At 62.5% G+C, this 53,566-nt stretch carries 61 protein-coding genes and 1 tRNA gene (1 of these 62 cut by a window edge); 44 read left to right on the top strand and 18 right to left on the bottom strand.

Annotated elements, in window-relative coordinates:
* From hemH to KBY75_RS10625, 5 genes are all read left to right on the top strand, one after another.
* Window positions 1–384, top strand: the 3' end of a protein-coding gene (hemH, locus tag KBY75_RS10645; RefSeq protein WP_254937045.1) for a ferrochelatase. The gene continues 792 nt to the left of window position 1, outside the view; the window shows 384 of its 1,176 coding nt (coding positions 793–1,176); its start codon lies beyond the left edge, outside the window; it ends in the stop codon at window positions 382–384.
* A 40-nt stretch (window positions 385–424) separates the two neighbouring features.
* A complete protein-coding gene (locus KBY75_RS10640) occupies window positions 425–988 on the top strand; it encodes a M23 family metallopeptidase (RefSeq protein WP_255023871.1) in 564 nt (187 codons plus the stop codon).
* Between the two features lie 142 nt (window positions 989–1,130).
* The gene (ilvB, locus tag KBY75_RS10635) at window positions 1,131–2,903 is read left to right on the top strand and encodes a biosynthetic-type acetolactate synthase large subunit (protein ID WP_396098217.1); all 1,773 of its coding nucleotides are present in this window, start codon (window positions 1,131–1,133) and stop codon (window positions 2,901–2,903) included.
* Window positions 2,900–3,289: a hypothetical protein gene (locus KBY75_RS10630; RefSeq protein ID WP_255023869.1), complete on the top strand. Its 390-nt coding sequence runs from the start codon at window positions 2,900–2,902 to the stop codon at window positions 3,287–3,289. The genes ilvB and KBY75_RS10630 overlap by 4 nt, the downstream gene beginning before the upstream one ends.
* Before the next feature lie 20 nt (window positions 3,290–3,309).
* Window positions 3,310–3,516 (top strand): GIVxVP protein, encoded by a 207-nt coding sequence (locus KBY75_RS10625; RefSeq protein ID WP_255023868.1) that lies wholly within the window; start codon window positions 3,310–3,312, stop codon window positions 3,514–3,516.
* Window positions 3,517–3,539: 23 nt separating this feature from the next.
* Here the strand turns inward: KBY75_RS10625 and KBY75_RS10620 are convergent, their stop codons facing one another.
* A complete protein-coding gene (locus tag KBY75_RS10620) occupies window positions 3,540–3,980 on the bottom strand; it encodes a hypothetical protein (RefSeq protein ID WP_255023867.1) in 441 nt (146 codons plus the stop codon).
* A 147-nt stretch (window positions 3,981–4,127) separates the two neighbouring features.
* On the opposite strand from KBY75_RS10620, the gene ppsA reads away from it, so the two are divergent.
* Complete coding sequence (gene ppsA / locus KBY75_RS10615) at window positions 4,128–6,548, top strand: phosphoenolpyruvate synthase (RefSeq protein WP_255023866.1); 2,421 nt, start codon at window positions 4,128–4,130, stop codon at window positions 6,546–6,548.
* Window positions 6,549–6,565: 17 nt separating this feature from the next.
* Here the strand turns inward: ppsA and KBY75_RS10610 are convergent, their stop codons facing one another.
* The gene (locus KBY75_RS10610) at window positions 6,566–7,678 is read right to left on the bottom strand and encodes a metallophosphoesterase (RefSeq protein ID WP_255023865.1); all 1,113 of its coding nucleotides are present in this window, start codon (window positions 7,676–7,678) and stop codon (window positions 6,566–6,568) included.
* A 244-nt stretch (window positions 7,679–7,922) separates the two neighbouring features.
* Between KBY75_RS10610 and KBY75_RS10605 the strand changes: the two genes are divergently transcribed.
* Window positions 7,923–9,626, top strand: a complete 1,704-nt coding sequence (locus tag KBY75_RS10605) for an NAD(P)/FAD-dependent oxidoreductase (RefSeq protein ID WP_255023864.1) — start codon at window positions 7,923–7,925, stop codon at window positions 9,624–9,626.
* Here the strand turns inward: KBY75_RS10605 and KBY75_RS10600 are convergent.
* The 4 genes from KBY75_RS10600 to KBY75_RS10585 form a co-directional block, all read right to left on the bottom strand.
* On the bottom strand, window positions 9,565–9,927 hold the full coding sequence (locus KBY75_RS10600; protein WP_255023863.1) for an AbrB family transcriptional regulator: 363 nt from the start codon (window positions 9,925–9,927) through the stop codon (window positions 9,565–9,567). The genes KBY75_RS10605 and KBY75_RS10600 overlap by 62 nt on opposite strands.
* 104 nt (window positions 9,928–10,031) lie before the next feature.
* A complete protein-coding gene (gene pgeF, locus KBY75_RS10595) occupies window positions 10,032–10,847 on the bottom strand; it encodes a peptidoglycan editing factor PgeF (RefSeq protein WP_255023862.1) in 816 nt (271 codons plus the stop codon).
* A gap of 9 nt (window positions 10,848–10,856) precedes the next feature.
* Window positions 10,857–11,741 carry a Tab2/Atab2 family RNA-binding protein gene (locus KBY75_RS10590; protein WP_255023861.1) on the bottom strand — a complete coding sequence of 295 codons (885 nt, stop codon included), beginning with the start codon at window positions 11,739–11,741 and terminating at the stop codon, window positions 10,857–10,859.
* Window positions 11,738–13,021, bottom strand: a complete 1,284-nt coding sequence (locus KBY75_RS10585; protein ID WP_255023860.1) for a S1 RNA-binding domain-containing protein — start codon at window positions 13,019–13,021, stop codon at window positions 11,738–11,740. The genes KBY75_RS10590 and KBY75_RS10585 overlap by 4 nt, the downstream gene beginning before the upstream one ends.
* Before the next feature lie 49 nt (window positions 13,022–13,070).
* On the opposite strand from KBY75_RS10585, the gene KBY75_RS10580 reads away from it, so the two are divergent.
* The 6 genes from KBY75_RS10580 (at window position 13,071) to folE (ending at window position 18,286) form a co-directional block, all read left to right on the top strand.
* Entirely contained in the window at window positions 13,071–13,874 is an 804-nt protein-coding gene (locus tag KBY75_RS10580; protein WP_254937058.1) for a creatininase family protein, read from the top strand.
* A 44-nt stretch (window positions 13,875–13,918) separates the two neighbouring features.
* The gene (locus tag KBY75_RS10575) at window positions 13,919–14,638 is read left to right on the top strand and encodes an aldehyde oxygenase (deformylating) (RefSeq protein WP_255023859.1); all 720 of its coding nucleotides are present in this window, start codon (window positions 13,919–13,921) and stop codon (window positions 14,636–14,638) included.
* A gap of 62 nt (window positions 14,639–14,700) precedes the next feature.
* Window positions 14,701–15,753 (top strand): long-chain acyl-[acyl-carrier-protein] reductase, encoded by a 1,053-nt coding sequence (locus KBY75_RS10570; protein ID WP_255023858.1) that lies wholly within the window; start codon window positions 14,701–14,703, stop codon window positions 15,751–15,753.
* 30 nt (window positions 15,754–15,783) lie between these two features.
* A complete protein-coding gene (locus tag KBY75_RS10565) occupies window positions 15,784–16,773 on the top strand; it encodes an acetyl-CoA carboxylase carboxyltransferase subunit alpha (protein ID WP_254937061.1) in 990 nt (329 codons plus the stop codon).
* A gap of 38 nt (window positions 16,774–16,811) precedes the next feature.
* A complete protein-coding gene (locus tag KBY75_RS10560; protein WP_255023857.1) occupies window positions 16,812–17,534 on the top strand; it encodes an SDR family oxidoreductase in 723 nt (240 codons plus the stop codon).
* An 8-nt stretch (window positions 17,535–17,542) separates the two neighbouring features.
* A complete protein-coding gene (gene folE / locus KBY75_RS10555; protein ID WP_254937063.1) occupies window positions 17,543–18,286 on the top strand; it encodes a GTP cyclohydrolase I in 744 nt (247 codons plus the stop codon).
* Window positions 18,287–18,331: 45 nt separating this feature from the next.
* On the opposite strand, the gene KBY75_RS10550 is transcribed toward folE, so the two are convergent.
* Both KBY75_RS10550 and KBY75_RS10545 read right to left on the bottom strand, forming a co-directional pair.
* Window positions 18,332–18,814, bottom strand: coding sequence for a hypothetical protein (locus KBY75_RS10550; protein ID WP_255023856.1), 483 nt, complete (start codon window positions 18,812–18,814; stop codon window positions 18,332–18,334).
* A 59-nt stretch (window positions 18,815–18,873) separates the two neighbouring features.
* A complete protein-coding gene (locus tag KBY75_RS10545; RefSeq protein WP_255023855.1) occupies window positions 18,874–19,566 on the bottom strand; it encodes a phosphoribosylanthranilate isomerase in 693 nt (230 codons plus the stop codon).
* Window positions 19,567–19,621: 55 nt separating this feature from the next.
* Here KBY75_RS10545 and KBY75_RS10540 point away from each other — a divergent pair, with 55 nt between their 5' ends.
* Complete coding sequence (locus KBY75_RS10540; RefSeq protein ID WP_254937066.1) at window positions 19,622–20,884, top strand: site-2 protease family protein; 1,263 nt, start codon at window positions 19,622–19,624, stop codon at window positions 20,882–20,884.
* Here KBY75_RS10540 and KBY75_RS10535 read toward each other — a convergent pair.
* Window positions 20,791–21,576: a lipoyl protein ligase domain-containing protein gene (locus tag KBY75_RS10535; RefSeq protein WP_254937067.1), complete on the bottom strand. Its 786-nt coding sequence runs from the start codon at window positions 21,574–21,576 to the stop codon at window positions 20,791–20,793. The two genes, KBY75_RS10540 and KBY75_RS10535, sit on opposite strands and share 94 nt — an antisense overlap.
* Window positions 21,577–21,608: 32 nt before the next feature.
* Here KBY75_RS10535 and KBY75_RS10530 point away from each other — a divergent pair, with 32 nt between their 5' ends.
* Window positions 21,609–22,394: a sulfite exporter TauE/SafE family protein gene (locus KBY75_RS10530; RefSeq protein ID WP_315859083.1), complete on the top strand. Its 786-nt coding sequence runs from the start codon at window positions 21,609–21,611 to the stop codon at window positions 22,392–22,394.
* Here KBY75_RS10530 and KBY75_RS10525 read toward each other — a convergent pair.
* Complete coding sequence (locus KBY75_RS10525) at window positions 22,371–22,856, bottom strand: CRR6 family NdhI maturation factor (RefSeq protein WP_254937069.1); 486 nt, start codon at window positions 22,854–22,856, stop codon at window positions 22,371–22,373. The genes KBY75_RS10530 and KBY75_RS10525 overlap by 24 nt on opposite strands.
* Window positions 22,857–22,945: 89 nt before the next feature.
* On the opposite strand from KBY75_RS10525, the gene psaM reads away from it, so the two are divergent.
* The 3 genes from psaM to KBY75_RS10510 all read left to right on the top strand — a co-directional run bounded on the left by psaM (window position 22,946) and on the right by KBY75_RS10510 (window position 24,625).
* Window positions 22,946–23,050, top strand: coding sequence for a photosystem I reaction center subunit XII (gene psaM, locus KBY75_RS10520; RefSeq protein ID WP_106502470.1), 105 nt, complete (start codon window positions 22,946–22,948; stop codon window positions 23,048–23,050).
* 291 nt (window positions 23,051–23,341) lie between these two features.
* Complete coding sequence (locus KBY75_RS10515) at window positions 23,342–23,617, top strand: hypothetical protein (protein WP_255023854.1); 276 nt, start codon at window positions 23,342–23,344, stop codon at window positions 23,615–23,617.
* A gap of 27 nt (window positions 23,618–23,644) precedes the next feature.
* On the top strand, window positions 23,645–24,625 hold the full coding sequence (locus KBY75_RS10510; protein WP_255023853.1) for a protochlorophyllide reductase: 981 nt from the start codon (window positions 23,645–23,647) through the stop codon (window positions 24,623–24,625).
* Here the strand turns inward: KBY75_RS10510 and KBY75_RS10505 are convergent.
* A complete protein-coding gene (locus tag KBY75_RS10505; RefSeq protein ID WP_396096980.1) occupies window positions 24,622–25,092 on the bottom strand; it encodes a hypothetical protein in 471 nt (156 codons plus the stop codon). The two genes, KBY75_RS10510 and KBY75_RS10505, sit on opposite strands and share 4 nt — an antisense overlap.
* Window positions 25,093–25,274: 182 nt before the next feature.
* On the opposite strand from KBY75_RS10505, the gene KBY75_RS10500 reads away from it, so the two are divergent.
* On the top strand, window positions 25,275–26,033 hold the full coding sequence (locus tag KBY75_RS10500) for a BMC domain-containing protein (RefSeq protein WP_254937311.1): 759 nt from the start codon (window positions 25,275–25,277) through the stop codon (window positions 26,031–26,033).
* 43 nt (window positions 26,034–26,076) lie between these two features.
* On the opposite strand, the gene KBY75_RS10495 is transcribed toward KBY75_RS10500, so the two are convergent.
* On the bottom strand, window positions 26,077–26,658 hold the full coding sequence (locus KBY75_RS10495; RefSeq protein ID WP_255023852.1) for a non-canonical purine NTP pyrophosphatase: 582 nt from the start codon (window positions 26,656–26,658) through the stop codon (window positions 26,077–26,079).
* 153 nt (window positions 26,659–26,811) lie between these two features.
* Here KBY75_RS10495 and KBY75_RS10490 point away from each other — a divergent pair, with 153 nt between their 5' ends.
* From KBY75_RS10490 to KBY75_RS10405, 17 genes are all read left to right on the top strand, one after another.
* Window positions 26,812–27,807 carry a sodium-dependent bicarbonate transport family permease gene (locus KBY75_RS10490; RefSeq protein WP_254937073.1) on the top strand — a complete coding sequence of 332 codons (996 nt, stop codon included), beginning with the start codon at window positions 26,812–26,814 and terminating at the stop codon, window positions 27,805–27,807.
* Window positions 27,808–27,811: 4 nt separating this feature from the next.
* Entirely contained in the window at window positions 27,812–28,093 is a 282-nt protein-coding gene (locus tag KBY75_RS10485) for a P-II family nitrogen regulator (RefSeq protein WP_254937074.1), read from the top strand.
* Between the two features lie 230 nt (window positions 28,094–28,323).
* On the top strand, window positions 28,324–28,635 hold the full coding sequence (locus KBY75_RS10480) for a BMC domain-containing protein (RefSeq protein ID WP_106502566.1): 312 nt from the start codon (window positions 28,324–28,326) through the stop codon (window positions 28,633–28,635).
* A 64-nt stretch (window positions 28,636–28,699) separates the two neighbouring features.
* On the top strand, window positions 28,700–30,109 hold the full coding sequence (locus KBY75_RS10475) for a form I ribulose bisphosphate carboxylase large subunit (protein WP_106502475.1): 1,410 nt from the start codon (window positions 28,700–28,702) through the stop codon (window positions 30,107–30,109).
* Between the two features lie 153 nt (window positions 30,110–30,262).
* The gene (locus KBY75_RS10470; protein WP_254937075.1) at window positions 30,263–30,604 is read left to right on the top strand and encodes a ribulose bisphosphate carboxylase small subunit; all 342 of its coding nucleotides are present in this window, start codon (window positions 30,263–30,265) and stop codon (window positions 30,602–30,604) included.
* Between the two features lie 117 nt (window positions 30,605–30,721).
* Window positions 30,722–33,100: a CsoS2 family carboxysome shell protein gene (locus tag KBY75_RS10465; RefSeq protein ID WP_255023851.1), complete on the top strand. Its 2,379-nt coding sequence runs from the start codon at window positions 30,722–30,724 to the stop codon at window positions 33,098–33,100.
* A 7-nt stretch (window positions 33,101–33,107) separates the two neighbouring features.
* Entirely contained in the window at window positions 33,108–34,613 is a 1,506-nt protein-coding gene (locus KBY75_RS10460; RefSeq protein WP_255023850.1) for a carboxysome shell carbonic anhydrase, read from the top strand.
* 1 nt (window position 34,614) lies between these two features.
* Window positions 34,615–34,896, top strand: a complete 282-nt coding sequence (locus KBY75_RS10455; RefSeq protein WP_255023849.1) for a carboxysome peptide A — start codon at window positions 34,615–34,617, stop codon at window positions 34,894–34,896.
* A complete protein-coding gene (locus tag KBY75_RS10450) occupies window positions 34,896–35,147 on the top strand; it encodes a carboxysome peptide B (RefSeq protein WP_254937079.1) in 252 nt (83 codons plus the stop codon). The genes KBY75_RS10455 and KBY75_RS10450 overlap by 1 nt, the downstream gene beginning before the upstream one ends.
* A 63-nt stretch (window positions 35,148–35,210) precedes the next feature.
* Window positions 35,211–35,840, top strand: coding sequence for a BMC domain-containing protein (locus KBY75_RS15380; RefSeq protein ID WP_315859082.1), 630 nt, complete (start codon window positions 35,211–35,213; stop codon window positions 35,838–35,840).
* Between the two features lie 5 nt (window positions 35,841–35,845).
* On the top strand, window positions 35,846–36,313 hold the full coding sequence (locus tag KBY75_RS10435; RefSeq protein ID WP_255023847.1) for a ferritin-like domain-containing protein: 468 nt from the start codon (window positions 35,846–35,848) through the stop codon (window positions 36,311–36,313).
* 22 nt (window positions 36,314–36,335) lie between these two features.
* A complete protein-coding gene (locus tag KBY75_RS10430) occupies window positions 36,336–38,195 on the top strand; it encodes an NAD(P)H-quinone oxidoreductase subunit F (RefSeq protein ID WP_254937082.1) in 1,860 nt (619 codons plus the stop codon).
* A gap of 7 nt (window positions 38,196–38,202) precedes the next feature.
* Complete coding sequence (locus KBY75_RS10425) at window positions 38,203–39,747, top strand: NADH-quinone oxidoreductase subunit M (protein ID WP_255023876.1); 1,545 nt, start codon at window positions 38,203–38,205, stop codon at window positions 39,745–39,747.
* Entirely contained in the window at window positions 39,747–40,886 is a 1,140-nt protein-coding gene (locus tag KBY75_RS10420; RefSeq protein ID WP_254937083.1) for a CO2 hydration protein, read from the top strand. Before KBY75_RS10425 ends, KBY75_RS10420 begins: the two co-directional genes overlap by 1 nt.
* Before the next feature lie 63 nt (window positions 40,887–40,949).
* Window positions 40,950–41,207 carry a 4a-hydroxytetrahydrobiopterin dehydratase gene (locus tag KBY75_RS10415; protein WP_255023846.1) on the top strand — a complete coding sequence of 86 codons (258 nt, stop codon included), beginning with the start codon at window positions 40,950–40,952 and terminating at the stop codon, window positions 41,205–41,207.
* Window positions 41,204–42,130, top strand: a complete 927-nt coding sequence (cbbX, locus tag KBY75_RS10410) for a CbbX protein (protein WP_254937085.1) — start codon at window positions 41,204–41,206, stop codon at window positions 42,128–42,130. The genes KBY75_RS10415 and cbbX overlap by 4 nt, the downstream gene beginning before the upstream one ends.
* Window positions 42,131–42,154: 24 nt before the next feature.
* Window positions 42,155–42,625 carry a hypothetical protein gene (locus tag KBY75_RS10405; protein WP_255023845.1) on the top strand — a complete coding sequence of 157 codons (471 nt, stop codon included), beginning with the start codon at window positions 42,155–42,157 and terminating at the stop codon, window positions 42,623–42,625.
* 23 nt (window positions 42,626–42,648) lie between these two features.
* On the opposite strand, the gene dnaA is transcribed toward KBY75_RS10405, so the two are convergent.
* On the bottom strand, window positions 42,649–44,040 hold the full coding sequence (gene dnaA, locus KBY75_RS10400) for a chromosomal replication initiator protein DnaA (RefSeq protein ID WP_254937087.1): 1,392 nt from the start codon (window positions 44,038–44,040) through the stop codon (window positions 42,649–42,651).
* 97 nt (window positions 44,041–44,137) lie between these two features.
* On the opposite strand from dnaA, the gene KBY75_RS10395 reads away from it, so the two are divergent.
* Genes KBY75_RS10395 through KBY75_RS10385 form a run of 3 tightly spaced genes read left to right on the top strand, consistent with a single transcriptional unit; the run spans window position 44,138 to window position 46,595 of the window.
* The gene (locus KBY75_RS10395; protein ID WP_255023844.1) at window positions 44,138–45,262 is read left to right on the top strand and encodes a trypsin-like peptidase domain-containing protein; all 1,125 of its coding nucleotides are present in this window, start codon (window positions 44,138–44,140) and stop codon (window positions 45,260–45,262) included.
* Complete coding sequence (locus KBY75_RS10390; protein ID WP_254937089.1) at window positions 45,259–45,876, top strand: TIGR04282 family arsenosugar biosynthesis glycosyltransferase; 618 nt, start codon at window positions 45,259–45,261, stop codon at window positions 45,874–45,876. The genes KBY75_RS10395 and KBY75_RS10390 overlap by 4 nt, the downstream gene beginning before the upstream one ends.
* Window positions 45,867–46,595, top strand: coding sequence for a TIGR04283 family arsenosugar biosynthesis glycosyltransferase (locus tag KBY75_RS10385; RefSeq protein WP_255023843.1), 729 nt, complete (start codon window positions 45,867–45,869; stop codon window positions 46,593–46,595). Before KBY75_RS10390 ends, KBY75_RS10385 begins: the two co-directional genes overlap by 10 nt.
* A 9-nt stretch (window positions 46,596–46,604) precedes the next feature.
* Here the strand turns inward: KBY75_RS10385 and KBY75_RS10380 are convergent, their stop codons facing one another.
* Entirely contained in the window at window positions 46,605–47,093 is a 489-nt protein-coding gene (locus KBY75_RS10380) for a GNAT family N-acetyltransferase (protein WP_254937091.1), read from the bottom strand.
* A gap of 8 nt (window positions 47,094–47,101) precedes the next feature.
* On the opposite strand from KBY75_RS10380, the gene KBY75_RS10375 reads away from it, so the two are divergent.
* Window positions 47,102–47,938 (top strand): alpha/beta fold hydrolase, encoded by an 837-nt coding sequence (locus KBY75_RS10375; RefSeq protein ID WP_255023842.1) that lies wholly within the window; start codon window positions 47,102–47,104, stop codon window positions 47,936–47,938.
* A 1-nt stretch (window position 47,939) separates the two neighbouring features.
* Here the strand turns inward: KBY75_RS10375 and KBY75_RS10370 are convergent, their stop codons facing one another.
* The gene (locus KBY75_RS10370; RefSeq protein ID WP_255023841.1) at window positions 47,940–49,739 is read right to left on the bottom strand and encodes an ABC transporter ATP-binding protein; all 1,800 of its coding nucleotides are present in this window, start codon (window positions 49,737–49,739) and stop codon (window positions 47,940–47,942) included.
* Window positions 49,739–50,386, bottom strand: coding sequence for an ATP phosphoribosyltransferase (gene hisG / locus KBY75_RS10365; protein ID WP_254942343.1), 648 nt, complete (start codon window positions 50,384–50,386; stop codon window positions 49,739–49,741). The genes KBY75_RS10370 and hisG overlap by 1 nt, the downstream gene beginning before the upstream one ends.
* Window positions 50,387–50,438: 52 nt before the next feature.
* Here hisG and gloB point away from each other — a divergent pair, with 52 nt between their 5' ends.
* Window positions 50,439–51,182 carry a hydroxyacylglutathione hydrolase gene (gene gloB, locus KBY75_RS10360; protein WP_255023840.1) on the top strand — a complete coding sequence of 248 codons (744 nt, stop codon included), beginning with the start codon at window positions 50,439–50,441 and terminating at the stop codon, window positions 51,180–51,182.
* Here the strand turns inward: gloB and KBY75_RS10355 are convergent.
* Window positions 51,179–52,294, bottom strand: coding sequence for an ABC transporter ATP-binding protein (locus KBY75_RS10355; protein ID WP_255023875.1), 1,116 nt, complete (start codon window positions 52,292–52,294; stop codon window positions 51,179–51,181). The two genes, gloB and KBY75_RS10355, sit on opposite strands and share 4 nt — an antisense overlap.
* Window positions 52,295–52,368: 74 nt before the next feature.
* On the opposite strand from KBY75_RS10355, the gene KBY75_RS10350 reads away from it, so the two are divergent.
* A complete protein-coding gene (locus KBY75_RS10350; RefSeq protein ID WP_255023839.1) occupies window positions 52,369–52,773 on the top strand; it encodes a RidA family protein in 405 nt (134 codons plus the stop codon).
* 15 nt (window positions 52,774–52,788) lie between these two features.
* Here the strand turns inward: KBY75_RS10350 and KBY75_RS10345 are convergent, their stop codons facing one another.
* Window positions 52,789–52,956, bottom strand: a complete 168-nt coding sequence (locus tag KBY75_RS10345; protein ID WP_255023838.1) for a hypothetical protein — start codon at window positions 52,954–52,956, stop codon at window positions 52,789–52,791.
* A gap of 346 nt (window positions 52,957–53,302) precedes the next feature.
* Here KBY75_RS10345 and KBY75_RS10340 point away from each other — a divergent pair, with 346 nt between their 5' ends.
* On the top strand, window positions 53,303–53,449 hold the full coding sequence (locus KBY75_RS10340) for a hypothetical protein (RefSeq protein WP_254937096.1): 147 nt from the start codon (window positions 53,303–53,305) through the stop codon (window positions 53,447–53,449).
* Between the two features lie 43 nt (window positions 53,450–53,492).
* Window positions 53,493–53,566, top strand: a tRNA-Pro gene (locus tag KBY75_RS10335).

Raw genomic sequence — 53,566 nt, 5'->3', positions numbered from 1 at the left:
ATCAAGGATTTGGTGGTGGTGCCGATCAGTTTCGTCAGCGAGCACATTGAGACCCTCGAGGAGATCGATATCGAATACCGGGAGATAGCGACCGAGGCAGGCATCATCAATTTCCGGCGCGTGCCAGCCCTAGACACCACCCCAGCCTTCATCAACGGCTTGGCCGATCTGGTGCAGCAGGCCATGGCTGGACCCGAGGTGAACCTCGACCAGGCCGCCGAATTGCCCAGCAAGGTGAAGCTCTATCCCCAGGACAAATGGGCCTGGGGTTGGAACAACAGCTCTGAAGTTTGGAATGGGCGCTTGGCGATGGTGGGATTTTCCGCTTTCCTGCTGGAGCTACTCAGCGGCAAGGGACCCCTGCATGCTCTGGGCCTGCTCTGAGCGCCGTCTAAGACAGGGCGGACTGACCGCGGCGGCGGTCATGGTCAGCGGTAGCGCCTGGCTGCTGGTGTCCAGCTCGGCGGGGCTGGCCCAGAGTCGCTGGCAGATGGGGGTTTTTCCCGTCACCAGCTTTCTGGCCTACACCAGCCATTTCGGTACCCGCACCGGCCCCTGGGGTCGGGTGGAGCCCCATTACGGCCTTGATATCGCAGCGCCCATGGGATCGCCTATCCGCAACTGGTGGGCTGGCTCAGTGCAGGACGTGATCAACGACGGAGGTTGCGGCTTGGGGCTGGTGATTCGCTCGGGCGATTACGAGCACATCTACTGCCATTTGTCCGGCCGGGTTTCAGGCGGCACCTACAGCAGTGGTCAGGTGCTGCTGCGCCAGGGCCAGGGCGTACGCACGGGCCAACTAATCGGCCATGTGGGCATGAGCGGCCGCACTACTGGTCCACACCTGCATTGGGGCATGCGTCATGGCGGCCGCTGGCTAGACCCAGCCCAGATCCTGCGAGCTATGGCAGCCGGCAGGCGCCAGCAACCTGGGCGGGCAGCTGCCCCGAAAGCGCCGCCGGCAACTAGGGTTGCCGTAATCCGTTAACCGCCAAGTTGATTGGCCTGCAGCAGCCGTGACGCTGACGCCCCTCGCCTCTGCGGCTCAGTCCGCTACCGCCACTAATTCTGGTGATGACTCTGCTGCTGAAGCTTTTGCTCCTCAGCGAGTAAACGGCGGCTACGCCCTGATGGACGCCCTGCATCGCCATGGAGTGCGCCACATCTTTGGCTATCCCGGCGGCGCGATCCTGCCCATCTACGACGAACTGCACAAGGCAGAGTCTCGTGGCTGGTTGAAGCACATCCTGGTGCGCCATGAGCAGGGCGGCACCCATGCGGCCGATGCCTACGCTCGAGCTACAGGCAAAATTGGCGTCTGCTTTGGAACTTCGGGGCCCGGCGCCACCAACCTGGTCACCGGCATCGCCACCGCCCAGATGGACTCGGTGCCGATGGTGGTAATCACCGGGCAGGTGCCCCGGGCCTCGATCGGCACCGACGCCTTCCAAGAAACCGACATCTTCGGCATAACCCTGCCGATCGTGAAGCACTCCTGGGTGGTGCGCGATCCCCGCGATATCGGCAGGATCGTGGCTGAAGCCTTTTTGATTGCTGCCAGTGGTAGGCCCGGTCCGGTGCTGATCGACGTGCCCAAGGATGTGGGCCTGGAGGAATTCGACTACACGCCGGTAGCTCCGGGCTCGGCGATCCCAGCTGGATTCAAGTTGCCACCCAGTCCCGACCCTGAAGCCGTTGCCGCGGCCCTGGCCTTGATCCGCCAAGCCCGTCGCCCCTTGCTCTACGTCGGTGGCGGAGCCATCAGCAGCGGGGCCCATGGCGCCGTGAAACAGCTGGCCGAACGCTTCCGCCTGCCGGTCACCACAACCTTGATGGGTAAGGGAGCCTTCGATGAGAAGCACCCCCAATCGGTCGGCATGCTCGGCATGCACGGCACCGCCTATGCCAATTTTGCAGTCACAGAGTGCGATCTGCTGATTGCCACCGGTGCCCGATTCGACGACCGGGTCACAGGCCGGCTGGATGGCTTTGCGCCCCGGGCCCAGGTGATCCATATCGATATCGACGCGGCGGAGATGGGCAAAACCCGCCTCCCCGATGTGGCCTTGGTGGCCGATGTCCAGGCCGCGCTAGCAGCCCTTCTGGCTGCCTCAGCCCAGGACAGCTCAGAGGGGCGCACCGAGGCCTGGTTGCAGCGCATCGACAGCTGGAAGCAGAACTACCCCTTGGTGGTGCCCGATCCGGAGGGAGACATAGCCCCCCAGGAAGTGGTTGTCGCCCTGAGGGAGTTGGCACCAGATGCCTTCTACACCACAGATGTGGGCCAACACCAGATGTGGGCTGCCCAATTTCTACACAATGGCCCCAGGCGCTGGATCAGCTCGGCGGGCCTTGGCACGATGGGGTTCGGCATGCCCGCAGCCATGGGCGTGCAGACCGCCTTCCCGGATGAGCAGGTGATCTGTGTCGCCGGCGACGCCAGCATCCTGATGAACATTCAGGAACTGGGCACTCTCAGCCAATACAACCTGCCTGTGAAGGTTGTGGTGATCAACAACGGTTGGCAGGGCATGGTGCGCCAGTGGCAGGAGAGCTTCTACGGAGAGCGCTACTCGGCCTCGGAAATGACCAATGGCATGCCGAATTTCGCAGCTCTAGCGGAAGCCTTCGGCGTTCGGGGCGTGCGCATCGACGAACGGGCCAACCTGCGCCAGCAACTGCAGGAGGCCCTTGACCATCCCGGGCCTGTCTTCATCGATGTCAAGGTGCGCCGCAACGAGAACTGCTATCCGATGGTGCCCCCCGGCGCCAGCAATGCCCAGATGGTGGGCTTGCCATCCCATCCGGAGCTAGCTATCGACACGAGCCGCCATTGCCACTCCTGCGGTAGCACCACCGAAAGTGCCCATCTGTTCTGCCCCAGCTGCGGCGCCAAGCTTTGAGATGGCTCGCCGCATTGCTGGCGGTGTTATTGGTGTGGCCTGGAGCCGCCTTGGCAGCCGAGGTGCTGCAGGTGCGGGGGGCAACCCTGCTGCAGTTAGGTGACCAAAACCGTAGCTACACGGTGCAGCTGGCCTGTGTTGAGGTAGCTGAAGCTCAGCAGGCTGAGGCAGTGGCCTGGCTTCGCCAAGCCGTTCCTCGCCACACCCGCGTCAATTTGCGGCCGATGGGCCAGAAGCAGGGTGTGCTGTTGGCAAGGGTTCAGCCGCTTGCTCCCGTGCGTGGCAGCACAAACCAAGCAGCAGATCTGGGCAACGGTTTAATCGCAGCTGGTCTCGCCCAAGCCGACTCCCATAGCAACGCCGACTGTGCCAACGTCCCAGCCTGAATGCGGCCACCTATCTGCTCATGAGTTTAAATCGCACTGCCAAGGGCATCGTTCTGGTGCCCTCCCTGCTGCTGGGAGGTGCCTTCCTGGCGGCGGGGGTATGGAGTGAGGGCCCAGCGGCGAGCAATAAAACCCTGGCCCTTAGCTTGGGCGGATTGCTGATGGCGGCTGGGCTCCTGGCCCAACTTCTACCGGAGAGCAAGCCAGAGTCTTCCGAGTCCGACTGATCTCCAGTCAAAGGGAAAATTATTTACTTCTTGGGCTGGGCCTTGGTGGCCTGGGCTGTGTATTGGGCTATCACTTCGTCCACAAATTTTTTGTCGGCGGCGGTGATCTTGGCGTAACAGCCCTGCTTAACCCGGCCCACAATCTGCACAATGCTGCCATTGACAATCTGGGAAGCCTCAAGCTTGCCGCTGCCAGCTATCTGACCGCCATGGGCAGTGGTCACCACGTAGGTGATCGCCTTGGCATTGGAGATAACGGCGTTTTGCACGGCCAATTTTTGCTCCACCGCCAGCTCACAGACGTTGACGGCGGCGGCGAGAGCGAGATCGTTCATGGTCTCAAGGCTGACGGGCTTGGCCGCAGCGGCGGCAGCCCCAGTCGATTGGGCGAAGGCAGGAGCTCCCAGCACAGCGGTGGCACTTAGGGCGGAAGCCGTGATCCAGGCGAGGGAAAAGCGAGACACAGAAACTTGCGAGCAACGAAAAAGCATCTGCCCACTGTGCCACCCATTTCGAACCAGCGGCAGGGGGTGTGGGGCCTGCATCGCTGGCTTCACAGTTAAGACAACGCCCCAAGAAGGCGCCAGAGTCAGGGTGGCTGCCAACTATCCATGCCAACTACCCATGCCAACCGCCGCGAACTGCTCGTAGTGCCGTTCGCGGCGGTTGGCATGGGTGCGATCGCAGAGGTGGGCGGCAAAAACGCCTCCCTCGGCGAAATGATCCGCGAGCTCGCGGGCCAGGGTGTGCGGGTGCCTGGAGGCTTCGCCACCACAGCCGCCGCCTACCGCCACCTGCTGTGCAGTAACGACCTTCGAACTCCGCTGCAGGCCCTACTCCAAAACCTGGATGCTGATGATCTCGGTGCCCTGCAGGCCGCCGGCAAAGCCGCCCGCAACCTGCTGCTGAGCGCCACCCTGCCAGCTGACCTCAGCGAAGCGATCCTGGCCGCCTATCGAGAGCTGGCAACACCAGATGGCGTTTTGCCAGCGGTGGCAGTGCGCTCCAGCGCCACAGCCGAAGACCTGCCCGATGCCAGCTTTGCTGGCCAGCAGGAGACCTTCCTCAATATTCAGGGCGAAGCTGCCCTGCTGCAGGCCTGCCGGCGGTGCTACGCATCGCTGTTCACCGACCGGGCCATCTCCTACCGCCAGCTCAATGGTTTTGACCACCTAGAGGTCGCCCTTTCGATCGGCGTGCAGCGCATGGTGCGCTCCGACCTGGCCTGCGCTGGGGTGATGTTCAGCATCGACACCGAAACCGGCTTCCGCGACGCGGTGCTGCTCACCGCCGCCTATGGCCTCGGTGAAAACGTTGTGCAGGGGGCCGTAAACCCCGATGAGGTGCTGATTTTTAAGCCAACGCTTGAGCAGGGCTTTGCGCCGATCCTCAGCAAGCGACTGGGCAGCAAGGCGATCCGGATGGTGTACGGGGAAGCGGGGCTCACCGTGACAAACGAACCCGTGCCGGAAGCCGAGTGCAACCGCTTCGCCCTCAGCGATGACGAGTGCCTAACCCTGGCCCGCTGGGCCTGCCAAATCGAGCGTCACTACAGCGCTAAGCGTGGTGCTCCCACGCCGATGGACATCGAGTGGGCCAAAGATGGCCTCACAGGCGAGCTGTTCATCCTCCAAGCCCGTCCTGAAACCGTGCAGTCGCGGCAGCAGCAGGCGGTGCTGCGCAGCTGGCACCTGGAGCCCCATCAAGCGGAAACCCTGGTGAGCGGCCGCGCCATCGGTGCCTCGGTGAGCAGCGGCGTAGCCCGGGTGATTAAAGATCCCGGCGAAATCAGCCGTTTTGAGGCTGGTGACCTACTGATCACCGAACGGACCGACCCCGACTGGGAGCCGATCCTCAAACGAGCCAGCGGCGTGGTGACCGACCAGGGCGGCCGCACCTGCCATGCGGCGATCATTGCCCGCGAGATGGGCATTACGGCCATCGTTGGCACCGGCGATGGCACCAAGCGCATCCAGGACGGCGACGCCATCACGATCAGCTGCTGCGAAGGCGATGTGGGCCGGGTGTACCCGGGCAACCTGCCGTTCAGCGTCACGGAGCAGGCCATTGGCCATCTGCCCGTCACCCGCACCCAGATCTTGATGAGTGTGGGCAATCCGGAGGAGGCCTTCAACCTCGCGGCCATTCCCTGCGACGGGGTGGGCCTAGCCAGGCTGGAATTCATCATCGCTAATCACATCAAGGTGCACCCGCTGGCCCTGATCCAGCCTGAGCGGGTTGCTGACGCCCAGCAGCGGCAGCAGATAGCCCGGTTAACGGCCGGCCACACCAGCCCCGCCGAGTACTACGTGGATCTGCTCGCCCAGGGCATGGCCCGCATTGCAGCGGCTTTCTATCCCAGGCCGGTGATCCTGCGCTTTTCCGACTTCAAGAGCAATGAATACGCGCGCCTGCTGGGAGGAGCTGCGTTTGAACCCAACGAGGAGAACCCGATGCTCGGCTGGCGGGGCGCCTCCCGCTACTACGCCCCCGCCTTCCGCGCTGCTTTCGCCCTCGAATGCCAGGCCCTTAAACGGGTGCGCGACGGCATGGGACTCACCAATGTGATCCCGATGGTGCCCTTCTGCCGCACCCCCGAGGAGGGGGATCGGGTATTGGCAGAAATGGCCAGCTCCGGCCTGGTGCGGGGTGAAAACGGTCTGGAGGTGTATGTGATGTGCGAGCTACCCAGCAACGTGATCGCGGCAGAGGCGTTTGCCGAGCGCTTCGATGGCTTCTCGATCGGCTCCAACGACCTCACCCAGCTCACCCTGGGGCTCGATCGCGATTCAGCCTTGGTGGCTGAGTTGTTTGACGAACGCCATCCGGCTGTGAAGGCCATGATTCGCCTGGCAATCCAAAGCGCCAAACGCTGCGGCCGCAAGATCGGCATCTGCGGCCAAGCCCCCAGCGACTACCCCGATTTCGCTCGCTTCCTGGTGGAGGAGGGCATTGATTCGATCAGCCTCAACCCCGACGCCGTGATCGCCACCCGCCTGGAGGTGGCCAGGATCGAGGCCAGCTTGGGCTGAGCCGCCAACCGCATCTCTCAGCCGATCCGCCGCAGCGACGGTCCCTGGCTGGGTTGAATCTGGGCGGGGAGCTGCTGGCTGCTGATCGACTCCAGGGTGGTCATGTTGTAGCTGGTGTAGGTCGTACGTCCCGCGCCATCACCCTGAGGCCAGAAGGCATCGATCACGGTGAGGGTCTGCACCGGAGCCGTGCTGTCATGGAGCCGGCGGCGGGGACCGCTGCCCAGGGCGCCGAGGTTGAGCAGATCCAGTTGACCCACCCGGCCTGGGAAGAAGGCGTGATGGTGGCCGCTGATGTAGGCATGGGCGCCGGTGCGCTCCAGCAGCTGGCGCAGGGCCTCGCTCTGCTGCAACACCTCGCCAGGCCGGTCCCGGCCCTGGCCTACGGCCAGCAGCGGCAGATGGCCAAGCACCAGACGCAACCGGGCCGATTGTGCCTCTGGGCTGCGCAGCTGGCGCTCAGCCCAGGCCACCTGTTCGGCGGGCAGGGCGGCCGAGGAGGCATCCCACACCAGTAGGAAAAGGTCGTGCTGACGCACGCTGTAGGCGAAGGGAAAGCGGCTGGCATCAACAAACTTCAGCCCCAAGGCATTCTGCTGGCCGCGCCAATAACGCTCGGCCTCCTGGCGATCGAGCTCAAATATGTATTTGCCCGCAGAGCGGGCGGAAGAGGCGTCGTGGTTGCCCATGGTGATCGCCACCGGCAGCCCAGCACGCTCCAGAGGTGCCAGCAGTTGGCGGTGGAAGGAAGCCCACATGGCGCTCAGGTGTACCCGGCTGAGACCCTGCTTCTGGCCCGCCACCATGTCGCCGCCGCAGAGCACCAGATCGGGCTTCCAGCTGGGGATCAATTCAACGGCTCGCAGCACCTCCGGCAGGTAGCTGGTGGAGCCGTAGCTGCTGTTGAGATCGCTGATCGCCACCAGGCGCAGGTCGCCCCGGGGCGGCAGCAGCGGCTTGGCACCTCCCCTAGGGGCGGCAGCGGCCTCAGGGCGCAGGCCTGATGCCGCCAAGGCGGCCACTCCCAAGCCAGCCAAGCTGAGGAAGCCCCGTCGGGAGACGAAGGCGCCAGGCCAGCTGACCATCGGCCAGGTCACCATTTTTGGTGTGCTGCGCTGGAACATGCCCATGGTTTAGCGCCCCGCTCAGACCGACAAGCGCCAGAGCAAGGTGCCGTGGGCCGTGGCTCGCAGCACACAAAGGGCCGCCAGGGCCATGCAAAGGGGGCAGTGGGTAATCGACAAAGAATCGATGCCGCATCGGCCTCCAGCCTGGCAGCCCAATCCAATTTCAGGCGCAGTGGAGCCAAGACTGCTGAAATAACGCCATGAATCAGCGCCCGGCTCCCGTCCAGGCGCCCCCCTGGAGTCGGTAGTGCTGCGCCTGAGCGAATTGAAGCTGCCCCTCGAGCACAGCGAGGCCGACCTATCGGCGGCAGTGCTGAGGCGCCTGCGGCTCGCCCCCGATCAACTACTTGGGTTGCGGCTGGTTAAACGCAGCGTTGATGCCCGCAAGAGCGCGGCGATCACCCTCGTTTACAGCCTTGATCTGGATTTGGACCTTGATGCCCGGGCCGAGGCCCGGCTCCTGAAGCGCTTTGCCGGCGACCCCCACCTGCGGCCAAGCCCCGACACGACATATCACCCCGTCGTAAGCGGAGCCAACGCAGGAAAGATGCGACCAGTGGTGGTGGGAGCTGGTCCCTGCGGCTATTTCGCGGCCCTGCTGCTGGCCCAGATGGGGTTTCGTCCCCTATTGCTGGAGCGGGGCAAGGCGGTCAAGGAGCGCAGCGCCGACACCTTCGGCTTTTGGAAGGGGAGCGCTGACTTCAATCCCGAATCCAATGCCCAATTTGGCGAGGGTGGCGCTGGCACCTTCTCTGACGGCAAGCTTTACAGCCAGGTGAGCGAAGCCAAGCCCTACGTGCGCAAGGTGCTTGAAGAGCTAGTTGCCGCAGGCGCTAACCCTGACATCCTCACCCTGCACCACCCCCACATCGGCACCTACAAGCTGGCCACGGTGGTGCGGGGGTTGCGGCAGCGAATCGAGGCCCTAGGGGGCGAGGTGCGCTTCGAGTGCCGAGTAGACCGCTTGGAGCTAAATCCCGTGGACCGCTCCATCGAGGGCTTGCAGCTCAATAGCGGCGAACGAATTGCCGCCACCCAGGTGGTGCTGGCCCTTGGTCACAGCGCCCGGGACAGCTTTGAGATGTTGAAAACCGCCGGCGTGGCGATGCAGCCCAAGCCTTTCGCCGTTGGTCTACGCATCGAACACCCCCAGAGCCTGATTGACAGGGCCCGCTGGGGGCAGGCCGCCGGCCACCCCCGCCTTGGCCCAGCTGAATACAAGCTGGTGCATCACTGCAGTGAAACGGCCAACTTGGGCCGCAGTGTCTACAGCTTTTGCATGTGCCCGGGGGGATTGGTGGTGGGGGCTACCTCGGAGCCAGGTCGAGTAGTCACCAACGGCATGAGCCAGCACACCCGCAACGAACGCAATGCCAATAGCGGCATCGTGGTGGGTATCGAGCTAGCCGATCTGACGCCCTACGGGGAAAGCGCCGACGATCCCCTCGCCGGAGTCGCTTTTCAGCGCCATTGGGAAGGTCGCGCCTTCGTTACAGGCGGCTCTAACTACCAAGCACCTGCCCAGCGGGTTGGCGATTTCCTCGCCAACCGCCCCAGTCAGGGCAGCGGCGGAGTGATTCCTTCCTACCAACCAGGAGTTTGCTACGGGAATTTGGCTGGCTGCCTACCGGACTTTGTGCTGACAGCTATCCGAGAGGCCCTGCCCGCCTTCGAGCGCCGCATTCCCGGCTTCCTAATGGAAGATGCCCTGCTCACCGGTGTAGAGACCCGCACCTCGTCGCCCGTGCGGCTACCCAGAGATGAAATAACCCTGGAGTGTGGCAACACCCCAGGGTTGTACCCAGCCGGCGAGGGGGCTGGTTATGCCGGCGGGATCCTCTCCGCAGCAATTGATGGCATCAAAGTGGCCGAACAGGTAGCCCTGTCGCTCACTCTTCCTCGTCCTCTGCACCCAGTGGTACCAGGCGAATCTGTTTGCGACCCAACTTGATTTCGAACTCATCGCCAGGCTTGAGGTCAAGCATGCCGGTATAAGCCTTGCCGACCATCAAGTTGCCGTTGAACTGCACCTTGGTGTTAAAGCTGAGCTTGCGGCCGCCCTTTCCGGTTTTGGCTGCACCGCCAAAATCGACTCCCTTGGCATTCAAGAGAGCCTCGTAGAAGGCTGTGAAATTCAGCCGTTCTGAACCGTCTTTTTTGTGGGAGACATAGCCGCAGGCGCGAACCAAGTCAGACTTGCTCACATCCCCGAGTTCTTTGACCTTGGTGAGAAGGTCGGCACCAGTGAGCATCGATGATAATTATGCAACTTTTGCATTATTGCGCAGAAACAGGCCCGACTGCAAGGAAGGCGGCTTGAATTGAACGCGAATCCAGCTCGAAACAGTGCCAAGATTCAAGCTTGAGAAACAATGCCGCTCCACTGCACCGCCTTCACCTGATCGCGCCGCCAGGAGTGAAAAAGCAGTGGTTCGCTGGCTGTACAAAGAGGGCAGCTGCCAATTTGAGCCGTAGGCACCCCAAGTCGCTCCAGTTGGAGCTGGGCTGCAAGGCGAATATCAAGGCGGTCTTTCATAGGGTCTGAGTCGGCCTGCAGAGCGCCGTACTGACGCAACTGCTCAAGCAAAGCAGGCAGCAAAGAAGCATCAGGGGCGGCGGCTAGAGACGCCGCAACCTGTTCCGACACCAGCCGCTGCACCTGATAGGAGCCACCGCCGATCGCTGGTCCTAGGGCCACCAGCAGCTCGGCCGGCCGACTGCCTCCATCCAGCAGCTGCTGCACGGCGCGTTCGAGGATGCCACCTGCCACACCGCGCCAACCAGCGTGGCAAGCCGCCACCCGGCCAGTAGCGGGATCAGCAATCAGCACCGGGGTGCAGTCAGCGCCACAAGCCCAGAGGCTTTGGCCGCCCGCATCACTAACAAGACCATCGGCCTCGGGAAAGGGATCGGCGCTGGCCTGGCTGGCTGGCAAAACCACCGCGCTGTGCACCTGGCGTAGACGGTGCACACTCACCCCAGCGCTCACATAAGCCGCCAGCACCTCCGGCCCCCGTCCCTGCCATTGGCGTGTAAAAAAACCGTGCTCAAACGACTGGAGCAGGTCGCACTGGAGGTAGTAGCCGCCGTAGGTACCTACCCAGGTCCAACCGGGCAAGGAATTGAAGTCCCGGTCGGGACGATCAAAGGGGGGATCAACCGCTTCGGCCATCGTGGGGCATCAAGCGTCGGGAAGATCGCGCAGCAACCAGAAGCCCTCGAAGCGCTGGTCCTGCTCGCTGGCCTGAACGGCAAGAAACTGAAGGCCACCGGCCTGCTCTCGGGCTGCAGCAAAAGCGGCAGTGGCTACCTCTGCCTCCTCAGCCGGCAAGTTGGTGAGTAGCCAGCGATCCTCAAGGCCAGCCTCAAGCACTAGCTGCGGGCCACTGATCTCAAGCCGCACGGGTTCGAGCCCAGCCAGCCAGCCGGCCAGGGCCAGGGCCCTGGTGGCGCTGAATAGGCGAATTCCCGGCACCGGCAGCTCGGCAGACACCGCCTCTGGCAGGGGTACGAGGCCCGCAAAGCCAAGCTCCCACTCCGAAGCAGCGGCCAGGACACCCAAGGGCAAGGTGGCCCAGGCCCAGCTGTCGCCCCGCGCCGCTTCCGGCAAGGGCACCGCAATCGATCGCAAGGCCTGGGGGGGCGGGGCTAATGGGCCAGCCATGTAGCCGGGCTCCTGGGGATACACCAGGCGCTCCCGCTCCTGTAGCCAGCTCACCAGCGCGTAGGTGCGGCGGCTGGCCACCAGCTCCAATCCGAGCCCCTCCGCCGCCCGCTGAACCATGGTGCGCATCGAGCCACGCCAGCAGCGCAGCCGCCTCGGAGGCCCAAAACCCTGGGCTGCGGCACCAGCCAAAGCTGCCTCCAGAGCCTCCCTCAGCCAGATCGAATTAACGCTGGTGGCAGGGCAGGCCTTGGCCCAGCGGAAGGATTCGCTCGCTACCTCCCCTGGTCCGGGCACCTCAGGGGTGGAACAGATCAGCAGCTCCCAGCGCTTTTTGCCATCTTCTTCAAGGATGGGACGGGAGTAATAGTCGAGCTCCCAATCTGGAGCGGCCTGGTTCATCCGGCCCCTTGTTCTTGCTGGCGCAGCACGGAGCGGGCCCGGTTGGCCCGCTCTGGAGCCTCAGCCATCACCTTGTCGCGATCGATCAGCAGTTCACCGGGCTGGCCCTCGAGAAGAGCGGTATTAAGGGCGATACGGCCTCGGCCCGGATCCAGCTCGGTGATCAGGGCCTTGACCCGGTCTCCCTGGCCAAAAACCTCACGCAGGTCCCGCAGCTGACCACCACTAATTGCCGATTGGTGCAACAAACCGCTTACACCGCCTAGATCGACAAACAAGCCATAGGGCTTAATTGCCACCACCTGGCCTTCGACCAGCTGACCCACCTCCAGGTTTTGGAACAGGGCTGCAGTGGCAGCTTTCTTCTCCGACAACACCAACTTGCGGGTCTCTGGATTGACCTCCAGGAAAGCGGCCCCAAGGGTCTTACCCACCAAAGCCTCATGGTTTTCACCCTCCTGCAGCTGGGAGCGAGGGATGAAGCCGCGCAATCCCTCAAGTTCACAGGTGACACCACCTCGATTGAAGCCGTTCACTTTGACCTGCACCACCTTGCCCTCCTTCTCCAGGAGCCTCACTTTCTCCCAGCTCTGGCGCAGGGCCAAGGCACGGGCGCTGATGGTCACCATGCCATCGGCGTTTTGCTCGCCGGTGACGAGCACATCCACCTCAAGCCCCTTCGGAAAGGTCTCCTTGAGGTTGGTGATCACTCCCAGGCCGCACTCTTTCTTAGGCATGAAACCCGGCGCCTTGCCGCCGATGTCCACATAAACGCCATCGCTTTCGACACCGATCACGGTGCCGCGCACCACCTCTCCAGTGGTGCCATGGGGCTCATGGTCGTCAAGAGCAGCCAGAAAGGCTTCTTCGTCAAAGTCGAAGTCGTCGACGCTCCGGGCCGCGGGCTTGGTGCTGTGCTCACCGGCAGCAGCAGCCTTCGCAGCACGCTTCTGACTCGGGTCAGGGCCCAACAGATCAGCCATGGTGAGGCCCTCCATGGACCCCAGGTCAAACAGCTCGTCGTCGTTTCGGGCGGGAGTGGCGGCAGGTGCAGCAACCCGGTTAAGGGGAGCGAGCTGAGAGGGCGCCTGGGGAGCTGCGGCAAGCGCAGGCTCAGTCGAAGACGGCGACGGGGCGGGCTCGTCCTTGCGGATCATCAATACCTGGGGCGGCTTACGCAGGGGCGCCTGCGGCTGGGGGCGTGCAGGGACTGGGCGCGCAGGACCAGGGGGCACGGGCCGGGATGAGGATGAGGGCGGTTGACTGCCGGTACCGGCCATCTCCACTAAGGGCTGAGAGCCCCACACTGTAGTGATCAGTCCTCAAAAAATGCCCCAGCAGCGCCACCTTGAGCAGCTGGCCTGGCCGCAGGTTCAGGAGCTTGCAGCCCAGCCAGGAAGCACGGTTGTCTGGCCCTGGGGCGCGGTCGAGCAACACGGCCCCCAACTGCCGCTCGGAACGGATGGCCTGTTTGCCGAACGAGTGCTGGACGCAGTTTTGGCAGCGCTGGAGCCAAGCCTGCCGATCCTGCGGCTGCCGCTGCAGAGCATCGGCTTCTCCCCAGAGCACCGTGGTTTCAGTGGCACCATCAGCCTCCCTCCCCAGGTCCTGATCGAGCAACTGGTGGCTGTGGGCCACGAACTGGCTGGCACAGGTTTTCAGCGCCTGGTGTTGTTTAACGGACACGGTGGCCAAATATCCCTGCTCCAGACCGCCGCGCGCCAGCTGCGGGCGGAGCGGCCCGAGCTAGCCGTGCTGCCCTGCTTTTTATGGAGTGGTCCCGAGGGGATCGCCGAGCTCATCCCCGAACCGGAGCGCTCCGACGGGCTGCACGCGGGCTTGGCGGAAACCAGCCTGATGCTGCACCTCGCCCCCCAGCTGGTGGGCGAACAGCGCCCCAGCGATGGCAAGCGAGGCGAGGTCATCCCATCGGGCTGGAGCCTGGAAGGGGCCGCCCCGCTTGCCTGGCTCAGCCAGGAACTCAGCCTCACCGGAGTGGTTGGCGACGCCCGCGGCGCTTCTGCAGCCCTGGGAGCGCAACTTTTTGACCGGTTGGTCGCAGGTTGGCAGCACCGCTTCGAAACCCTGCTGGCCAGCTCCTGGCCAGGCCAAGGGACGGTCAGGGTTCGGTAGGGGGTGGTTACAGTCAGCTGATCAGATCCAACAGCGTGGCTGCCATGGCAACTCTTGCACCTATCAATGCCACTGAGGCGTTCCCACCCGACCAACTGCCCGACTTCAGCACAGATACCTACAAGGACGCCTACAGCCGGATCAACGCGATCGTGATTGAAGGCGAGCAGGAAGCTCACGACAATTACATCTCTATCGGTGGGCTGCTCCCCGACCAAGCTGAGGAGCTGACCAAATTGGCCCGCATGGAGCTGAAGCACATGAAGGGCTTCACAGCTTGCGCCAACAACCTCGGCGTCACTGCTGACATGCCGTTTGCTAAGGAGTTCTTTTCTCCTCTGCACAACAATTTTCAGAAGGCTTTAGCTGAAGGCAAGGTCACAACCTGTCTTTTGATTCAGGCTATTTTGATTGAGGCCTTTGCCATTTCGGCGTATCACATCTATATCCCTGTAGCCGATCCATTTGCGCGTAAGATCACCGAAGGCGTAGTCAAAGATGAGTACACACACCTGAATTACGGTCAGGAATGGCTGAAAGCCAATCTTGAAACCGTGCGGGGGGAGCTGGAGCAGGCAAACCGTGAGAATCTTCCCTTGGTGCGCAAAATGCTTGAGCAGGTTGCCGGCGACGCAGCTGTTCTTCAAATGGACCAGGAGGATTTGATGGCCGATTTCCTCACTTCCTACCAAGAGGCACTGCTCGAAGTTGGCTTCACTTCCAGGGAGATCGCCAAAATGGCTGCTGCTGCACTGATCGGCTGAAGCCCTCCTGCCAGGCGTGTCGTGGCAAGATGTAGCGTCCGCGACATTCTCTGGGGTTGCCCATGTTCGGCCTGATCGGTCACTCCACAAGCTTCGAGGCTGCTCGTGAAAAGGCGCGCACTCTTGGCTTTGAGGAGTTTGCCGAAGGTGACCTCGACGTCTGGTGTAGTGCCCCCCCCCAGCTGGTGGAGCATCTTCAGGTCACCAGCGCCACAGGCAAGACCATAGAAGGGGCATACATCGACTCCTGCTTTGTGCCAGAAATGCTGAGTCGGTTTAAAACCGCTCGCCGCAAGGTGCTCAGCGCCATGGAGCTGGCTCAAAAAAATGGTATCGATATCACCGCTTTGGGCGGATTTACCTCGATTATTTTCGAAAATTTCAACCTGCTCAAGGAGCAGCAAATCCGCTCCACCACCTTGGAATGGGAGCGATTCACTACCGGAAACACCCATACCGCCTGGGTGATTTGTCGCCAAGTCGAAACCAATGCCCCCAAGCTCGGTATCGATCTGAGCCAAGCCCGGGTCGCAGTTATCGGGGCTACCGGCGATATCGGCAGCGCTGTATGCCGCTGGTTGAGCCAGCGCACTGGAGTTAAGGAGCTTTTACTGGTAGCTCGCCAGCCCCAACCCTTGCTGGACTTACAGCAGGAGCTTGGCGGCGGCCGGATCCTCAAGCTGGAGGAGGCCCTGCCGGAAGCCGACGTGGTGGTTTGGGTGGCCAGTTTGCCCCAAACGCTGAGCATCGATGCTCCCAGCCTTAAGTCGCCCTGCCTGATGATCGATGGCGGCTACCCGAAAAACCTAGACACCAAGGCCAGTGGCAACGGCATCCATGTATTGAAGGGGGGCATCGTTGAGTTTTTCAGCGACATCACCTGGCAAATGATGGAAATGGCTGAAATGGACGACCCCAAACGTCAGATGTTTGCCTGTTTCGCCGAGGCCATCCTGCTGGAGTTCGAAGGGATCCACACCAACTTCAGCTGGGGGCGCAACAACATCAGCCTCGACAAGATGGATCTGATCGGTGCCGCTTCCCTGCGCCATGGCTTCCAAGCCCTGGGGCTGTCCGCCCAGATCGATCCCACCCCGGCCCTGACTACTGCCTGAATACCTTTCGTCCCCTTGCCCATCCCCGCCATGGCCCGCCGCGCCTTGCTGGAGTTCGAAAAACCACTAGTTGAGCTCGAAGAGCAGATCGAGCAGATTCGCCAGTTGGCTCGCGACTCGGAGGTGGATGTGAGTCAGCAGCTGCTGCAGCTCGAGACCCTGGCCACCAGACGTCGCAAAGACATCTTCGATGCCCTGACGCCCTCCCAGAAGATCCAGGTGGCCCGCCACCCCCAGCGGCCCAGCACCCTGGATTACATCCAGGTGATTACTGATGAGTGGCTGGAGCTGCATGGTGACCGCCGTGGCAGTGACGACCGGGCCCTAGTGGGTGGGGTTGGCAGGATCGGTGAGCAGGGTGTGGTGCTGCTGGGACACCAAAAAGGTCGGGACACTAAGGAAAATGTCGCCCGCAACTTCGGGATGGCATCCCCAGGGGGCTATCGCAAGGCGATGCGGCTGATGGAGCATGCCGATCGCTTTCGTCTGCCGATCTTGAGTTTCATCGATACGCCGGGGGCCTACGCGGGGGTGCTGGCTGAGGAGCAGGGGCAGGGTGAAGCGATCGCCGTCAATCTGCGTGAGATGTTCCGGCTGCGGGTGCCGATTCTTGCCACGGTGATCGGCGAAGGCGGATCTGGTGGCGCCCTGGGCATCGGCGTCGCCGACAGGCTGCTGATGTTTGAGCACAGCGTTTACACAGTGGCCAGCCCAGAAGCCTGTGCCTCGATCCTGTGGCGGGACGCAGGCAAGGCCTCCACCGCCGCCGAGGCTCTCAAGATCACAGGACCCGATCTGCTGAAGCTCGGCATCGTTGACCTGGTGTTGCCCGAGCCCTCCGGCGGCAACCACTCGGCACCTCTGCAGGCCGCTGAAACCCTTAAATCTGCCTTGCTCGAGCAACTCAGCGAACTGCAGGGCCTAAATGAATCCCAATTGGTCGAGCAGCGCTACGCCAAATTTCGCCGTATGGGAAGGGTGCTCGACAGCGAGTCCCCAATTGCCTCTCCCGGCTCTTAAGGTTTACTTCGGATCCCGTTACCTCCCAGGGCCTGCCTTTGCCTGATTCAGCACCTGTTGCTCTGATCACCGGCGCCTCCCGAGGCATAGGTGCCGCAGCAGCCCACAAATTTGCCTCTGCTGGCTACGACTTACTCCTGCTGGCCAGGAGCACTGCCGACCTCGATTCGCTCACAACGGCTCTAAAGCCCACTGGCAGGAGAATCGAATCCATTGGCCTCGATCTGGCCGAGCCAGCCACTATTGCTCCCGGACTGGAAGATCTCTGCAGCCGTGGGCTCACCCCTGCTGTTGTAATTAACAATGCCGGCGTTGCTTATACGGGCTCCCTGGCAGAGATGCCCTTGGAGCAATGGCAACGATTGATGCAGCTGAATCTCAGTGCTGTATTTCAGGTGTGCCAGTCGCTGCTGCCTAGACTCAGACAGGCTGGCGGCGGACAGATCATCAATGTGAACAGCCATGCAGCCCACCAAGCCTTCCCCGACTGGGGCGCTTACTGCGTTAGCAAGGCCGCTCTCCTCTCCCTCAGCCGATGCCTTGCCGTCGAAGAACGCCCCTTTGGCATACGGGTAAGCACCCTCACCCTAGGTGCGGTGAATACGCCACTCTGGGACAGCGAAAACGTCCACAGCACGTTCGATCGCCGTGCCATGCTTGACGTTGAAAGGGCATCTGAAGCCCTGCTGTACTTGGCCCAACAGCCAGCCACCTCAGTGGTGGAAGATCTCACCCTCATGCCGGCCGCCGGCGCGCTTTGAGCCCCCCTATGACTTCCACCCTGCCGTCCAGCATTCCTTCGCGCACCGTTACACCTGATTCAGCTCCCCTGCCCATAAGTCTGCGAATCCGGGAGCGTCTTGACGCGGCAGGAGTTGCGTACCTCGCAAACGACAACATCGCTGACCACCTTCGCGATGGTGAGCTCGAGCAATTGGAGATTGAGGTGGCGGGCAAAGTTCGCGAATTACTACGTAGTCTCGTCATTGATATAGACAAAGATCACAACACCGAGGAGACAGCTGAGCGTGTCGCTCGGATGTACCTGCACGAAGTTTTTAAGGGGCGCTATCACGAGCAACCCAAGATTGCCAGCTTTCCAAATGTCAAAAAGTTGGATGAAATTTATACCGTTGGCCCGATTACCGTTCGTTCAGCCTGTTCACACCACTTAGTGCCCATTTTGGGCAATTGTTGGATTGGTATCAAGCCAGGTGATCGGGTAATTGGCCTATCCAAGTTCTCTAGAGTTGCCGACTGGGTATTTTCAAGGCCTCATATTCAAGAGGAGGCTGTAATGATCTTGGCCGATGAGATCGAGCGTCTCTGTGAGCCCCAAGGTCTGGCGATTTTGGTAAAAGCCCAGCATTACTGCATGAAGTGGCGTGGTGTGAAGGAGCCCCAAACCAGCATGGTCAATTCTGTGGTGCGGGGCGATTTCCGTCTTGATCCAAGCCTCAAGGCCGAATTCTTCGAGCTGGTTAAGCAGCAGGAGTGCATGCTTTCCACCTAAAGCGAATGCTTTAGGTGGAAAGTCACCTGGCCTCTAAAATCAACCTCAGGGTTTGCTGCCAACTGGTCCAATAGCCGGCGAAGCCTGCCGGCTAGAGCCACCACCTTGGGCTGGCACCGCTACCACCACCATTACCTGGGCCGAAACGTCTTGAAGTTGCAAGACGTAGCTGGGCCCCGCAGCTCCTTCAATCAGCAGCCACTGGTTGGCACCCGGGCTACGCCGGTACCAGTGAAACGCCGAGGCTGGCAATGCGGCCAATAGGTCGGCTGCGGCAGTGGCCTGCAGTACTGCCCCCTGCACGGCTTCACCTTGCAGCACCAGCTGCTGCAAACCATTGATTTGCTGCTGAACAGCACTCTCCTGTTGCAGATCCGTATTGATCTGCTGTCGCAGGGCACGGATCTGGGACTGGGGGTCGGCACTCACCCCTGGTACGCAGGAAAGCTGGCCATCCACCAGCTGGCAGCCCACTAGGTCCTGGGCCCGAACCGGTGCCAGCAGGGCTAGTCCTAAACCCGAGCCCATGGTCACCGCCAGGGCCCAGAGGGATGGACGAAGAAGCGCAGATCTACAAAACAAACCCATCAAGAAGGGGCAAGACCAACTGATCTTGACTGGGAAGGACCAGCTAGGCCAGCAACCCGTACCGCAGCCACTAGTGCTGCAACCTGATCGAGATCCTTATTGCCTGGGCTTCGCTCCACGCCGCTGGAGGCATCGAGGCCTGTGGGGCACAGCTGGGTCAGTAGTTCCGGCACTCGGTCGGCCCGAATGCCCCCTGCCAGCCACCAGGGAAGAACTGGCGTAAATCCCTGCAGCCACTCAATCGGGATGCGATGGCCCGTGCCTCCTAGCTGGTCGGGCACCCAGGCATCGAGAAGCAGGGCATCCACCACCAGGGCGTAGTCAACGGCCCGCTGCAGATCCTCCGGCCTGCGAATCCTCAGGGCTTTCCAGATCTCACAGCCCAGGCGGGAGCGCAGCTGTTCGCAGAGCTGGGGTGTTTCCGAGCCGTGCAACTGCACCACAGCATGACCATGTCCTAGCTCTAGTTGGGGCCACCGCTGCTCGAGCGGATCGGCCACCACCAGCACACCGCGGCAGCCAGGCGCAGCTGCCCGCATCGCCGCAAAAAGCGCCTGCCGGCGTTCAGCCTCAAGGAAGCGAGGCGAGCCTGGCACCCCGATCACGCCGATCGCATCCACCCCCAGTTGAGCCACCGCTGCGGCCTGGTCCGGATCCCGCAACCCACAGATCTTCAACAGGGGGGGCGCCATGGCGAGGGCAAAGGCTGTCGCCCCTTTCTAGGATCAGACACCAAGACAGAGGGCAGTGGGAGAAGGCTGGCAAATTTTCAAAATTCGGGGCATCCCCCTACGGATCCACCCCAGTTGGTTTGTGATCTTGGTGCTTGCCACCGCGGCCTTCCAACAGCACTACAGCCTCACCCTCAAGGATCCGATGAGCGGCGCGGTGCTCTGGGGCCTGGGGTTGGTTACGGCAATGTTGCTGTTCGTTTCAGTGCTCCTGCACGAATTGGGCCACTCCCTGGTGGCCCTGGCCCAGGGGGTGGAGGTGCGCAGCATCACCTTGTTCCTGCTTGGCGGCGTGGCCAGCGTGGAGCGCGAGTGCAGCACCGCCCGCGGCGCCCTGCTGGTGGCAGCTGCTGGCCCTGCCGTAAGCCTGGTGCTGGGTGTGGGCCTGCTGGCAGCCACCCATCCAGCCGCCCATCTCTCGCCCCTGCTGGGCGCCATGGTGTCGGAGCTGGGCACCCTCAACATGGTGCTGGCCCTGTTCAACCTGCTGCCCGGCCTACCGCTGGATGGGGGCCTGATTGTGAAGGCCCTGGTGTGGCAGGCGAGCGGTAGCCAGCGGCGCGGCGTGGAGGTGGCCAACAGCTGCGGGCGCTTCCTTTCCCTGCTGGCGATTGGCATGGGCACCGTGCTGCTGCTGCGCGGAGGGGGCCTCAGCGGCGCCTGGTTGATGCTGCTGGGCTGGTTTGGACTTGGGGCCTCGCGCAATCAGCGCCAATTGCTAGCCCTGCAGCAAACCCTCAACGAATTAAAAGTACGGGATGCGGCTGGGCGGCGATTTCGGGTGCTTGAGGCGGCAGGTCGGTTGCGGGAACTAAGCCAGATGCGTGTCTCCCAAGCCAGCGAGGTCCACCAAGGCGACTGGCTGCTGGTGTGCGATCGCGGCCGCTGGCAGGGCTTCATCGACGACAAGCCGCTGCAACAACTGCCAGTGCAGCGTTGGGATACGGACAGCATCGGCGACCACATCCAACCGCTCTCGAGCCTGCCCTCCATCCGGGAGTCGGCACCGCTGTGGCAAGCGGTGCAGCAACTAGAAGCCAGCGGCCGCAACCGACTGCTGGTGCTAAGCCCCGCCGGACTCCCCTGCGGCACCATCGAACGCCCCGAGCTCGGAGAGGCGGTGCTTGCCAAGTTGGGGCTGCGCCTGCCCGCGCCCATGCTCGAGGCAGCTCGTCGCCAAGGTACTTATCCACTTGGCCTGGCCCTAGCCCAGGTGGTGCGCTCCATGGTGGCCTCTGGTGAAGCAAGCGAGGAGGGGCCAGCCAACGCCAGCCAGTAACTGGCCTCGGTCGCTGCAATCAGTTCCCATTCCTCGCTGCTGAGGGGGATGGTCCTGTTGCCGGCAGCAGACGCAGGCAGCTCAGCTTGGGCCGCTTGAATCAAACGCAGCTCTAGCTCAGCACGGTCTACGGGCAGAACTGGCAATTGGGGTGGCGGCCCGCCAAACACAAGTTTCCATAAATCGGCGGGGGGCTCCAAAAGAATCGAGCCGTGCTGCAGCAGGCAGCCGCGGCGCCAGAGCTGGGCGCTGCCAACCCGCTTGACGCCGCTGGCGTGCCCTAGATCGGCGGCCGTACTGGTGGCAAAGCAGCTGCTGGGTTGTGGGCTGGCGGCCTGCCGGCCTGGCTGTAACGGCAGGCCCAACGAGGCAAAGCAATTGACCAGCCAGGCGCATGCGCGGCCGTACGTCTGCAGACGCGACAGGGGGGGGTCCGGCCACACCAGGGCGTAGGTGAGCTCTCCGGCGTGGAGCACGGCACGGCCGCCACTGGGTCGCCGCACTAAATCGATCACCCCCGCCGCTGCCAGCGCCTGCCAATGGGGTTCTATGCAGCGCTGGTGAAACCCCAGCGACAGGGTCGGGCGCTGCCAGGAGTAGAGCCGAAAGGCCGGTGCCCGTTGGTCCAGCAGCAGGCTGTCTATCGCCATCTGCCTGGCTCCCGGATGGCAGCTGCTGGGCAGCAGCCGCATGGCTGGGAGGGGAGATGCTGGAGAGTGATCCATTGCGCCAGGTTGCCCGGATGTTGTGGAGCCTGTTGCCCTATCTGCCCCTTGGCCTGCTGGCGGGTCTGCTGTCAGGCGTGCTGGGCATTGGCGGTGGGCTGGTGTTTTCACCCCTATTGCTGCTAGCCGGACTTGATCCGCACCAGGCCCTGGCCACCAGCACCCTGGCGATCGTGCCCACCACCCTGGGTGGCACCTGGGCCCACCTGCGCAACCGCAGCCTTCCCTGGCGCGGGGGCTTGGCGATTGTGCTGGGGGCAGGCCTAGGTGCAGGCCTGTTCAGCCAGGTTGGGCTGGTGCTGCATGGCTGGATGTTGCTCGCAATGCAGGCGTTGATGTACGGAGGGCTGGCCTTGAGCTTTCGCTCCCCGTCTTCGCAGGCTGCCATCGATACCCCCAGCTTGAAGCTGGCGGGTTTGGCAGCCACGGGCATGGTCGCAGGCATGGCCACCGGCTTGCTCGGTCTCGGCGGTGGCCTGGTGATGGTTCCCCTGATGGTGCAGCTGATGCAGGTGCCAATTCACCTGGCAATCCGCTTCAGCACCCTGGCGGTGCTCACCTCGGCCTCAGTCGCCTCAACCACCTTCCTGCTGGATGGCCGAGCGCTACTGCCGATCGGGATGCTCCTAGGAGGCACAGCAGCTGTTGCCGCCCACTGGTCGGCCGCCAGACTGAATCGGGTCAGCGATGGTCAGCTGACCTGGCTGCTGCGGGCCTTAACTCTCATACTTGCGCTCGACAGCGGTCGCAGGGCCCTGGCACTACTGCTGAGCCGCCCCGGCTGAAAGTGGCGCCCAGAAGCCTCCGTCTAGCTCGTAGCCAAGCACCGCAGCCATTTGGGTTAAGCCCTGACGGCAACTCAAGCCGTGCAGTCGCGCCCAGGCGTCAAGGCTGAAAAGCCTGTGGGTGATCCAAAGTTCCAGGGACTCGGGGGCAAAACGGATGCCCTCCGTGCGGCTGAATTGGTGGGGCAGCACCATCGCCACGTGGCGGGTGAGTTGGCCGCCGCCACGCTCGAGCAACAGGGGCAGCCAAGGAGCTTCCGCATCGGCCCGTAGGGACCAAAGCCGCAACTCGGCAATTTCCGAAAGCTCCCGGGGGTCGTCGTCTGCACGGGGCCAATTGAAGTGAAGCTCCAGGGAACCAGCTTGCTGGACAAGGGCCTCAGGGCTAAGGCTGAACCAGGGCTGGAGAGCTGCAAGATCCAACTGGCGGATCTGGCTCTCGGAAATCTCCACAGGGGCCATCAAGAGCTGTGACAGCAGGGCGGGACAATCTGGACCGTAGCCACCTAAGGGCAAAGAATGGGGCGAATCCAGTTGCTTACTGCCCTCCCATGGTTTCCACTCTCAGCCAGGCCGAAGTGCTGATTGCCTTGGTGGTTGCTGCCCATGCGGGCGTGCTGGCCGTTCGCCTCTGCTTCAGCCTCTACAAAGCCTGAGAAGCTGGCTTTTGGTCCTTCCAAGCCTTACCCCTTGGCAAGTCGGGCCTGGCCAGCTAAAAGCGTCTAGGCCCCAGCGGGGTTTGATCCCTCGTTGCTCCCATGCCGCCTCTCGTCCCATCCAGTTATCAGGCCAGGCAAAATCTGCCCTTGCGGCGACAGGGAAAGCCGCTTTCTGGCGCGCATTCCAAGCCGGACTCGCTCCCCAAGCCTGCCTCTCAGCTCGATCCCCAGATAATTTCTGGCGGCGAAGCAGCCGCACTGCAAGCCCTCTCAAGTGAGCGGCAGGAATTGCTCTGCAGCGTGATCGGCCTGGCTCTCAAGGTTGGCCTTGTTGTGGTCGCTGGTGTCAGCCTGGTGCGCCTTGCCTCCGCCTATCAGGAGCGGATGGAGCGCCAGGGTGAGCTTTCGGCGGTGCTCGACCTTGAACGGGCCAAACTCTCTAAAGCACGTGAACGCTTTGACCATCTCTTCATGGTGGAAGGGGAGCAGCGGCTGATCCGCGAGCAAAACCAGTGGATTGCCCCCAATCGCCTGCGGGTGGTTTGGCAGCAGGCCAACCCGTAGGTTGGGGCCCCTGTCTCAACTCACTTGATGGCCGCAACAGCAGCCGCCGGAACGGTTTTGATCACCGGCACCACCTCAGGGGTGGGCCTCAATGCCGCCAATGCCCTCGCCAAACGCGGCTGGCATGTGGTTACGGCTAACCGTGATCCCGTTAAAGCCGCTGCTGCCGCAGCCAGCCTGGGGATTCCTCCAGATCAGCTCAGTCATCTGCGTTTTGACCTCGGCGATCTCGACAGCGTTCGGGTGGGAGTTGAAACTTTGGTGGCGTCCCTGGGACGCCCCTTGGACGCCCTGGTGGTTAATGCTGCCGTCTACAAACCGCGGCTAAAGCTGCCCGAGCGCTCCCCGCAGGGCTACGAAATATCGATGGCCACCAATCACCTGGGGCACTTTTTACTGATTCAGTTACTGCTGGGCGACTTGCAGCGCTCAAGCCACCCCTCGCGGCGAGTGGTGATTCTCGGCACTGTGACGGCCAACTCCAAGGAACTTGGTGGCAAGATTCCGATCCCAGCTCCAGCTGATCTCGGCGACTGTGCCGGCTTCAAGGCCGGCTTTAAGGCCCCTATCGCCATGGCCAATGGCAAGGCCTTCAAACCTGGCAAGGCCTACAAGGACAGCAAGCTCTGCAACATGATCACGACGCAGGAGCTGCATCGTCGCCTGCACGAAAGCACCGGCATCGTGTTCAGCTCGCTATATCCGGGCTGCGTTGCCGACTCGCCCCTTTTCCGCAGCACGCCGCGGGCGTTTCAGACAATTTTCCCTTGGTTCCAGAAAAATATCACCGGCGGATATGTAAGCCAGGCATTGGCAGGAGAGCGGGTTGGCCAGGTGGTGGCCGATCCAGATTTTTCCGCCTCAGGTGTGCACTGGAGCTGGGGCAACCGCCAAACCAAAGGCGGACAGCAATTCAGCCAGGAGCTCTCCGACAAGGCCAGCAACCCCGAAACGGCGCAGACCTTGTGGGAGGAATCAATGAAGCTGGTGGGGCTGGCGCCGGCCTAAAAGCGACGGCGGAAGGCATCGTCGCTGCGGCTTGATGCTTCTTCAGCGAGGCTCAATTTCCAGACGTTGCGGCTGAGGCGGCGGGCCTTGAGGCCGCCTCGCTCGACCGTTTCACTGGTGGGGCGGGCACCAAGCAGCTGACTCACCTCAGAAGTGCTGAGGGGTGCCCCAGTCTGGACGGCCAGCTGGGTGAGCTCGAGCCGTTGCCGCAAAGCAGCCAGATCGGCCTGGCCGCCGTCTTCGGCTTCAGACCAAAGCCAGGGCAGGTCGTGGGACGAACCGGCCATCTTCTGCATCAATCCCATACCGATGAAAGCCAGTGCTTGCTCCGGCTTGACTCCTTGGGCTGCTGCCTGAGCCATCCATTCAGGCATCGGAGCACTGTTGACAGCGTCTCCGGCGGGCATGGGTTCGGCCTGGGCAGCCTGGCTGCGAGTGGAGCTAGAAGCGGTGCGGCGGGTAGCCATGGACGTCCCTTGAACGTTGGCCGGACGGTACCGGCTCAGCCGCGATGGGCAAGGGGCAGGGGGCTTCAGGGTTAAGATCCAGCCGCAGCAAAGCCGATAAGAGGGCTAGCTGTTCGAAGGATTTTCCCTTGCCATCCCGCCTTCCCTCCCGAGACGAACTGGCGCTGCGCCGGCGTCGGGAGATGGCGCTTGGCTCAAGCACTAGTAGCGGCACCCAGATCACTGGCACCCGGGTGGGCAGCGACAGCTCGGGCGCCAGTTGTGTGATTACCACCGACAGCGAGGGCTCCCGGCTGGCACGCCAATCCAGCCATGTGCAGTCGATTGAGCTGCGCACATACGTATTTCTTGATTCGCTGCAGCCCCAGCTAGCTGCCTACATGGGCACGGTTAGCCAGGGCTTCCTGCCCATTCCCGGTGACGCCTGCTTGTGGCTGGAGGTATCGCCGGGCATGGCTGTGCACCGGGTTACCGACATAGCCCTCAAGGCCAGCACCGTGCGGCTTGGCCAGATGATCGTGGAGCGGGCCTTTGGCTCCTTGGCGCTCTACCACCGCGACCAGAGCAACGTTCTCCACTCCGGCGACGTGGTGCTCGAGGCCATCGGCAGCCGGGTGGAGCTCCGCAGCCGTTGCGAGGTCAGCTGGACCGAGATCATCCGGGCGATCACCCCTGACCACGCCGTGCTGATCAACCGTCAGAACCGGCGCGGGTCGATGATTCAAGCTGGGATGAGCATGTTCATCCTGGAAACCGAGCCCGCCGGTTACGTGCTGATCGCAGCCAATGAGGCAGAAAAATCCTCCAACATCACTGTGGTGGACGTGAAAGCCGTGGGTGCCTTCGGCCGTTTAACCCTGGCGGGGCGGGAGGGTGATGTGGAGGAGGCCGCCGCCGCCGCGATGCGGGCGATCAGTCACATCAACAACAAGGCCAGCTGATCCAGGGGCATGATCTGGCAGTTGAGCTACAGGCAGTTGAGCATTAGTTGTTCAGCTCCAGCAGATGGAGCAACTTCGGGGCAAGAGCCCGTGCTGCCTTGCCGCGGCTGCCGAGCTTGGCCTTGAGGTGGGGGCCCATCAGGGCGTAGGAGCAGCCTGCCTCGCGCACGTAAAAAAGGCTGTCGTAACCAGGGCCATGACCCTGGGGAGCGCGCAATATCTGGCCGCGGCAGATCCCCTCAGCCTCGGCCCTGGTGGTGCCGGATGGATCGGCCAGGGCCATGGCGCTGCGGAAGCTGGCTCCGCGATAAAGGCTGTCACCCAGTTCTTTCAACAGACGGTGAATCCGCTCGTGGTCGGTGGGGGCGTAGCGAGCCGAAAAAATACCCGGAGCTCCATCCAGTGCATCCACCTCGATGCCTGAGTCGTCGGCGAGGGCCCAGTGGCCGGTGATGCGGGCAACAGCCTCGGCTTTGAGACGGGCATTAGCGAGGTAGGTCGCTCCGGTTTCGTCAATATCGAGACCGGGCGGCTGGGGCAGGACATCCAGCTCAACCAGCTCAAGCATCGCGCCGATTTCGGCCACCTTGTGGGGGTTGCCACTGGCGACGACCAGGATCGGCATTCAGCAGGAATCGGGGCAAGTCATTGTCCCCCAATGAGGTGTCGATGTCGGGTCCAGCTTGCAAACACCGGACTCCTGGCTGTCATTTCCTGCAGCAGACCTACGGTTGATAGATGCCTTGGCCCCCGCGTGATTGGGTTCCAGGGGTAACGGATGGACCCAAGCCTGATTCTGCAGAACCTGGTCAGCCCACCGGTGCTGTTTTTTTTCCTTGGCGTGACCGCCGTACTGGTGGGATCGGATCTGGAAATCCCAGCCCCAATCCCAAAGCTGTTCTCCCTCTATTTGTTGCTCGCCATCGGATTCAAAGGTGGCTTGGAGCTGCAGCACAGCGGCCTCGGTGGCCAGGTGCTGCCCACAATCGCCGCCGCCATGGCGATGTCGCTACTGGTGCCGCTCTACAGCTACCTGGTGCTTAAAACCAGGCTGGATGGCTTTAACGCCGCCGCCATTGCCGCCACCTACGGATCGATCAGCGCGGTGACCTTCATCACCGCCGAGAGCTTTCTGGAAACCCAGAACCTGTCCTTCGATGGCTTCATGGTGGCTGCCCTGGCTCTGATGGAATCGCCGGCCATCATTGTGGGCCTGCTGCTGGTCAAATTGGCAGCCCCTAGCCAGCAAGGTGCGGGGCCGAAAATGGGCTGGAGCTCGGTGCTGCGGGAGTCATTTTTAAATAGCTCGGTATTTCTGCTGGTAGGCAGCCTGGCGATTGGCTTATTGGTTGCAGCATTTAGCCCAGCCAGCATCGACAAAATGCTGCCATTCACCGACAAACTTTTCTATGGAGCCCTCAGTTTCTTCCTGTTGGACATGGGGATCGTTGCGGCCCAGCGGATCCGAGATTTACGACAAGCGGGAGCCTTTCTGATCGGCTTTTCGGTGCTGATGCCACTTTTCAATGCCCTAGTAGGCACCCTGATCGCTCGAGGCTTGGGCCTTGGACCTGGTAATGCCCTGCTGTTTGTGGTGCTGTGCGCTAGCGCCTCCTACATCGCGGTACCAGCAGCCATGCGAATGACAGTGCCTCAGGCTAATCCCAGTTTGTATATATCGACAGCCCTGGGAGTCACCTTTCCCTTCAACATCATTGTTGGCATTCCCCTATACATGGCCATGATTAACGCCCTGCTTCCCGCTGCCGGATAAATCAATGAAACGCCTCGAACTGATCCTCAGCGAGCGGGAGTTGGATGCGGTGATCCAGGCAATGGAAACCGTGGGTGTGCCCGGTTATTCCGTCGTCAGGCACGTCACCGGCAAGGGTCCGCATGGCTCGGTGTCCGAGGGCATGGAGTTCAGCGGTCTAGGCGCCAATGCCCATGTGATCGTGTTCTGCGAAGCGGATTTGCTGAATGCACTACGTGCAGCACTTCGCCCCCTTTTGACTTACTACGGCGGAGTGGCGTACGTCACAGACGCCGAGGCCCTCTAGTTGCTGGGCAAGCAAATTTTGATCAAAACGGGAGTAGCTGGGGCGAAATCACTTGCCAGCACTACAACGGCAAGCATTGCCTAACGTTTTGTGATGCACTGATCAGCCTGCCTTATCTAAAGGCGACGCAACAGTGATGGTCGGTTCCGGCCAAATGGCTTGACGGGGGGTTTGGCTGCCGACCATGGTTGCGAGCGAACATTCAACCCCACCTCCACCAGGAGCAGGTAATGGCAACTGAATCCATGGGCATCGCCCTCGGCATGATCGAAACTCGGGGGCTGGTGCCCGCGATCGAGGCGGCTGACGCCATGACCAAGGCCGCCGAAGTGCGCCTTATCGGTCGTGAGTTCGTCGGTGGCGGCTACGTCACCGTGATGGTCCGCGGTGAAACCGGCGCCGTCAACGCAGCTGTGCGCGCCGGGGCCGATGCCTGCGAGCGCGTGGGCGACGGCCTTGTGGCCGCGCACATCATTGCTCGCCCCCACCGCGAAGTGGAGCCTGCCCTGGGCAACGGCAACTACGCCGGTCAGAAGGACTGAGTTGACCAACGTCTGAGGCGTTAACCAACCCATTTCCCTTACCGACCCAACCGGAGAATCATTCATGGCTAAGAAGTACGAATCCGGGGTTAAGGAGTACCGCGACACGTATTGGACTCCTGATTACATCCCCCTCGACACCGATCTGCTGGCCTGCTTCAAATGCACCGGCCAGGAAGGCGTCCCCCGCGAAGAAGTTGCCGCTGCTGTGGCCGCTGAATCCTCAACCGGCACCTGGTCCGCCGTGTGGTCCGAGCTCCTCACCGACCTCGACTTCTACAAAGGCCGTTGCTACCGCATCGAAGACGTTCCTGGCGACAAGGAAGCCTTCTATGCCTTCATTGCCTATCCCCTCGACCTGTTCGAAGAAGGCTCCATCACCAACGTGCTGACCTCCTTGGTCGGCAACGTGTTCGGCTTCAAGGCCCTGCGCCACCTGCGTCTGGAAGACATCCGCTTCCCGATGGCGTTCATCAAGACCTGCATGGGTCCCCCGAACGGCATCGTGGTTGAGCGCGACCGTATGAACAAGTACGGCCGTCCTCTCCTGGGCTGCACCATCAAGCCGAAGCTCGGCCTGAGCGGTAAGAACTATGGCCGGGTTGTCTATGAGTGCCTACGCGGCGGTCTGGACTTCACCAAGGACGACGAAAACATCAACTCCCAACCTTTCCAGCGTTGGCAGAACCGTTTCGAGTTCGTTGCTGAAGCAACCAACTTGGCGCAACAGGAAACCGGCGAGAAGAAGGGGCATTACCTCAACTGCACCGCTGCAACTCCTGAAGAGATGTATGAGCGCGCCGAGTTCGCTAAAGAACTGGGCCAGCCCATCATCATGCACGACTACATCACGGGAGGCTTCACCGCTAACACCGGTCTTGCCAAGTGGTGCCGTAAGAACGGCATGCTGCTGCACATTCACCGTGCAATGCACGCTGTGATTGACCGCCATCCCAAGCACGGTATCCACTTCCGAGTGCTGGCCAAGTGCCTGCGTCTCTCCGGTGGTGACCAGCTGCACACCGGCACGGTGGTCGGCAAGCTGGAGGGCGACCGCCAGTCGACCCTCGGCTATATCGACCAACTGCGTGAATCCTTCGTCCCCGAAGATCGCAGCCGCGGCAACTTCTTCGACCAAGACTGGGGCTCCATGGGCGGCGTGTTCGCCGTGGCTTCCGGCGGTATCCACTGCTGGCACATGCCCGCACTTGTTGCAATTTTTGGCGACGACTCGGTGCTGCAGTTCGGTGGTGGTACCCACGGTCACCCCTGGGGTTCGGCTGCTGGTGCTGCTGCTAACCGCGTGGCTCTCGAAGCCTGCGTCAAAGCCCGTAACGCCGGTCGTGAAATCGAGCGCGAAGGCCGCGACATCCTTCTGGAAGCAGCGAAGCACAGCCCTGAGCTAGCTATCGCCCTGGAGACCTGGAAGGAAATCAAGTTCGAGTTCGACACCGTCGACAAGCTCGACACCTGAAATCGCCAGTCTGAGATGGTGAGTGGGGCAGGCAACTTGCCTACTCACCTCCCAGAACGGAATATTCAGATCTAGAGATTAAATTAATCTCTACGAACGAGATTAAGAGCCTTTCATACAAGGTTCAAACATTCCATCCACACAAGGATCCCCATGCCTTTCAAGAGCACCGTGGGTGACTACCAAACAGTCGCCACCCTGGAGACATTCGGCTTCCTGCCGCCGATGACCCAGGACGAGATCTACGACCAAATCGCTTATATCATTGCCCAGGGTTGGAGCCCGCTCGTTGAGCATGTCCATCCCAGCAACTCCATGGTTACCTACTGGTCCTATTGGAAGCTGCCCTTCTTTGGCGAGAAGGATCTGGGTGTGATCGTGAACGAGCTTGAGTCTTGTCACCGCGCCTACCCCGACCACCACGTTCGCTTGGTGGGCTACGACGCTTATACCCAAAGCCAGGGTTCCTGCTTCGTGGTTTTCGAAGGACGCTGATCCCAGCCCTTCCGGGGCTCGAGCCATTGGCCTGGGCCCCAACCCCTTTCCCCTGCTGGCTAGTTCGCGCTGCGGACTGGTCGGCACCTTTTCAGATATTCCATTCGACGGGCGGACATGGCCAGCACATCCAGCCGGGAAGCAGCTTTGGAGCGCCGCAGGGCTCTCACCAACGGCGGCAAAAAAGCCGCCAGCCGGTTCACCTCCGGTGCGAGCCGTGTGCGCTCGGTTGAAGACGCTCGCCCCACCCGCACAGCCGCAGCGCAGGAGTCCTCAGCATCGGTGGCCAAGGCGGCTCCAGTTGCTGCCCCGGCTGTGAACGCCCGGGCTGCTGCCTCTCACCGCAGCCTTGCTGCACCTACCGGCTCCAGCCGGACCACCCAGGCCCGTCCAATCGCAAATCCCAGTAGAGATTTGGTGCTTGCCCGACGGGAAGCCCTTTCCAAGCGCGGCAAACGTGCCGACACCTCCAGCGACCGCACTCGCACGGACCTGGCAAAAATTGCACCCATAGTCCAGGCACCTGCAGCGGAAGCCAAGTGCAAGTGCCAGGGCGAGAATGCTGCTGCACCGGCCCTTATGAGCCTCAGTAACCGCACTAGTCAAACAAGCGCAAGTAGTGGCGATCGCCGTGCCACAGCCAAGCGCCTCTCTCAACTGGATCCCAGCAGGGCCCTTGTGCTTGCCCGGAGAGAAGCTCTCTCGAAGCGTGGCAAGTCAGCTAACGCGCCCAAGAGCACAACAGCCGCTTCGGTATCCCGCCAGGGCAATCCTGATATGAGCGCCCGCGAACTTTCCCAGAAGGTGCGTGAACTGCGGGCCAAGGTTGGCAGTGCTGGTTCCAGCAGAGCCGGCGGCACCCGCCCCTCCGGCCCAAACCGCCACGGCGCCAAACAGGCAGCCGCCGCAGAAGCGCACTGGAAGGTAGGCGTTAGCGAAACCAGCTCTGGTCAGGTGGTTACTGGAACCCAGGCAAATCGCTCAGAGAAAACCACTGGTAACGAAGCAGCTACCTGCCGCGCCATTACGGGCACCGAATATCTCGGCGCCGAGGTGTTCCAGGCCTTCTGCCAGAGCGGTCCAGTGACAAGTCAACCTGCCAAGGTGCGAGTTAGCGCCACTACCCATGGCAACCGGGTCACTGGTAATGAGGTCGGTCGCTCTGAAAAGGTGACTGGCGATGAGCCCGGTACCTGCAAGAACGTCACCGGAACCGAATACGTTTCCGCCAATCAGTCAGCAGCCTTCTGCGGCACCTCCAGCCCGAGCCCTAGCCCCCGCAAGGTTGGGCGCAGCCAGACCCAGGGCGGCCAGGCTGTATCCGGTGTGATGGTTGGTCGCTCAAGCCTTGTCACTGGTGACGAACCCGGCTCGGGTAAACAACTCACCGGCTCCCAGTACATATCCGATCAAGGCCAGGTGACCGGACGAGCTCCTACCAAGGTTGCAAGCTTGCATACCCTTCGGGGCACGGGCATCACCGGCACCCATGTGGGCCGCAGCGAGCATGTCACCGGTGATGAGCCCGGCAGCTGCCGCCTGGTAACTGGTGATGAATACGTCGGCAGCCAGCAATACGCCGATTTCTGCGGCAGCAAGCCCGAGCCGGAGGCGGCCAAGGTGGGCTTCAGCGTCACCAATCGGGCCCAGATCGTCAGCGGTACCCACACTGGTCGCTCCTCCAATGTCACCGGTGATGAGCCCGGCACCTGCAAGGTCGTAACCGGCACGCCCTACGCCGGCCTTGAGCAGGCAGGGGACTTTTGCAACAGCAAGTCCGTCGCCGAAATCCGTCAGCGCACTCCGGTGCGGGGCTCTAACCGCATGAGTGGCATACAGCCAGGCATTGGTGGTGTTCTCACCGGTGCCGGCCGCGGGGCCTGCGAAGCCGTCACAGGCACTCCCTATATAGGTGGGGATCAACTCGCCAAGGTCTGCGGTGCCGCCGCAGCCCAAGACTCCGACTTCCCCCAACCCCTGGCGGGCAGCCAGCCCTGGCAGCAATTCAGCATTCAATCCCCGGCTCGCTCAGCCCAGCTGGGGCGAGAACCAGCAGGGGCCGTAACCGGCACCAGCTACGAGCAGGGCAGCAGGATTACCGGCCCTTTTGACTTGGCCGGTGACATGGTCACCGGCACCGAGCAATTCCGCTTCGACCGTCGCGGCAGCAGCCACATCGCCCGGGGGCCCATTGAGGTTCCTGTGAGCGTTGACGAGGATGCCCGTCCAACCTCCAGGGTTACCGGCGAAGGCATCTCTGCTGGCTTGAAGATCACTGGTGATGACTGGGATCGGGGTGATCGGGTCACCGGCACGGAAGGAGTGTCGGCCCGGCGCCGCAACCCCACTCGGCCAGGCTCTAAGACCTCGATGCCCGCAGCTCTCCAGCCGAAGCGCAACGAGGAGCGTCCCGAGCCTGTCAGCCGTGTCACCGGTTCTAGCGGCAACACCACGGCCGGTTCTCTGATCACGGTTTCCGGCGGCGCCCGCGGTTGATCTCCTGATGCCCCGACGCCCTCTCGCCACTGCTTATCGCCCGCTGGCTCCTACGGCTCCCCGCCGTCGGCCCGGCACAGCTGCCGCGAGCGAGCTAGTGGCGACTGGCTTGCATCCGCTTAGCGATGGCCAGCTCAACGGGGTCCTGAGGGCCTACGAAGATCAGGTCAAAGGGGCATTTGATCGCATTGTGTCCTTGCTCAAGCGCCTTTCAGCCCTGCAGCACGAGGCTGATTTCATTGAGCAGGCCCAGCGGCTGGCCAGGGCAGAACTGGGCTTTGAGTTGCCGCTGCCCATCCTCGAGAAGGCCTGGGTAAGCCAGCTCGACATGCGCACTTTGTTCGCTTGGTGTGTATTTGAAACCTACGAACAAACTAGCGACGCCTTCTTTCAACACGACCCCTTGGGAGGCAAGCCCGGTAGTCCAGCAGCCGAAGCCTTCAATGAGTTTCTACTGTCCTGTGGATTCCACCTACTAGACGCAACCCCTTGCGCTGACGGGCGTCTAGCCCACGCCATGGCCTATGCCCTGAGAATTCCATTCAGTTCGGTGCGTCGGCGCTCCCATGCTGGTGCCCTATTTGACGTCGAAAACACGGTCAACCGCTGGGTCAAAACTGAACATCGCCGCTACCGGGAAGGTCAGCCCAATTCGGCGCACGATGACACTCGTTACCTCAAGGTGGTGCTTTACCACTTCAGCTCAAAAGATCCACTGCATGAGGGCTGTGCTGCCCACGGCAGCGATGACGCCTTGGCCGCCTCCTGTGGCCTAGCCCGGCTCAAGGATTTCCAGCAGGCCGTTGAAAACAGCTTCTGCTGTGGTGCCTCAGTAGATCTGTTGCTACTCGGCATCGACACCGACACCGACACGATTCGTGTGCATGTGCCGGGCATTGATGGCAGCACCAACCTGGAGAGCTGGTTGGATGCAAAAGCGGCCTATGAGGCCACCCGCCATCTCAATGCGGTTGAGGGCCGGGCCCGCATTCAATCGCTGGTGGAGCAGGCAGCGGCCAGCAGTCCCGACCCGGGCATGGTGAAGCTGATAGCCCGCCTGATCGAGAACAACATCTCCCAGATTGACTATGTGCGTCAGTACCACCGGGGCAGCTACGGCGATGCTGGCCATGCGGAGCGCTTTATCGGTGTGGGCATAGGCTTCAAGGAGATCCATCTGCGCAACCTCACTTACTTCGCCTATATGGACACGGTGGAGGAGGGAGCACCCGATTTAGATGTAGGCATCAAGATTTTCAAGGGTTTGAACGTTTCTCGGGGCCTGCCTGTGCCAGTGGTGGTGCGCTTTGACTACAACGGCAAGGTGCCTGGGGCGAGGCAACGAGCCATCCGCAATTGCCAGCGGGTGCAAGCAGCCATGGAAAACCGCTATCCCGAGCTATTTGAACAGGGTCTGTTGCATGCCCTGCTCACCGTGCGGGACCAAGACCGTCACACCCCAGCTGAAGCTGTAGGTTCCACCATCACATTCGCGAGCGGAGGAGGGCACTGACATGTTGATTTGCAAGGTGGTAAAACCACTGGTGTCCACTAATCGCATCCCAGATTTTGAGCACAAGCACCTGCAGGTGGTGCTCGATGGCAGCACTCAGAAAGTGGCAGTTGATGCCGTGGGCTGCGTGCCAGGCGACTGGGTGATCTGCGTCGGCAGCTCAGCTGCGCGCGAGGCCGCTGGCAGCAAGTCGTACCCGAGCGATCTAACGATCGTGGGAATCATTGACCACTGGGATCCTGATGCTGGCAAGCCGCAAGTTCTGCCAGGAGGTGCTGGCTAATGGAAATCATGCAGGTCACCGGCTCTCTGGTTTGCAGCCAGCGGGTTGCTGGATTAGATCACTCCAATCTGCGCGTGTTGCGCACCGCCAAGGGCAAGCTGAGCGTTGCCGTCGACCCAGTCGGTGCATCCCCAGGTAACTGGGTATTCACCGCCAGTGGCTCTGCCGCCCGTTTTGCTTGCGGTAATCCCGAGGTGCAGACCGATCTCACGATCGGCGGAATCATTGATTTCTGGGAGCCCGATGGCTAGGCGGCCCGGGTAGCTAGCTGCCCGAGCGACCTGTCATCACTCCAGCCCCCATACTCCTGAGCCATGGCCACCCCAACCCCTAAATCCACCACCAGCGGACCTGTTGCTGCCAAATCCGCACCCGCGGTAGCGGCAGCTAGCTCCACACCGGTGGCTGCAGAGGCGGCGGCCAGCTCGACCCCACCTGCAGCGGCCCCCAAGGCCCTGCCGGCGGCGGCAGCCCAGCCCCCTGCGGCGAAAGCCGTAGCCAAGCCAGCTGCTTCGACAGCGCGCCGTGCTTCCAGCACGACTCGCCGCTCTAGCGCCAGCTCAACCGGCCCCCGTACCGGTGCCGGCAAGGGCGCCGGCACCACCCCCCCAACCACTCCTTCGCGCAGCAACGCCATGGCTCCTTCCATTCAGGGCATCGCCCTCGGCATGATCGAAACCCGTGGCCTGGTGCCGGCGATCGAAGCCGCAGACGCCATGACCAAGGCCGCTGAAGTGACCCTGATCGCCCGTGAGTTCGTTGGCGGCGGCTACGTCACCGTGATGGTGCGTGGCGAAACAGGTGCGGTGAATGCAGCAGTGCGTGCCGGCGCTGATGCCTGTGAGCGCGTCGGTGACGGCCTGGTTGCTGCCCACATCATCGCGCGTCCCCACAGCGAAGTTGAGCCTGCCCTGATCGCAACTGCTGCCACCCGTCGCCTCTGATGGCCATGGGCGCCGTTCATCCGCGCGTCCTGGGTTACCTCGGCCGCGCCCTGAGCTTGGAATTTTCCGCAGTTCAGCAGTACATGACCCAGGCCTCCCTAGTGGAGCTCTGGGGAGATGTTGATTCGGCTACCCGGTTTCGACGCGAAACGGTGGAAGAAATGCAGCATGCTGAACGCCTCGTGCAGCGCATGCTTGCTCTGGGGGTGGCTCCTGCCGCATCCCAGTTGAGGCCCGTTGCCCATGCCGCCGATCTAGTCGGACTGCTCCGGCTCAATTTGGCCCTCGAAAACGACCTCATCCATCACTATGCCGAGGCAGTTCGCTTTTGCGTTTTGGTGGGTGATGGCGCTAACGAAGCCCTGTTCAGGAGTCTCTGGAAAGACGAACAGCACCACGGCGAAGATCTGGGGGCCTGGCTGCGCAGCCTTGGCTCCAGCCCCAACCCCTTGATGGACCGGGCCACCTTCTGAGCCGACTAACGCCCATCCCCCCTTGTTCGCCCCACCCCTGCCACTTTCGATCCAGCTGGCCTGGTTGATCCCCCTCTATGGGTTCAGCGGCATGGTTTTATCCCTGCCGTGGGCTGCTGGCTGGATCAAGCGTCACGGTCCTCGCCCTGCGGCCTATCTAAACCTGATCGTCACGCTGCTGGCTGTGGTGCATGGCACCTTGATCCTGCAGCAGGTATGGCTGCTCGGTCCTCAGCACATCGAGATCCCTTGGTTTCAGGCTGCCGATCTCGACCTGCGCATTGGCTTCGACCTATCCCTGACCAATCTGGCCGCCCTTGAGCTGGTGACCGGACTGAGCTTGGTGGGTCAGGTATTTGCCCTGGGCTACCTGGATAAGGAGTGGGCCCTGGCCAGGTTTTATGCCTTGGTGGGCTTCTTTGAAGGCGCCCTTGCCGGAGTTGTACTGAGCAGCAATCTGTTCATGAGCTATTTCCTGTTGGAAATGCTCACTCTTTCCACCTATCTGCTGGTGGGGTTCTGGTACGCCCAACCACTGGTCGTTACGGCGGCCAGAGACGCCTTTTTGACCAAGCGGGTTGGCGATGTATTACTGCTGATGGGCGTAGTCGCTCTCTCAGCCTGGGCTGGCTCGATGGAATTCGACGACCTTTATGTGTGGGCAGCTGAATCCCATGCCAGTGGTTCGCTGACCCCGCTTGCGGGCACCCTGCTCGGGCTGGGCCTGATTGCTGGACCCATGGGTAAGTGCGCCCAGTTCCCGATGCACCTCTGGCTTGATGAGGCCATGGAGGGTCCAAACCCAGCCTCAATTCTGCGCAACTCCGTAGTCGTTACCGCTGGAGCCCTTGTGCTGCTCAAGGTGATGCCGCTGCTGCGGTTTTCACCGCTGGCGGTTGATGTGTTGCTGGTGGTGGGCACAATCAGCGCCTTGGCTGGCGCCTTGGTGGCGATCGCCCAAGTGGATATCAAGCGGGCCTTCTCCTACTCCACAACCTCCTATCTGGGCCTGGTATTCATTGCAATCGCCCTGCAACAGCCGGCTATTGCCCTGTTGCTGTTGTTTGCCCATGGCCTCGCCAAGGCCCTGCTGTTCATGAGTGTGGGCAGCGTTATTGCCACCACCAACTGCCAGGACCTCACCGAGCTGGGTGGCCTGGGCTCCCGCATGCCTGCCACCACTACCGCCTACCTAGTGGGGGGAGCGGGCCTGGTGGGTTTGCTGCCCCTTGGCTGCTTCTGGTGCTTCGGCCTGCTGGTGGAGGCGCTAGGCCGCACTGCACCATTTTTTGCTGCTGTTGTGCTGATCACCAATGCCCTAACAGCCTTCAACCTCACCCGGGTATTCCGGCAGGTGTTTATGGGAGCGCCCCTGCCAAAAACCAAGCGGGCCCCTGAGGTCAACTGGCTGATGGCCCTACCAATGGTGAGTTTGACCGTGCTGGTAGCCCTCCTGCCAGCCTTGATGGCACGGATAGATTCGGTGCCGGGCCTTGCCTCCTTCCCCCTGCCCCTCGCCACTGCTGTGGTGGCAAGCGGCGTGGCAGGAGTAATAGGCGGCTGCCTGGCGCCCCTGCACAAGTTCTGGTCCCGATCGATGTTCCAGCCCCTGCGGTTGCTCCAGGATCTGCTGGCCTACGACTTTTACACCGAGCGCATCTACAGGGTGACGATTGTGGCGGCGGTGGCTGGCCTGGCACGATTTAGCAACTGGATCGACCAGGCCCTGGTAAGTGGCTTTGTTAATGGCATCGGCAGGCTTTCCCTGGCGAGCGCCGAAGGGCTGAAGCTCTCGGTGAGCGGCCAGCTGCAGACCTACGTCCTAACGGTCCTATTGGCGATTGTGCTGCTGCTCACCTCGCTGCAGTGGTTGCACGGATGAGGAGCGCCTGATGCTGAGCCTGCTGCTACTTATTCCTCTGCTGGGTGCTCTTGCCCTGGCCCTATGGCCCGGCAACCCCTCGCCCGGACGTATGCGCACCGTGGCCCTGGTGGTGTTGGGCCTGCAATTGATTTGGAGCCTGCTGGTGCTGCTCCGCTTCGACACAGGCCTCAGTGGCATGCAGCTGCAGGAGTCATTTGTCTGGGTAGGCAGCATCGGCCTCGACTACCGGCTCGGGGTCGATGGCTTGTCAATGCCGCTGGTGCTGATCAATTGTGCCCTCACCTTGGTTTCAGCGATCTGCACCCGGGACATCAACCAGCGGCCCCGCATCTACTTCGCCCTGTTGCTGGTTATCAGTGGAGCGGTCAACGGTGCGTTCTTAGCCGAAAACCTGCTGCTGTTTTTCCTGTTCTATGAGCTGGAGCTGATCCCGCTCTGGTTTCTGATCAGCATCTGGGGTGGCGCCAACCGGGCCTACGCGGCCACAAAGTTTCTGATTTTTACAGCGGTGTCGGGGATGCTGATTCTCGGCGCCTTCCTAGGCCTGGCCCTATTAACCGGCAGTGTGGATTTCAGCCTCACCCCTGTCACCAGTGAAAGGCTGGCGATGGGAGGACAGCTGGTGCTGCTCGGCGCACTGCTGGTGGGATTCGGCATCAAGGTGCCCCTATTCCCCTTCCACAACTGGCTGCCCGATGCCCACACCCAGGCATCTACTCCAGTGTCAGTGCTGCTGGCAGGGGTGCTGCTCAAGCTGGGTACCTACGGTTTGCTGCGCTTCTGCATGGGTCTTTTCCCGGAGGCCTGGGCCCTGCTGGCGCCAGGATTGGCCATCTGGGCAGCCGTTTCTGTGCTGTTTGGCTCCCTGGCAGCGATCGCCCAGCAGGACATGAAGCGGATGGTGGCCTATAGCTCCGTGGGTCACATGGGCTACATCCTGCTAGCTGCTGCGGCGGCCACACCGGTAGCCCTGCTCGGGGCGGTTTTCCAGATGGTTAGCCACGGCCTGATTTCAGCCCTGCTATTTCTGCTGGTGGGCATTGTGTATCGCAAGACGGGCACCCGGGATCTTTCGGTGCTGCATGGTCTGCTCAACCCTGAACGGGGTCTGCCTTTCACAGGCACGCTGATGATTTTGGGGGTGATGGCCAGTGCCGGTATGCCTGGCATGGCCGGCTTCATTTCGGAGTTCATGGTGTTCCGCGGCAGCATCACAGCCTTCCCCCTGGCGACCTTGCTTTCAATGGTTGGTTCGGGCCTTACGGCGGTTTATTTTCTATTGCTGGTTAATCGCGCCTTCTTTGGCCGCCTGGCCGTGACACCGGCCACCGACTCGGTGGCCGACGGTCGCCTCGATGTGCGCTTGGCCGCCGTGGCGCCCCGCGAAACCATCCCGGCAATGGGTCTGGCCTTTGCCGTAGTGGCCATCGGGCTGCTGCCCTCGGGCCTCGGCAAGTTGAGTGAGGCTGCCTCCACCTCCATGGCCCAACTGCCAGCTCTGGTGGCGGCAATGCAACTAGCTGCCCTGCATCCGTGGGGGGTGGGCTGATGCCAATCATCTCGGCCGAACTTGTCCACGCTGGGGGTAGGCCTGCTGCCCTAGAACTCGAACAGCAGCTACTCAGCGGCCACACCCTGCTCAGCGAATCCGCAGACCACCTAATCGAGGTGGTGGATGTGCTCAAGAGCTACGGAGAGGTGCTGGATGCTTACAGCATCAACCTGATCTTCCAAGCCGAGCAGCAGTTCCTGCTGCCCTTTCCACTGTTCAAATACCTTGACGGTGACAAAAATCCGGCCAAGATTTGGCGCCACCTAATCCACGACCGGATCAACTTCGAATACGCCGAATACTGCATGAAGGCCATGCTCTGGCATGGCACCGGCGGACTTGATGCCTATCTGGATTCCGATGCGTTTGCGGCTAACTGCGCAGCGATCATTCGCCGCAAGACCCGACTTGATCCCTTGCTGGCCTTGCTTAATCCCCTGTTCAAGGGCTTCCTGCCCGAGCTGATTCGTAGCGCGGCCACTACCCACGCCCTTGGTCAGTTTTGGAGGGTCATGAGCGATCTTTTCATCGATCTGGCCGTGGCTGAGGCAGATGGCAGGGTGGGGTCTATTGAAGCTGTAGTCGAATTCATCAAGGACGGACTTGTCGCCGCCGCTGCTAACCCGATCACCTACGGAGTGGAGGTTGACGGCGAACACTTCTGGGTGCTGCCTCCGGAGGCCGGTCTCACCTTCCTGGTGGATGTGGCAGTGCCCTACGTGGAGGCTGTATTTCTGCGGGGCATGCCGTTTCTGGGCACGGTTAGCTTCAATGCCCAGGCCCAGCAGATCTCACCGGATCAGGCGCAGTTTGCCTATGGCGCCCTATTTGCCGACCCCCTACCGAGCATGGGCGCCGGCATTCCACCCAGCCTGCTGATGCAAGACATGTTCCGGCATCTGCCGGAGCGGTTGCACCAGTGGTATCGCGAGCGCACTCGGGGGGAGGGAGATGTGCGGGTGAAAATCTGCATGAGCTTCCAGAAGTCGATGTTTTGTGTCACCAATGCGGCGATACGTGGCACCTTCCCCCAGCCGCTCAACAGCAGCGAACCAGCAGCCCAGGCAGCAAATCGCGCCTATGCCGCCGCCTGGGCTGCCCGGCTGGCCACTGCCCGTACAGATTGCCTGGACTGAGCTTGCCTTGACTGATCCTGCCTTGGCTAAGCCGCCCAAAATGACCTGTTCTAGCTTCAAGTAATGGACCAACCCTGGACCCCGCGCCCCAAACCCGAGCAGGCCGAAAGGCTTGAGCGGCGTGTTGAATTCAGCGACTACGCCACCACCAGAGACTTTCTGGAGCGGCTCAATGCCCTCTGCGAGACTGAGCAACGCTTCCCCGATATCAGCTTCGGGCGTACCTACGTGAACCTGACGCTGCGTGCCGAAACCGAAGACGGCCCAATCGAAGCAGCGGACTGGGCCTTCACAGCAGCCATTGATGCTCTGGTCTGTTGACACTCCCAGCCCCGGGCAACGACACGGTGATTGATCTTCAGGCGGCCTATGAAGGAGCCGGCATTCAGGCGATGCTCGATCAACTCGACCTGGAGCTGATCGGTCTACGGCCGGTGAAGGCGCGCATCCGAGAAATCGCTGCCTTACTGGTGGTCGACAGGGCCAGGCAGCAGGTGGGGCTAGAGACCAAGCCGCCAAGCCTGCACATGTCATTTACGGGGCGACCGGGCACGGGCAAAACCACAGTTGCCGCCAGGATGAGCAAAATCCTGCACGGACTCGGCTACGTGCGTAAAGGCCATGTGGTGACCGCTACGCGCGACGATCTGGTGGGGCAATACATCGGCCACACCGCGCCAAAAACCCGGGAGATGCTCAAGAAGGCAATGGGCGGTGTGCTGTTCATCGATGAGGCTTATTACCTCTATCGACCAGAAAATGAAAGGGATTACGGCGCCGAAGCCATCGAAATCTTGCTGCAGGTGATGGAGAGCAATCGCGACGACTTGGTAGTAATTTTTGCGGGCTATAAGGAGCGAATGGATATTTTTTATCAATCTAATCCAGGGCTCTCGTCCCGGGTGGCAAACCATATTGATTTTCCTGACTACAGCGCCGAGGAACTGCTTGCTATTGCCCAATTGGTGCTAGCTGCCGAGAACTACCGCTTCAGCGAGGAGGCCACTGCAGCCTTCGCCGACTACATCCACCGGCGTATGCAGCTGCCCTTCTTCGCCAATGCTCGCTCGATCCGTAACGCCATCGATAGAGCCCGGATGCGCCAGGCCAACCGCCTATTCAGCCGCCTCGGCAGCCCCCTAACCAAACTCGATCTGATGACGATCGAGGCTGAAGATATCACGGCCAGCCGTGTATTTGACGGTGAAGTAGAGGGACTAGACCCATCTCGTCCGCTCACCTAAACTTGAGTCTGATTTGATCGCCCCATGTCCCTGACACGCCGTACCGCAGCCGGATTCGCCCTGGGAGTGGCCCTTTGGGGCGGCAGCGCCGTCGCTGCCCCCACCTGCACCTTTCTGCAACCGGTTGGGGGAAATGGCAGCTCACCGATCGTGTCCAAGTCGGTCGGACGGGGCAAATTGATCGGTAAGACCAACTGGAACACCGATTTCTTCATCACCCAGCCCTACACCAGCTTCAAGTTTTTCTTCACGGCTAACTCCTCAGATGCCCAAGCCCAATACCCAGTGGAGGGCAATATGAAGTTCAGCGATGGCTCAAGTCTGCAGATGTTCAATACTCTGATGAATCCCCCGATGGGCACAGGCAAAATGTTTGGCCCCTTTGCAAGCGTGCCCGGCAAGCAGGCAACCCAAATGAATTTCAAGGTAGGGGCAAGCAATGATCCCGCTGCCCTGGGATTCAGTTATAGGATTTCAGTGCAGGGTTGCCGCTGAATTCAATGTAATTAAGCAAGTGTTTAACGACGCTTGCGGGAATCAATCTGCAGCAGGTCTCGCACCTGCTGCACTTGGCGCGAAAGGACCGGATCGCTATTGAGTTTGCGGTCTATTTGCTCAACGGCATACATAACCGTGGAGTGGTCCTTGCCACCAAAAGCTTCACCGATGCGCGGCAGGCTCAAATTGGTGCTCTGGCGCATCAAATACATCCCCACCTGGCGGGCCTGGCTGACTGCTCGCTTGCGGCTAGCGCTGCGCATCTCTTCGACGCCCACACCGAACACCTCGGCGACCTTCTCGATTACCTGGACCGGCTTTACCTCCACATCGCTACCACCGGGATCGAGCATGGGGGCCACCGATTCCACCGTCATCGGCAGGCCTGTGATCGAGGCGAAGGCCACCGCCCGGGTGAGAGCCCCCTCGAGCTCACGGATGTTGGAGGTGAAACGGCCGGCGATGAACTGGATCAGGTCACGGGGCAGCACCATCTGTTCCTGCTCTGCCTTCTTGTGCAGGATCGCCATGCGGGTTTCCAGATCCGGAACCTGGATGTCGGCAATGAGGCCCATCGAGAAGCGGGAAATCAGCCGCTCCTGCAGCCGGGGGATCTGGCTGGGGGGACGATCGGAGGCAATCACGATTTGGCGGCCCGCCTCGTGCAGGGCGTTGAAGGTGTGGAAAAACTCCTCCTGGGTGTATTCCTTGCCCTCAATGAACTGAATGTCGTCCACCAGGATCAGATCGGCGGCGCGGTAGCGGTCGCGGAAGGCCTGCATGCCGTCCTTGCGGATCGCCTGGATCAGGTCGTTGGTGAAGGTTTCGGTGCTCACATAAAACACCCGCGCATCTGGGTTGATCTCCAGCCGGTAGTGGCCGATCGCCTGCATCAAGTGGGTTTTGCCTAGCCCCACGCCACCGCACAGGAACAGGGGGTTGAACTCCCGGCCCGGTGCTTCGGCTACCGCCAGGGCCGCAGCGTGGGCCATGCGGCTGTTGGGTCCCACTACGAAGCGGTTGAACACGTAGCGGGGGTTGAGGCCCGGCGCCAATTTGCGGGGGGTCTCGCCCGTAGCCCGTGGCGCGGCATCACGTTTGTCGACAGCCACGGGGGCCACGGCCGCCACCGCAGCACTGGCGGACGCCGCAATGACGTCATCACCGCTGGCTGCGGAAACCCGAACCTGAACCGGCCTGCCGGCGATCTCACTGGCAACCGCCTCGATCGTGCCGAGGTAGTTCTTGCGCAACCAGCCACAGGCAAAGCTGTTGGGGGCCTCAAGCTGCAGCTGGCCGGCCTCAAATCCTTGACAGCGAGCCGGTCGTATCCAGGTCTCAAAGGTTGGCTTGCTGAGGTTGGCCTGCAGGGCCTGCTGAACCTGGTGCCACAGCTCCTCTCCCTGCTGCACCGAATTCCGCCGTCTCGAAGGAGCCGAATCTACGCATGGTTGCGCAGCAGGGCCGTCTTTAATGAAACGGATTCAGACCTGGCCCAGTTCCATCCCCATGCTCCGCCTCCCCCCCTGCCGTCGAGCTGCGCTGATCGCCCCTGCAGCGCTGCTGCTGGTGGGCTGCAGCCAAGGGCTGCCTGGGCTGCCTGGCCGCCAGAGCACCCAGATACCGATCAGTGATGCGCCCCCAACGCCGCCGCTGCAGCAGGGCAACACCCTGATCGTTGATGCGGTTGCCAAGGTGGGGCCAGCCGTTGTGCGAATCGACACAGTCAAGCGGGTGGTGAACCCCCTGGGCGGCCTGTTTGGCCGCGGGCCCACGATTCAGCAGCAGCAGGGCCAGGGCTCGGGCTTCATTACTCGTTCTGACGGGGTGTTGCTCACCAATGCCCACGTAGTGGAAGGAGCCAGTGAAGTGACCGTGACCCTGCCCGATGGCCGCACCTTCACCGGCAAGGTGCTCGGTAGCGATCCGCTAACCGATGTGGCGGTGGTGAAGGTGGTGGCCTCCAAGCTGCCGGTTGCTCCACTGGGCGATTCCGCCAAAGTGCGCCCGGGCGAATGGGCCATCGCCATTGGCAATCCGCTGGGCCTCGATAACACCGTCACAGCTGGAATCATCAGCGCCATTCAGCGCACCAATGCGGTGGGTGAGGGCCAGCGCGTGCCCTACATCCAGACCGACGCCGCCGTGAATCCCGGCAACAGTGGCGGCCCCCTAATCAATGATCGGGGTCAGGTGATCGGCATCAATACAGCGATCCGTCAGGCCCCAGGCGCCGGCCTGAGTTTTGCGATCCCAATCAACGTTGCTCGCCAGATCGCCGCCCAGATCCTCGAGAAGGGCTCCGCCAGCCACCCATACATCGGCGTACGCCTGCAGGCCCTAACGCCCCAGTTGGCTAGAGAGATCAACGCCAGCACCGATGAATGCCGGCTTCCCGAGGTGAATGGGGTGGTGGTGGTGGAGGTGATGCCCGGCAGCCCAGCCGCCGAGGGTGGCCTCAAGCCCTGCGACCTGATCGACCAGGTGGGAGGCAAGGCCGTAAAGAACCCCTCCGAGGTGCAGCTGGCAGTGGACCAGGGCCGGGTGGGTCAGCCTCTGGCCGTATCCCTGCGGCGCGGCGACGGGCGGCTGACCCTGCAGCTCAAGCCAGCGGAACTGCCCCGCCAGGGGTGAGCGCTACCTGCAGCCGCCAGCTGATCGTGATGGCCCGCTGGCCGGCTCCGGGGCGTTGCAAGCGACGCTTGGCCCGAGAGCTTGGTGCAGCCAGGGCCGCCCAAATCCAGGCGCGGCTAACAGTGCACACCCTGGCGGCGGCTAGGGAAGCCCGCCAGGTTCACGGCCTTGAACTGGTGCTTGCCGTTGAGGGCTTGGGTAGCCGCGCCGCCAGGCGTTGGGGCCAGGCGCAGGGGGCGGATAGAACCGTGCTGCAGGGGCGAGGGGCTCTGGGATTGCGTATGCAGCGCCAGTTTCAGCGCGCCGCCAGGGAAGGGGCCAGCCAGGTGGTGCTGATAGGCAGCGACCTGCCCCAGCTCGAAGCCAGCGACCTGTCAGCCGCCTTTACATCCCTTGGGCACCGCCATGGGGTGTTGGGCCCGGCCCAAGATGGGGGCTACTGGCTGATTGGCTTGCGGCGTCCCGACCCGGAGCTGCTCGCCGGCATCGCCTGGGGGAGCGCGCAGGTGCTCGAGCAAACCCTGGCGGCAATGGCGCGGCGGGGCCTGGAGCCGGAACTGCTAACCCGCCGCGGCGACCTCGACTGGGCCAGGGACTTGCTGCCATGGCGCTGATCACCCCAACCACCATTACCCCAACACTCTCCGTGGTGATTGCGGCCCGCAATGAGGCGCTGCGGCTGCCACTTTTGCTTGCCGATCTGGCGGCGGGGTGGGAATTGCTGAAGGAGATTGTGGTGGTGGATGGCAGCAGCGCCGATGCCAGCGCCCGGGTGGCGGCCCTAGCTGGTGCCCAGGTGCTGGCCAGCCCCCCCGGCCGGGGGAGGCAGTTTTGTCTGGGAGTTGAAAGCAGCGGCGGCTCCTGGCTTCTGCTGCTGCATGCCGATGCCCGCCTGCCAGAGCGCTGGCAGCAGGCCGTGGCACGGGCCATCGACCTCAATGGGCCAAAACAAATCGATGCGGCCTGGTATTTCGACCTGAAGATCGCTGGTACTGGCCCTGGCCTGCGGCTGGTGGAGGCGGGTGTAGCACTGCGCAGCCGCTGGCGGCAGCTGCCCTATGGAGACCAGGGCCTGCTGCTGCCCCGATCGCTGCTGCAGCGGGCAGGGGGCCTGCAGCCCTTACCCCTGATGGAAGACCTGGAGCTGGCGCTGCGGCTGCGGCGCCACTGCCGGCTACGGCCGCTGGGTGCCCAGCTGAGGGTTGACGGTCGCCGCTGGCAGCAGCTGGGCGTATGGCAGACGGCACTTAGCAACGCCCAGCTGCGGCGGGCCTGGCGGCGGGGCGGCAGTGCCGAGGAGCTGGCTAGTCGCTACTACGAAGGGGGGTCATAGAAGCCGGCGCTAAGGCGAATACCAGAAGGCGCAACGGCGTTGCAGCGGCTCAAGCTCCCAGCCCTGGGCGACATAAAAGGCCACCACCTCTGGGTCGGCAAACAGGCTGACCCGATCCACTTCCATCGAGCGCAGCTGATCGAGGACGTAAACCATCAACTGCTTGCCCAGCCCAGCCCCCTGATAGAGGGGATGTACTGCCACGTCCCAGACAGTGGCCTCGACGACGCCATCGCCGGTGCAGCGGGCAAAGCCCACCAGCTTGGGCATCCGGGCGTCGTGGCGCCACAGCCCCACCCGCAGCAAGCTGTGCTGCAGGGCTTTGCGCACGCGGCGCAGGGGCCGGCGGCTCCAGCCCACGGCATCGCAGAGCCGCTCAAGCTCGAACAAATCGATTTCCCGCTCGCGGCTGAGCACCAGGCTGAGCTGGGAATTGGGCGTGGGGCAGAGCCGGTGCTGGTCCCCGTAGAGGCTGGTGAGGAGCTCGGCCGAAGCCACAGGGGCGGGTGCAACGCAATGGAACGATCCTGCCCGATGGTCGTTCGAGCTGCGATCGCTGCGCCAGCCTGGGGGGCACGGATTGCCGAGCGCTGGTGCCCCAAGCCCCCTCCCCCCTGCTGGTGGCACTACATGGCTGGCTGCTGGCCGGCAGGCTGTGGAAGCCCCTAGCTGCCGCCCTGGCACCACGCTGGGAGATGTGGAGTCCGGATTTACCCGGCTTCGGCCAGCGGCCCAGGCCCCGGGGGCTGCAGCCAAACCTGGCCAGCTATGGCCGCTGGCTAGCAGCAGCGGCCCAGGAGCAGGCGGGCGGCAGACCAATAGTGCTGCTGGGCCATTCGCTCGGGGGCAGCGTCGCCCTTCATGCGGCGCCCCTACTGGGCGAGCAACTGGTGGGGTTGATCCAGATCGCCGCTGGCGGTGGGGTGTATCAGCCGCGAGCCTTTGCCCAGGTGCGCCGCGGCGGCGCCCTGTTTTTGCGCTGGCGGCCTGGCTGGCTGGCGGAGCTGCCGGGCAGCGATCCGGTGCGCAGCCCCCTGGTCGCCGAGCGCCGGGCTGCCCAGGGCCTGCTGGCCTGCAGCACCGGCCGAGGGGCGGTGCGCCAGCTGCCCCAGCTCACCGCATGCCTGCAGGTGCCAAGCCTGTGGATTGCCGGCGAACGCGATCAGGTAATGGCGTCTCGCTACGTGCGCCATCTGGCCGGTTACGCCCGACAGCACGAGTTCATCGAGCTGGCTGGAGCTGGCCACCTGCCGATGGGACAGATGCCGGAGCAACTGGCGGCACCGATTCAGCAGTGGCTGAGCCGGTTTTCTAGCAGCCAGTTGCCAGGGTCTGAAGATTGATTCAGAGCGCCGCCAGGCCCCGCTCCTGTAGGTCGGCCAGCTGGGCATAGACACCCCCCGCCAGGCGCAACTCGCTGTGGCTGCCCTGCTCAATCAAGTGCCCCTTGCGCAACACCAAGATGCGATCTGCGGCCTCCACAGTGGCAAGGCGGTGGGCAATCACTATGGCGGTGCGCTGTTGCAGCAGCCGCGAAAGGTCGCGCTGCAGGGTGGCCTCTGTGGAGGGATCCATAAAGGCTGTGGCCTCATCCATCACCAGCACTGAGGGATCGCGGATTGCCACCCGGGCTACCGATAAAAGCTGGCGCTCACCGGAGGAGAGGTTGCCGCCGCGCTCACGCAGCTCGGTGGCCAGCCCATCAGGCAGGCGCCGTAGCAGGGGCTCTAGGCCCAGCTCAGTGCAGATCTGATGCAGGGCTTCGCTGCTGATCGGAGCGTCGAGGCGCAGGTTGTCAGCCACATTGCCGCTGAACAGGAAGGTGTCCTGCAGGACCACCCCAAGGCGCTGGCGCAGGGTGGGAATCGGCAATTGGCGGATGTCGATGCCATCGAGCAGGATCCGGCCGCGCTGGGGCTCATAGAGCCGGCACAACAGCCGGATCACGGTGGTTTTGCCTGAGCCGGTAGGGCCCACAAGGGCCACGTGTTCACCGGGAGCAATGCGAAAGGAAAGATCGGTGAGGATCGGGTCGTCTTCTCGATAGGCAAACGACACGTTCTCGAAGATCACTTCACCAGCACTGGACCGCTTAGTGCCGCTCTGAATGGCTGCAGCAGAGCGTTCACTAGCGGGTAGATCAGCGATCTCGATCGGTTGCTCGAGCAGCTCGCCGATGCGTTCAACAGCGGTGAGGCCCCCCTGGATCTGGGTGAAGCGCTCCGCCAGCTGGCGCAGGGGATCAAACAACCGCTGGGAATAAAGGATGAAGGTGGTGAGGGTGCCTAGGCCCATGGCACTGCCGAGCACCATCCAGCCGCCCAGGGCAAGCACCACGGCCACGGCGCTCAGGGCCACCCATTCGATGAAGGCCGAGATGGCGCTGTCAAACAGGATTGTGCCGTTGACTGCCTCGCGATAGGCGGCGGTGACTTGGGAGAAACGGGCGCTGTTGGTGGCTTCGCGGCGGAACATCTGAACCACCTCCAAGCCCTGGAGGTTTTCCTGCAGATCGGCGTTGAGCTGGCTGAGCTCCTCGCGCACCCGGTAATTGGCTTTACGGAAGCGACCTTGCAACCAAAGAATGCCGAGCACCACCGGCACCTGGCTGACCAGCAGCAACAGTCCGAGCCGCCATTCGATCGAGATCATCGTGACCGCGATCACCAGCAGGGTGACTAGGTCGGCCAGCACGCCCACGGCGCCGCTGCCAAACACCTCGGCTAGGGCATCGACATCACTGGTGAGCCGGGTGAGCAGCTTGCCAACGGGGGTGCGGTCGTGGAAGCGCAGCGACAGCGCCATGGCGTGGGCAAATAGGTCGTTGCGAATGCGGGCGGTGAGCCGCTGGCCAACGGCCTGAACGTTGAAGGTTTGGATGCCCTGCAAACCCAGACGCAGCATCACCGCACCAAGCAGCAAAAGCACCAGCAGGCGCAGGGCCTCCGGCACCGCCATGCCATCAAGCCAGCCCAGGGTGGGCTCGCGGCGCAGCACGGCGATCGCTTGGCCCACCAGCAGGGGCTGCACTGCAGCTGCGAAGGCCACCGGGATCAGCAGCAGCAGGGTGAGGCCGAGGCGGCGGCGATCACGGCCGAGGTAGGGCAGCAGGCGGGCTAGGCGTTGCCGGTCAAGGCCTGCCATCAGCTACCTCGGGGGGTGGCAACCAGAGCGATGCGGTCGACGATTCCCTGTAGGGGACCGTCGTCGAGTCGCAGGGCTAAGGGGTGGCCCACCAGCCTTGCGGTGGAGTGGAAAAGATCTTCAATGGCGATCAGGCCGTTTTCCTCCAGGGTGCGACCGGTAGCTACCAGATCGACGATTGCCTCGCTCATGCCGGTAATCGGTCCCAGCTCTACTGATCCAGCCAGATGGATCAATTCCACCGGTAGGTCGAGGGCATCAAAGAAGGCCTGGGCGCAGCCGGTGAATTTGCTAGCAACGCGGCAGTGGGCGGGCAGGTCGGCGGCGCGGCGATAGCCACTGCTTGCCTTCACGGCCACGCTCATGCGGCAACCACCGAAACCCAGATCGAGCAGCTGGGCCACCGGCAGCTGGTGTTCGCGGATCACGTCGTAGCCCACCACGCCGAGCTGGGCCTGGCCGTAGGCCACGTAGACGGGCACATCGGCATTGCGCACCAGCAGGGCCCTGGCCTGACCGCAGGCGCTTGGCACCATCAACTGGCGGTTGCCGGGCTCAAGCAGGCCAGCGAAATCAAGGCCAGCGGCCGCAAAGCGAGCCACCGAATCCTTAAGCAGGGCACCTTTAGCGAGGGCGACGGTGATCATGCCGGGGGTGCAGCGGTGATCATGGAAAGGCGCCACAAACTGGACTTTAACGATGCAGCAACTCAGCGTCGGGCTGATTCCGGTACTGCGCGACAACTACATATTTATGCTCCAACGCCAGGGCCAGGCGGTGGTGGTCGATCCTGCCGTGGCAGAGCCAGTGATCGCTGCCCTCGAGCAGCAGGGGCTGGAGCTGGTGGCGATCCTCCACACCCACCACCACAGCGACCACATCGGCGGCACCCCCGGCCTGCTGTCCCGCTGGCCCAAGGCGGCGGTGCTGGCCAGCCGCGACGACCTGCAGCGAATTCCGCTGCAAACCAAGGGGGTGGGCGATGGCGACAGCTTTGAGTTGCTGGGTGAGCAGGTGCAGGTGATCGCCGTGCCGGGGCATACCCGCGCCCACATCGCCTACTACCTGCCCGCTTCCGGGCACCTGTTCTGCGGCGACACCCTGTTTGCTGGCGGTTGCGGGCGATTGTTTGAGGGCAGCGCAGCCGAAATGCATGCATCGCTGCAGCGGCTGGCCCAGCTCCCAGCAGCCACCAAGGTGTGGTGCGCCCACGAATACACCCAAGCCAATTTGGGCTGGGCTGCCGCGGTGGTGGCAGCCAGTGATCCCTGTGCCGGTGCTATCGAGGCGCGGCTGGCGGCGGTTGGGGCGGCGCGTGCCCGGGGCGAAGCCACCATCCCCAGCAGCGTGGAGCTGGAGAGAGCCACCAATTTGTTTGTGCGAGCCAGCAGCCCGGAGCAGTTGGCCGAGCTGAGGCTTAGTAAGGATCACTGGCCCAGCTAGGGCCGCTGGGCAGAGGGGCCAACCTGCAGGGCCTGCTGGGATGGGAAGAGCACACCGGGGGCTCCGGAGCGCAGGGCTAGCCGGCAGCGTTGGCCCCGGCTGTATTCGGCCTCCAAAGGCAAGCGCAGCCGCAGTTTCAGATCACCGAGCTGCACTCGGTAGAGCCATTCCCGGCCCAGGAATTCGCGCCCCTGCACCCAGGCCTCGCCCTCCGCATCTGGATGGAGACCGATCGCGTCCGGACTGACCAGCACCTCCTCGCTATCACCCGCAGTTCCCCCTTGGGGCAACAGGGAGTAGCCGACTGTGGCGTGCAGGCTTCCTAGAGCTGTGATCACTTGATCACCACACCGCTGGGCCGGCAACAGGTTGCCTTGGAGCACAAAGCGGCCCACAAAGGAGCTTGCGGGGTGCTGCACTAAGTGCCTGGGGCTGGCGCATTGGTGCAGCACCCCATCGCGCAACACCGCCACCCGATCGCAGATTGCGAGTGCTTCTTCGGGATCGTGGGTAACGATCAGGCCGCTGGCACCACAGCGCGAAAGCACGGCAGGCAGCTCGCTGCGCAGCCGCAGGCGCACCTCCACGTCGAGGTTCGAGAAGGGTTCATCGAGGAGCACCACGGAGGGGCCCGGCGCCAGTGCCCGGGCCAATGCGAGCCGTTGGCGCTGGCCGCCCGAAAGCTCGTGGGGATAGCGGCCCTCCAAGCCATTGAGCCCGAGCAGCTCCAACAACCAGCTAGCCCGGCTGCTGTCCTGACCGCGCCGCAGGCCAAAACAGGCATTGCGCCAGGCGTCGAGGTGGGGGAACAGGGCGTAGTCCTGAAAAACCATGCCAACGCCGCGGCGCTCCGGTGGCAGCCAGCGGCCGGGACCGGCCACGGTGCGGCCGTCGATCAATACAGAACCGCGCTCTGGCCGCTCAAAGCCAGCGATCAAGCGCAGCAGGGTGGTTTTGCCGCAACCGGAGGGGCCAAGCAAGCCCACCAATTCGCCCTGATGAAGGGCTAGATCAATGCCCTGCAACGTCCAGTCGCCTGCTGTGGCATTGGCGTAGCGGTGCCACAGGCCTTGCAGCTGCACGTGTTCGCGCAACGGCAAATCGGCAGGCATCAGCTCGGCAAGGGGGCTGGCGATCGGCGCAGGACCGGCAAGGGCCATAGGCTCAGCCACCATCCTGACCTGGCATGAGTCACCCGATGCAGCCCGAAGCCGTAATCACCGCCAGCGCCCCTGCGCCAGTAGGCCCTTACAACCAGGCGGTGAAGGCGGGGGGAGTGCTGTATTGCTCCGGTCAGATCGCCCTGGATCCCAGCACTGGCTTGATGGTGGGGGCTGGTGATGTGGAGGCCGAGACCCGCCAGGTGCTCAGCAACTTGCAGGCCGTGCTGGAAGCTGGCGGCAGCAGCCCAGGACAGGTGCTGCGCACCACGGTCTTTCTGGCAGACCTGGGCGATTTCGCTCGGGTTAATGCGATTTATGCGGAGCTATTTAGCGATGGGGTTTCGCCGGCTCGGGCCTGCGTCGAAGTGGCGGCTCTGCCCAAGGGGGCTCGGGTTGAAATCGACTGCATTGCCCTAGCCGCTGAGTAACTGACTGCCAAGGAATTAGTTGGGCTGATTTAAGGGGCAATCCATCAGCCCGGCAGCTTGCTCGTCTACGGCGCTGAGTCGCTCCAGGATTGAACGCAGGTCGAGGACGGACAACTCGCCATCTCGCCCCCACTTCATCACCGAGCGACCGATATCAGTTGAGTCGCCATTGCCGGAGCTCATCGCCATGACCAGGTCCCCGCGTGTTGATTTCAACACTAGCCAGGCGCGGGGAGCAAGAATTCAAATAATTCGCCCTGCACCAGAGCCGAGCCCTGGCAAGGACTAGGGGACTGGGGCTGACCCCGGACTGGAGCAGCACAAAAGGCCTGCAAATGTGACGTCCACTCTTCGGCGCGGAAGACGGCGTATGGGGAGGAAACCGGGGCGGATGCCGGGGCGGAAATCATGACCCTGGGCGGCTAATACACCCGTACCATAGGCGAGAAATTGCATTGTCAACTGCCCAGGCCTGCCCTGGCCTGGCCCGCTTTGACCAGGATGATGGATTCGCCTGTCTGCGATTGAGATGAAACTGCCAGAGGGTTGGCGGGTCTGGCTGCTGGTCATTGGGCTGAATGCCCTAGCCGGCTATCTCTGGTTTATCGATCGAGGCGTTGAGCCGCCAGCCGCTGGCGGCAACCTCCTGGACCTGATCCGATCCATCGGCCACTGAGCCTTGCCTGACGGCGCCGACGCACCCCTAAGCTCTTTCCCAACGGGGCGTGGCGCAGCTTGGTAGCGCGGGTGCTTTGGGAGCACTAGGTCGCAGGTTCGAATCCTGTCGCCCCGA

It is taken from the genome of Cyanobium sp. T1G-Tous (assembly GCF_024345455.1).
GTDB lineage: Bacteria > Cyanobacteriota > Cyanobacteriia > PCC-6307 > Cyanobiaceae > Cyanobium_A.
The sequence above is the reverse complement of the archived record's forward strand: the minus strand, read 5'-3'. Positions and strand labels throughout refer to the sequence as shown.

What these genes read in the sequence shown, in the direction of transcription:
- KBY75_RS10640 (WP_255023871.1), top strand. Translation starts at nt 425, where the DNA reads ATGGTCAGCGGTAGCGCCTGGCTGCTGGTGTCCAGCTCGGCGGGGCTG.
- ilvB (WP_396098217.1), top strand. Translation starts at nt 1,131, where the DNA reads ATGGACGCCCTGCATCGCCATGGAGTGCGCCACATCTTTGGCTATCCC.
- KBY75_RS10625 (WP_255023868.1), top strand. Translation starts at nt 3,310, where the DNA reads ATGAGTTTAAATCGCACTGCCAAGGGCATCGTTCTGGTGCCCTCCCTG.
- ppsA (WP_255023866.1), top strand. Translation starts at nt 4,128, where the DNA reads ATGCCAACTACCCATGCCAACCGCCGCGAACTGCTCGTAGTGCCGTTC.
- KBY75_RS10610 (WP_255023865.1), bottom strand. Translation starts at nt 7,678, where the DNA reads ATGGGCATGTTCCAGCGCAGCACACCAAAAATGGTGACCTGGCCGATG.
- KBY75_RS10600 (WP_255023863.1), bottom strand. Translation starts at nt 9,927, where the DNA reads ATGCTCACTGGTGCCGACCTTCTCACCAAGGTCAAAGAACTCGGGGAT.
- pgeF (WP_255023862.1), bottom strand. Translation starts at nt 10,847, where the DNA reads ATGGCCGAAGCGGTTGATCCCCCCTTTGATCGTCCCGACCGGGACTTC.
- KBY75_RS10590 (WP_255023861.1), bottom strand. Translation starts at nt 11,741, where the DNA reads ATGAACCAGGCCGCTCCAGATTGGGAGCTCGACTATTACTCCCGTCCC.
- KBY75_RS10585 (WP_255023860.1), bottom strand. Translation starts at nt 13,021, where the DNA reads ATGGCCGGTACCGGCAGTCAACCGCCCTCATCCTCATCCCGGCCCGTG.
- KBY75_RS10580 (WP_254937058.1), top strand. Translation starts at nt 13,071, where the DNA reads ATGCCCCAGCAGCGCCACCTTGAGCAGCTGGCCTGGCCGCAGGTTCAG.
- KBY75_RS10575 (WP_255023859.1), top strand. Translation starts at nt 13,919, where the DNA reads ATGGCAACTCTTGCACCTATCAATGCCACTGAGGCGTTCCCACCCGAC.
- KBY75_RS10570 (WP_255023858.1), top strand. Translation starts at nt 14,701, where the DNA reads ATGTTCGGCCTGATCGGTCACTCCACAAGCTTCGAGGCTGCTCGTGAA.
- KBY75_RS10565 (WP_254937061.1), top strand. Translation starts at nt 15,784, where the DNA reads ATGGCCCGCCGCGCCTTGCTGGAGTTCGAAAAACCACTAGTTGAGCTC.
- folE (WP_254937063.1), top strand. Translation starts at nt 17,543, where the DNA reads ATGACTTCCACCCTGCCGTCCAGCATTCCTTCGCGCACCGTTACACCT.
- KBY75_RS10550 (WP_255023856.1), bottom strand. Translation starts at nt 18,814, where the DNA reads ATGGGCTCGGGTTTAGGACTAGCCCTGCTGGCACCGGTTCGGGCCCAG.
- KBY75_RS10545 (WP_255023855.1), bottom strand. Translation starts at nt 19,566, where the DNA reads ATGGCGCCCCCCCTGTTGAAGATCTGTGGGTTGCGGGATCCGGACCAG.
- KBY75_RS10535 (WP_254937067.1), bottom strand. Translation starts at nt 21,576, where the DNA reads ATGCGGCTGCTGCCCAGCAGCTGCCATCCGGGAGCCAGGCAGATGGCG.
- KBY75_RS10525 (WP_254937069.1), bottom strand. Translation starts at nt 22,856, where the DNA reads ATGGCCCCTGTGGAGATTTCCGAGAGCCAGATCCGCCAGTTGGATCTT.
- psaM (WP_106502470.1), top strand. Translation starts at nt 22,946, where the DNA reads ATGGTTTCCACTCTCAGCCAGGCCGAAGTGCTGATTGCCTTGGTGGTT.
- KBY75_RS10510 (WP_255023853.1), top strand. Translation starts at nt 23,645, where the DNA reads ATGGCCGCAACAGCAGCCGCCGGAACGGTTTTGATCACCGGCACCACC.
- KBY75_RS10505 (WP_396096980.1), bottom strand. Translation starts at nt 25,092, where the DNA reads ATGGCTACCCGCCGCACCGCTTCTAGCTCCACTCGCAGCCAGGCTGCC.
- KBY75_RS10500 (WP_254937311.1), top strand. Translation starts at nt 25,275, where the DNA reads ATGGCGCTTGGCTCAAGCACTAGTAGCGGCACCCAGATCACTGGCACC.
- KBY75_RS10495 (WP_255023852.1), bottom strand. Translation starts at nt 26,658, where the DNA reads ATGCCGATCCTGGTCGTCGCCAGTGGCAACCCCCACAAGGTGGCCGAA.
- KBY75_RS10490 (WP_254937073.1), top strand. Translation starts at nt 26,812, where the DNA reads ATGGACCCAAGCCTGATTCTGCAGAACCTGGTCAGCCCACCGGTGCTG.
- KBY75_RS10485 (WP_254937074.1), top strand. Translation starts at nt 27,812, where the DNA reads ATGAAACGCCTCGAACTGATCCTCAGCGAGCGGGAGTTGGATGCGGTG.
- KBY75_RS10480 (WP_106502566.1), top strand. Translation starts at nt 28,324, where the DNA reads ATGGCAACTGAATCCATGGGCATCGCCCTCGGCATGATCGAAACTCGG.
- KBY75_RS10475 (WP_106502475.1), top strand. Translation starts at nt 28,700, where the DNA reads ATGGCTAAGAAGTACGAATCCGGGGTTAAGGAGTACCGCGACACGTAT.
- KBY75_RS10470 (WP_254937075.1), top strand. Translation starts at nt 30,263, where the DNA reads ATGCCTTTCAAGAGCACCGTGGGTGACTACCAAACAGTCGCCACCCTG.
- KBY75_RS10465 (WP_255023851.1), top strand. Translation starts at nt 30,722, where the DNA reads ATGGCCAGCACATCCAGCCGGGAAGCAGCTTTGGAGCGCCGCAGGGCT.
- KBY75_RS10460 (WP_255023850.1), top strand. Translation starts at nt 33,108, where the DNA reads ATGCCCCGACGCCCTCTCGCCACTGCTTATCGCCCGCTGGCTCCTACG.
- KBY75_RS10455 (WP_255023849.1), top strand. Translation starts at nt 34,615, where the DNA reads ATGTTGATTTGCAAGGTGGTAAAACCACTGGTGTCCACTAATCGCATC.
- KBY75_RS10450 (WP_254937079.1), top strand. Translation starts at nt 34,896, where the DNA reads ATGGAAATCATGCAGGTCACCGGCTCTCTGGTTTGCAGCCAGCGGGTT.
- KBY75_RS15380 (WP_315859082.1), top strand. Translation starts at nt 35,211, where the DNA reads ATGGCCACCCCAACCCCTAAATCCACCACCAGCGGACCTGTTGCTGCC.
- KBY75_RS10435 (WP_255023847.1), top strand. Translation starts at nt 35,846, where the DNA reads ATGGGCGCCGTTCATCCGCGCGTCCTGGGTTACCTCGGCCGCGCCCTG.
- KBY75_RS10420 (WP_254937083.1), top strand. Translation starts at nt 39,747, where the DNA reads ATGCCAATCATCTCGGCCGAACTTGTCCACGCTGGGGGTAGGCCTGCT.
- KBY75_RS10415 (WP_255023846.1), top strand. Translation starts at nt 40,950, where the DNA reads ATGGACCAACCCTGGACCCCGCGCCCCAAACCCGAGCAGGCCGAAAGG.
- KBY75_RS10405 (WP_255023845.1), top strand. Translation starts at nt 42,155, where the DNA reads ATGTCCCTGACACGCCGTACCGCAGCCGGATTCGCCCTGGGAGTGGCC.
- KBY75_RS10395 (WP_255023844.1), top strand. Translation starts at nt 44,138, where the DNA reads ATGCTCCGCCTCCCCCCCTGCCGTCGAGCTGCGCTGATCGCCCCTGCA.
- KBY75_RS10385 (WP_255023843.1), top strand. Translation starts at nt 45,867, where the DNA reads ATGGCGCTGATCACCCCAACCACCATTACCCCAACACTCTCCGTGGTG.
- KBY75_RS10370 (WP_255023841.1), bottom strand. Translation starts at nt 49,739, where the DNA reads ATGGCAGGCCTTGACCGGCAACGCCTAGCCCGCCTGCTGCCCTACCTC.
- hisG (WP_254942343.1), bottom strand. Translation starts at nt 50,386, where the DNA reads ATGATCACCGTCGCCCTCGCTAAAGGTGCCCTGCTTAAGGATTCGGTG.
- gloB (WP_255023840.1), top strand. Translation starts at nt 50,439, where the DNA reads ATGCAGCAACTCAGCGTCGGGCTGATTCCGGTACTGCGCGACAACTAC.
- KBY75_RS10355 (WP_255023875.1), bottom strand. Translation starts at nt 52,294, where the DNA reads ATGCCTGCCGATTTGCCGTTGCGCGAACACGTGCAGCTGCAAGGCCTG.
- KBY75_RS10350 (WP_255023839.1), top strand. Translation starts at nt 52,369, where the DNA reads ATGAGTCACCCGATGCAGCCCGAAGCCGTAATCACCGCCAGCGCCCCT.
- KBY75_RS10345 (WP_255023838.1), bottom strand. Translation starts at nt 52,956, where the DNA reads ATGAGCTCCGGCAATGGCGACTCAACTGATATCGGTCGCTCGGTGATG.
- KBY75_RS10340 (WP_254937096.1), top strand. Translation starts at nt 53,303, where the DNA reads ATGAAACTGCCAGAGGGTTGGCGGGTCTGGCTGCTGGTCATTGGGCTG.